Origin of the sequence: Natronorubrum halophilum (assembly GCF_003670115.1) — an archaeon.
Taxonomy (GTDB): domain Archaea; phylum Halobacteriota; class Halobacteria; order Halobacteriales; family Natrialbaceae; genus Natronorubrum; species Natronorubrum halophilum.
Map to the genome: position 1 here is coordinate 1,009,638 of NZ_QQTY01000002.1, position 55,719 is coordinate 1,065,356.

Below are 55,719 nucleotides of genomic sequence, written 5' to 3' on the forward strand. Positions count from 1 at the left end.
GTCTTCAAAACGACGCCCGAAGCCTACCACAACCGCCTCGACTACCTCGAGCGCTCGCGGGACTCGACATCGATCTGCGTCGTGCTGAACGATCCCGAGATGGCCGGCGAACACGACGACGTCGCCGATATCTATCGCCGGCGCTCCGAGGAACTGGAAATGGACGTGACCGTCGCCGAGTCGCTCACGACGGCCGACCTCGCGCGCGTCTTCGAGAGCGAGTACGAGTTCGTCCACTACATCGGCCACTGCGAAACCGGAGGACTGCGCTGTTCGGACGGCTACCTCTCGACCTCGAGTTTGAGTCGCTGTAACGCCCAGACGTTCTTCCTCAACGCCTGTGGATCCTACTACGAGGGTATGGGACTGATCGAAAAAGGAAGCGTCGCTGGTGCGGTGACGTTTACCAAGGTGTTGAACGATCACGCCATCAAAGTCGGCTCGACGTTCGCCAAACTCCTCGTCCACGGGTTCAGCATCGAGCGTGCGCTGGGACTCGCACGCAGACGGATCATGATGGGAAAAGACTACGCGGTCGTCGGTGATGGCACGCACTCGCTCATCCAGGGGGAGCATCGACTTCCGATCACCATCACGCTCGAGGAACTCGAGGATGCTGGCGACCGGTATCTGGTCTCGTTCGACTGTTATTCGACGCGGGTGACCGGGTCGTACTACTTCCCGCACACCGAGGACAACGAGTTCGCCTACCTCTGTGGATCCGAATCGAGTTTTACGCTCACGGAATCGGGGCTCGTCTCCTTGCTAAACGAAACCGATGCGTCGGTCATCTACGACGGCGACCTGTACTGGTCGAAAGCGTTAGTCGACCAGTTCACGCGCTGATCGGTCGAGTCCCGCCAACAGTCCGTATTCGAATCAAAAAGTCCCTCCGAGTCGGTTGGCGTTCGCTGTAGGGTTTCGCCTGAGCGGGAGCTCCCATCGGCGCGTGCGGTGAGCAAACGAAAGCGACCGTCGATTGATTTGTCGTAGTACTGCCAACCGGAACGAACGACTGATCGCCCTCCGGGATTCGTATTGCTAGTACAGTTCGATACATATACCTACGTTATCATCAGTTATTTAAACGCAGCATCATTTTTAAATAGTATCGTGTAGATCATCTTGATGGATGGATCCAACATTCATCATCGAGGCTAGCACCGCGCTCCAAGATGTAACCATGTTCGTTGCACAGTCCGTCGCTGACTTCAACATCCTCGATCGAGTTACCGAATACAGAGGACCCTAACCGAGTCAGCGCACCGCTGTTTTTATCGTAGCCACTAACCGCCACACTGCACACCCGACCGCATAGCGCTCGTACGAGCGGTGGCCACCGTGGTGCTCCGACGGTATCCGGTCGGTCGGCAACACGTGTCGTTTCTGGGGTTTGATACAGCTGTCGGTGACCCTACTATTGTTCTCGGAGTGTCAAATAATCTTGAAAAAGTACTAAAGAATCGAGGGAGGACTTGACAAAAAACACCGGTATCCGCGCCAGAGTTCAAGTTGTAGCGTGAAAACGGCCAACAAAATTAAGTGCTTCGCAGCCGTTTACTTCTGTACAGAGATGACCTCGAATTTACTCAACCACCAGATTGACGATATCCTCGAGTCCGTTCTCGAGGAGGCGACCGGGGACGTCTACATGGTTAATCCATCGGCAGACGCCATCGAAGAGTTCGTATCCGTTGCAACCGAATTCGATGGCGAACGGCCGTCAGTGCACATGCTCGCCGATGAGCGCACGCTGAAAGACGTCATGGACGACTTTATCGTCGCCTCGAACGCCGCCGACCTCATTAGCGAGGGCGCACTCGCACTGCGAACGCTCGATGAGGCTCCCGAGAATTCGCTGTTGATCACCGACGATCGCGTTATTGCGATCGTGCACGCTGGCGACCGCGTCGGTGGCCTCATCACCGACGACGAGAGCTTCGTCGAGGACACCTACGACACCTACGCCGCCCGCTGGGAGGGCGCATCCGCGTTCAATCTCCGGACCCCGCCGATTACGGACGTCCGCGAGACCCTCTCCGAGGAGATCAGCCCCGAGGCCGAAGCCGACTTCACGTCGATTCTCAACTCGCTCGAGACCGCCCGCGGCGACGGAGACGGTCTCGACGAAGTGACGATTTCGCTGCTCGTCGCCGCCAAGAACGAGGCCCTGCTGTACGACATCAGCAAGTGGGGCGAGGACGTCGGTATCGCCTCCAAAGCGACCTTCAGCCGGACGAAGACCAAACTCGAGGACATGGGTCTGATCGACACCGAGAAGGTCCCGATCGACGTCGGTCGCCCGCGTCTGCGCCTGAAGATCGGCGACGAGCGCCTCAGCGAGGCCGACAACGGCCAGCTCGCGACGGTCGCCCAGAGCATCCTCAACTGAACCACCGTTGACTCTGCGGGCGCGGCTCCGCCGCGCCTCGACAAAGCGTCGCTGAAAAGCACCGAAAGACGTTCCGACTCGCTCACTTCGTTTGCGGTAAGTAACACAATCGCCCCCTTCCCCGTTGAGCGAACCCTATCGGTTCGCGATGCTCGGAAGAGCGTGCTCCCGGCCGCGGATTTTCGCACAGATGCATGGCGCAAACCCCAAGTCGCAGCCGTGAGACGATCTGGATATGTACGAAGCCGTCCACGCCCACCCCGACGGAGCGAGTACGGTCGCCAGATTCGCCAAAACGGCGGCCGACTACGGCTTCGAGGGCGTGGTCGTTCGCAATCACGCGGACTCGCGCGCGGAATACGACGCGGCGGAGATTCGCGAGGCGTACGGCATCGACGTCGTGGACGGCCTCGAGATCCGCGCCGACAGCCCGCAGCAGGCCGGTGGCTCGGTGGGAAACTACCGGACCTCGCAGACGATCGTCGCGGTTCACGGCGGCTCGAACGATCTGAACCGCTTTGCGGTCGAAAACGACAAGGTCGACGTGCTGGCGCATCCGATGGCCGACCGCGGCGATATCAACCACGTCCTCGTGAAAGCCGCCGTCGAGAACGGCGTCCGACTCGAGTTTAACCTCTCGGGAGTCTGCCGGACCAGCGGCGGTCGTCGCGTGCGAGTCATCCAGTCGCTTCGAAAGCTCGCGGAAATCGTCGACTACTACGACGCGCCCTACGTCGTCAGCGCGGACCCGACCTCACACCTCGAGTTGCGCGCGCCTCGCGAACTCGAAGCGATCGGCGAGCAACTGGGATTCTCGAGCGCGTTCATCGAGGACGGACTCGCGGAGTGGGGGCGACTCGCCGAGCGGAATCGACACGTTCAGTCCGAGTCGTTCATTGAGCCGGGGGTCGAACGAGGGAGATATGAAGAAGACCCTTGAGGAGCACGCCGCCAGATTCGACACCAAAGCCGGCGAGTACGACGAGTCGAAATCCGACGAGTACCGCGCCTGTGCGAACCTCGTGATCGAACACGCCGCCCTCGAGAGCGATACCGTCGTCCTCGACCTCGGAACGGGGACGGGTGCCATCGCGCTCGCGCTCGCACCCGACGCAAAGCGGGTCGTGGGCCGCGACATCAGCGAGGGAATGATGGAAGAGGCGAAGGCGAAAGCCGACGAGAACGGGCTCGAGAACGTCGAATTCGGACGCGGCACGTTCCGCGAGCCCGACTACGACGGCGACGTCGACGTGGTCACCTCGAACTTCGCGCTTCACCACCTCTCGGACGACGAAAAGCGCGAGGCGATCGACGTCATCGCGGGTCTCGAGCCGCGGACGTTCGTGCTCGGGGACGTGATGTTCTTCGGCGAACCCGACCCCGACGAGCCGTTCTACTCGCCGGAGGTTGACGACCCGGCGACCGTCGGCACACTCGCCGACGCCTTCACCGATGCGGGCTTCTCGCTGACCGCCGTCGAGCGCGTCCACGAGCAGGTCGGCGTGCTGGTCGCGGAACGGACGCCGACTGGGGCCGAGACATCCGCCGATGACGTGTCCGAGGGAACTGAACCGGACGCATGAAACACCTCCCGAAACACCTCCAGCCGCGCTGGCGCTATCTCGCCGTCGGCCTCGAGAGTTGGCCGGACGCCGCCGTCGATCGCCGGGCGTTCCAGCGCGAGTGCTGGTACGCGGCCCAGAATTTGCTCGGCGATCCGGGGAGCGCTCGAGCCGATCTGACGGTCATCAGGTTCGACTTTGCCGGCAAAACCGGCGAGGCGATCGTTCGAGTCCGCCGCGGCGAATCGGAGCCGGCTCGAGCGGCACTCGCCTGTATCGACGAGATAGACGGCTCTCCCGTCGGTGTTCGGGTCCGCGGTATGAGTGGCACGATCCGTGCCGCTGAAGAAAACTATTTAGGACGCCGCGGGCAAGATTCGGAAGAGAGAAACGTCGTGTTCGGGAACGAGGAGCGAGTCGCCGTTGTGTGCGATGGATCTGCAGACGTGCGACTCGATGAGGCGTTCGCGGGCACGACAGACCTCGATTACGATTTAGCGTGAGACTATGCAGGGACAACAACAACAGCAGGCATACGACCGAGGTATCACGATCTTCTCGCCGGACGGCCGACTCTACCAGGTCGAGTACGCCCGCGAGGCAGTCAAACGTGGTACGGCGAGTATCGGTGTTCGAACGAGCGACGGCGTCGTACTAGCCGTCGACAAACGAGTCCCCTCCCCGCTGCTCGAGGACTCGAGCGTCGAGAAGATTCACAAGGCCGACAACCATGTCGGTATCGCAAGCGCCGGTCACGTCGCCGACGCTCGCCAGCTGATCGACTTCGCGCGCCGCCAGACGCAGGTCAACCAGCTGCGTTACGGCGAGCCGATCGGCGTCGAGACGCTGACCAAGGAAGTCACCGACCACATCCAGCAGTACACGCAGGTCGGCGGTGCCCGTCCCTTCGGCGTCGCGCTGATCGTCGGCGGCATCGACAACGGCGAGCCGCGCCTGTTCGAGACCGACCCGTCGGGGACTCCGTACGAGTGGAAGGCCCTCGCCGTCGGCTCGGACCGCGGCGAGCTTCAGGAGTACTTGGAGGAGAACTACGACGAGGAAGCGGACCTCGACGGCGGCATCGCGCTCGCCCTCGACGCGCTCGCATCGGTCAACGAGGGCTCCTTGCTCCCCAACGAGGTCGGTCTCGCGACGATCGACGTCGAGAGCGAGTCCTTCGAGCAGTTCGATTACGACACGATCGAGTCCCACCTCGAGGAGAACGACCTCCTCGACGACGGCGAGGACGCGGACGAAGACGTCGACGAGTAATCGAATCGAGAGACCGACGATCGACATCGATACGGGACGCCGCCGAAATACCCCGTGGACCGCGCCCGGCCCCGACGCGCTCGCAGGAAAAGCTCTTTTAGGTGGCCGGGGGTATGCACCGGTATGATATCACTCGACGAGGCGGTGACGGCGCGACTCGAGTCACACGGGGCGCGCTTTGAAGTCTTGGTCGATCCGGACGCGGCACTGGCGATCAAACGCGACGAGTTCGACGGCGACCTCGAGGACGTGATCGCTGCCGAGGACGTCTTCGAGGACGCCTCTCGAGGGGATCGACCGGCGGAGGAGGACCTCGAGACCGTCTTCGACACGACGGATCCGCTCGAGATCATTCCCGACGTGATCAAACAGGGAGAGATCCAGATCACGGCCGATCAGCGCCGCGAGATGCAAGAGCAAAAGCGCAAACAGCTGATCGATACCATCGCGCGCAACGCGGTCAACCCGCAGATGGATAACGCGCCCCACCCGCCCGACCGCATCGAGAACGCGCTCGAGCAGGCCGGCTTCACGGTCGATCCGATGGAGCCCGTCGAGGGGCAGGTCGACGACGCGCTCGACGACCTTCGACCGGTGATTCCGATCCGGTTCGAAGAGGTGACGATCGCGGTACAGCTCCCCGCCGAATACGCCGGCAGCGCCCAGGCGAAGGTCCGCCAGTTCGGTGATCTTGAGCGCGAGGAGTGGCAACCCGACGGCTCGTGGATCGGTGTCATCTCGTTTCCGGCGGGGATGCAAAACGAGTTCTACGACGTCGTCAACGAGCACACGAGCGGCACGGCCGAAACGGAGATCGTCAAGGACAAAGACGACCTGAACACGCGATAACGGGAGACGGAACCCGCGTTCGAAACGCGGTCGATGCCCGGCCTCGATCGCGTCATCCCCGGTGAAAGCCGATCAGAAAGCCGCTGGTGAACCCGGACCCGACGGCCAGCATCGAGAGCACCGACTCGAGCCAGTGACTGTCCTGTGTGCGTTCTTGCGTTTCGACGAGTCCAGCGGAGAGTCGGTTCCAGTCGACGATGACGATCTCCTGTGACTCGAGATACCGGAACGCCATCAACTGGACGCCGATGATAATCGCGACGAGTTTCGCGACCTGCTTGGTCGCGAATCCGAGCACCCCACCGACGACCGCGCCACCGCCGAACTCGAGACCGAGCGTCGTCAGATCGACGTCTATCATCACGGCTTCGTATTCGAGTCGTCGGCAATGACTGTTGTGATACGCCGACTATCAGCCAACCATGACTATCTGTCCCGTTGGAACGAACACCGACGGAGACATCGGGCACGGGATTCAAGACGATCCGGCGCGTACGGTCGCGCATGACCCTCGTCCGTCCAGCGGAGGTGTTTGACCGGCATCCGTAGCGTAATCGGACACTCGCTGTCTCGATCGCAGCGCCGACGCGAGCAGCGTACGCGAGTGACGACTCACCGGTCCGCCCTGACTACCGGATCGCTCGTCTCGAGTCTTCACGAGCAACCGCGTCCGAGTTACCCACGCATCCTGCCACCCGCATGAGCGCAATTATCGCAAAGCGAGTCGATTCCGGAACGCCCGACACGAGTGAAATCCGCGACCTCGCCGAGGCAGCGGGATACACCGTCATCGGCGAGGTGACGCAGTCGCGGCGGGCGGATGCCGCCCTCCAACTCGGCGAAGGGAAGGCCGAAGAACTCGCCGCGGAAGCCGCCGCGACCGAGGCGACGACCGTCATCTTCGACAATCGGCTCGGCCCCTACCAGATGTACAACCTCGGACGGCTCCTGCCCGACACCGTCGAGGTCATCGACCGGTTCACCCTGATCCTCGAGATCTTCGGCCAGCGCGCCCAGACCAGAAAGGCGCAGCTACAGGTCGAGTTGGCCGAACTCCGATACGAACTGCCGCGCGCCGAGGCGAAGACCAGTCTCGCCAAACGCGACGAACATCCCGGTTTCATGGGGTTGGGTGAGTACGACGAGAGCCGCGAGCGCGACATCAAGGCCCAGATCAGCCGGATCAACGACGAACTCGAGCAGATCGAGCGGACCGAGGAACACCGGCGGGAGCGCCGCCGCGACTCCGGGTTCGATCTGGTCGCGTTAGCCGGCTATACGAACGCCGGCAAGTCGACCCTGCTGCGCCAGCTCGCGGACGATCTCACCGTCGAGGAAAACGAGGACCTCCATCCGGATCTCGACGCGACGGCCGAATCCCAGGACAAGCTGTTCACGACGCTGGGAACGACGACTCGACGCGCCGCCCTCGAGCCCCGGGACGTGCTGGTGACCGATACCGTCGGGTTCATCAGCGACCTGCCCCACTGGCTGGTCGAATCGTTCAAGTCGACGCTCGATTCGGTCTACCGGGCGGATCTCGTCTTGCTCGTCGTCGACGTCAGCGAGGAGATCGACGAGATCCACGAGAAACTCGTCACCTGTCACGACACCCTCTACGAGCGCAACGAAGCGCCGATCGTGACCGTGTTGAACAAGATCGACAAAGTCGACGACGAGGAACTCGCGGAGAAACGGGAGGCGCTCTCGTCGCTCGCACCGAACCCGGTCACCGTAAGCGGCAGGGAGGGGACGAACGTCGACGACCTGCTCGATCGAATCGACGCGGAGCTTCCGGAGTGGGAGGACGAACGGCTGTTGTTGCCGATGACCGACGACACCATGAGCGTGGTGTCCTGGATCCACGACAACGCGAACGTCGAAGACGTCACCTACGGCGACGAGGACGTCACCGTCTCGTTCGAAGCGCGTCCCGCCGTAATCTCGCAGGCACGTTCGCGCGCGAGCGAGCTGCGAACGACCGCCGCGGAGTCCGCCTAATCCTTCGCGCTGACTCGAGCGGTGATCGACGCCTAAATCAGCGTACTGGCTCCGACGGTGCTCGTCGGGGCAACCACACCATATAAATCACTGACTCGAGTGCAGTAGGATATGGAACGTGTTGCAATCATCGGTGCATCCATGACCCAGTTCGGGAAGCGGGAGGGCTGGATTCAGGACCTCCTCGCGGAGGCCGGGATCGAGTGTCTCGAGGATGCAGGGGTCGACGCCGCGGACGTCGAGCATCTGTACGTCTCGAACATGGCGAGCGGGGAGTTCGAGGGACAGACGGGCGTACCGAACGCGCTCGCACACGATCTCGACGCGATGCCGGCGTACACCCAGCGCGTCGACCAGACGAGTTCCAGCGGCGGGGCCGGAATCTACGCCGCCTGGCAGTCGGTCGCCAGCGGGGCGAGCGACATGACGCTGCTCGTCGGCGGGGAGAAGATGACCCACCGGACGACCGGCGAAGCGACCGACGTCATCGCGTCGCTGACCCATCCCGTCGAGTACAAAACCGGCGTGACGCTGCCGTCGTTCGCGGGCCTGACCGCGCGACACTACCTGGAACGATTCGACGCGCCTCGAGAGAGCCTCGGTAAGGTCGCAGTCAAAAACCACAAAAACGGCGTCGATAACCCGAAGGCGCAGTTCCAGAAGGAAGTCGACCTCGAGACCGTCCTCGAGTCACCGATCGTCGCGGACCCGCTTCGACTGTACGATTTCTGTCCGATCACGGACGGCTCGGCGGCGCTGATGTGCTGTCCCGAGTCCGTCGCGAAGGAGTACACCGACGACTACGTCGTCGTCTCGGGTATCGACGGCGCGACGGACACCCACGTCGTCCACGAGCGCGAGGACCCGACGATCATGGGCGGCGTCGTCGAGAGCGGGAAGGGGGCCTACGAGATGAGCGGCTACGGACCCGAGGACATCGACGTCGCCGAACTCCACGACATGTTCACCATCCTCGAGTTCCTCCAGATGGAAGGGCTCGGCTTCGCCGAACAGGGAGAGGCGTGGAAACTCGTCGAGGAGGGCTACACCGAGCGAGATACGGGCGAACTGCCGATCAACACCTCCGGCGGGCTCAAATCGAAGGGCCATCCCCTCGGGGCGAGCGGCGTCGCACAGGGTGTCGAGATCTACGAACAACTCGTCGGCGAAGCCGGCCCGCGGCAGGTCGAGGCCGACGTCGGTCTCACCTGTAACGTCGGCGGCTTCGGAAACTGCGTTATCACTACGATCATGGAGGCAGCACAATGACCATGGAAGCCACGCGCTACGACGACGGCTCGATCAGCTACCCCGGACACCCGCGCGGCCCCGACGGCGCGGAACCGGTCGAAACGATCGATCTGAGCGAGTACACCGCAGAGGTAATCACGTGGACGACGAGCATGGCGACGCCACCCGGCGTCCGTCAGCCCAACACCCTCGCGATCGTCGAGTTCGACGTCAGCGAACAGAACGCCTCGGAAAGTCGGACGGAGTCCGACGACGACGGCGAGACGGTCCGGGCGATCGGACAGGTGACGACCGACGACGTCGAGACCGGAGACGAAGTCGAACTGGTCTACGTCGACGAACTCCGCGAACCGGGTGCCGGCATCCGCGAACCTGAAAGTCAGGAGTGGGACGGCTACCGGTTCGAACCGATCTAACTTCCGCTATCGGTACCACGCCCGTCTGCGGGCCCGTCGGTCCCGTGGTCGTCGTCACCGTTTTCGGAATCGTCACCGTTCTCGAGCGCATCGACGTCCGTCTCATCGCTACCGTTCGTCGGACCGTCAGCATCGGCACCATCACCGGCAGTGCCGCTTTCGTCGGCTCCATCGGTGGTGTCCCGACCCTCCGCCTCGCTCGAGTCCTCGTCTTCGTCGGCCCCGTACTGATCCTTCAGCGTCTCGAGTTCGGCGTCGACGTCGACGCGCGATGCGGGTTCGTCGCGTTCGAGGGGGCTGTTCCCGTCGCGGGATTCGTCGATGTCCCCGTCTTCGACGTCGATCCGGACGGGGTCCGTCGATTCCGCCCGGCGCGTCTCGAGGTCGTCGTCGACGTCACGGAGTCTCCGATCCACGTTGTCGCGTAGCTCGCGTGCCTCGGAGAGCAACTCGCGCGCGCTGTCGTCCGTCGGGAGCCTGTCGTCCGACGCCGCCCGCTGGAGTTCCGACAGCACGGTATCGAGCCGAGACAGCGTCGTCCGTTGGAGGTCCCTGGCCCGCTCGCTCGCAGTGTCCGTCGCGTCGGTCGTCCGATCGCGAACCTCCCGTTCGGTTCGCGCGATCGTGAGCGCCCGCTGGAACCCCTCGAGTGCGCGGACGCTGGTCTTGAGGATCGCTATCGCGGCGGGAATGGCGATCTCGTCGGTGAACGTGAGTAGTTCTCGGGGCGTCGGTGGTCGCGGTGCTGGCGGGCGAAATCGGGACCGAGACTGGGTCGACTCGAGTTCCTGTCGAAGGTCGTCGATCGTCCGCGTCAGTTCGCGGACGGCCTCGGCGAGTTCGTCGTCGGGATCGGCCATACGCGGCCTACGGCGTCCGCTATGAAAAGCCGGACGGTCGAACGAACCCCATCGCATCAGTAGTATGCATCCGTTATCTTCGTAGATAGAATTCATGCACAATATTTATTATTACACAAAAATTCAGTTGATAGAACGGATGGGAGACGACCGATGGAGCGGGACGCCGAATCGTGCCGGCTTCGCACGGACGCTCAAGGCGCTCAAACGGGACGGGAGCAACATCCTGTTCGTCGGGGCGGATACGGCCGGTACGCACGGACTTCTCTGTAACAGACTGCTGGGAAAGATGGGGCGGACGCGGCGGTATCTGTTGGTCGTCACCGACGATCGAGATCGTATCCCACTGGACGAACACGAGACCGGGGGAACGGATCGGGTACTCGACTACTCGGAACTCGAATGCAGTGACGGATCGGAGCGGACCGACGGCGGCGAGCAACCACCACTCGGGGCGCTCGGAACCGAAATTATCGACACCGTCGACGCCTTTGATGACCTCGCTGAGGGACTCGAACCCTCCGAACTTCGGGTCTGTGTCGATTCGCTCGTCCCGTTGCTTCGGGAACACCCGCCGGAGAAGGTGTTCCGACTGCTCCACGTGATGACGTCACGAGTCGGCCAGGTTCGCGGAATAGGACACTACCATCTGCCCCTCGAGCGCGGCCACGATGCCGTCGCGCTCCTCGAACCGTTGTTCGATGCGACCGTGGAAATTCGTACCCGTGGGGGATCCTACGAGCAACGGTGGCAGTTCCGTAACCGAGAAATCGCAACTGAGTGGGTCCCGTTTTAATCAATATCTGATTGACAGGAACGGTGGTAGATGGCTGATAGTAGTAACCGGATTCGTTCAGAGAAAGCGCGTTCGGAAGACGGTTTCCGGACGATCGTAACCGCGTGAAGTATCCGTCTGTAGGTAATTCATCTCGAGCAATATTGCTGTTACGGCAGAAGGTCTATATATCGAACAACCTATCGGATTACAGAGAACCATATATGGTTGAAGTTGATGCTCAGGTACTCGTTGGCGCCGCGATAACCGTTTTCCTCGCGCTCATGTTTTTCGGGGTCGTCGTTCTCTGGGATGTTGCACTCGCACTCCGCAGCGTCGGCGACAAGATCGATAAACTAGAGGACAACGTCGACGACGATCTGATGGATATCGCCTACTCGCTGGATAACATTTCGAACGCACCAGGCGGGAACGGAACGCAACTCCACTTGAATAGCGGATCGATCAGTTCCGGCCCGGCGACCGAACAGGCACCAGGAGAGCCCACCCAGCAGAGACGGGACGCACAGCCCGAAGCCGCCGATGGTGGGCCGCGGGCGTCACAACAGCGACAACAGCCCGTCCAGACCCCACAGGAGACAGCGTCCACCGGTGTCGCCGGGACGCCGGGCTCGAGCGGCGACGCTGCGGGCGGCGAGCCGGATCCGGATTCCGACGCTGTCGGAGCGGGTTCGGACGCCGGGACGACGGCTGCCGCCGAAAGAACCGAGGCTGTCGCTGCGGGCGGCGAGTCGGATCCGACACCGACCGAAGACGATCTCGACGGCGAAGCCGAACGGACCCATCCACGGGCAGCGGCCAACCGGGGTCGATTCATTACGTCGCCCGATCGAACGGCGTGGTACGCGACACCGCTCGATCGCGAGGCGATCCGGACGGCGGAGCCGCTGATCGCCGGTGAACTGACGGACGGCACGGAGTCGCGCAGCGACGAGTCCGAGGTTATCGCCGTTGGGCCGATCGATGCTACGGCGGCTGTCGAACCGACCGACCCGAACGAATCGACCGACGGTTTGTCCGGCGAGCCCGTCGAAGCCGCTGGGGCGGCGACGGAAGCGAGGGGACCTCCTTCGGCAGCCGACGAACTCGCCGGCACCGATCTCGCAAATGACGGTGAGACCGAAGAGAGCGAACCCAAAGCGGCGGAATACGAACGCGAGGGGGACTCAACAACGGTTGATGCTAACGCCGGCGGTCTCGCACTCGACGCATCCGCCGACGAACCCGGAGACGAACCGGACGAGCGGGTATCGACGACGGGAACGGATCTCGAGCCCGCCGACGAACTCAACGGTGTCGACTCCGATACCGAAGCGGGCGACCGATCCGACGCCGAAGAGCGGCCCGATGCGGAGACCGACGCGGCCGAGCGGACGGGGACGGGCGGCGACGATCCACCGGCCGAGATCGAGGCGGGCCACCGGATCACCGACGGCAGTAATCCATTCGAGTTCGACGACGAGTTCGCAGACGACGTCACCGTCGAAGAGGCCGTCGACACGATCAACGAGAACGCGCCGGCACCGGAGCTCTCGAGTCACCGCTTCGATGTTACAGCCGAAGTGCACGCGACTGACGAGGGGGAAGCGGACGGCGACAGCGCCGTGCTGATCTTCAAGTTCGACGCGGACACCGTGGATCTCAGCGGGTCGACGAAGCGGTTGCTCCAGTACCAGATGCGGAGTTTCGCCGACCGCGACCCGACGCCCGATGGCGACGTAACGATCGGACGACAACGGATCGTCATCGAGATCCCGAACTCGGACGGCAGCGCCGTACAACGCTGGGGAGAGGCCGCTGTAAGCATCATCGATCGGACGCTCTATCTCTCGGATAACAGCTCCGACGACAGCTGAGTATCGTCGAGTGCACCGCCGTTTTCGAGTAGTAACTGATCTGCTCATTCACTGTGCGAATCCAATCGCTTTTAGTTCACTCGGCACCCCCCAACTGGTGTGCGAATCGAGAACAGTTTCATTCCCGTCCGCGGCGTCGGGGAGACCACGGAACGGCGACTCTGGCAACAGGGCATCACCCACTGGGACGAGTTCGACGGGAGCGTCGTCGGCGACACGTTGGCCGACCGCATCGAGTCGTTCATCGACGAGGGGCGGACCCACCTCGAGCGCGGCGACATCTCCGTTTTTACCGAGGCGCTGCCGGCTTCCAGCCGGTGGCGGTGCTACGAGAACGTCAGCGAGGAGACCTGCTTTCTGGACATCGAGACGACCGGACTCGACGCGACACGGAACGACGTTACGACCGTCAGCATCCACCGCGGCGGCGAGACGAAGACGTTCGTGAAGGATCGAGACCTGACGGGGCGGCGTCTCGAGCGGGAACTCGAGGCGTCGTCGCTGCTGGTAACCTTTAACGGACAGCGATTCGACGTCCCCTTCCTCGAGACGTGTTACGATATCGACGTCACGACGCCGCACGTCGATCTCATGTACCCCTGCAAAAAGATCGACCTCGATGGCGGGTTAAAAGCGATCGAACGCGACCTCGGTATCGAACGGGACAGGCCGGACCTCAGCGGTCGCGACGCCGTACGGCTCTGGCACGAGTACGAGCGCGGTGACGAGAGCGCACTCGAGACGCTCGTCGAGTACAACCGTGCGGACACGCGAAACATGAAGCCGCTGATGGAGATCGTCGCGGATCGCCTCCACGAAACCGTCTTCGAGGCGGAATGTCCCACGGAGTAAAGAGGGCGCAAGACCGGTCACCGACACGTACATATACGGCGATTGAGACCGTCGACTGGCGATAATGAGCGACGGTAGCTACGAGTACGAGGTCGGAATCGACAGTCGACTCCGGGATATCGATTTTATGGGACACGTCAACAACGCGATCTACGCGACGTTCCTCGAGGAAGCCAGGCAGGGGTACTTCACCGACGTTATCGGCGTCTCGTTGGTCGACGTCGGGACGGTTCTCGCGAACCTCGAAATCGATTACGTTCGGCCGATCGAAGCCGATTCGGATATCACCGTCGCGGTTCAAGTCCCGGAACTCGGAACCTCGAGTCTCCCGATGGAGTACGAGATCCGAGCCGACGGAGAACGGGCGGCGACGGCGCGGACCGTACAGGTACTGATCGATCGAGAGACGGAACGATCCCAGCCCATTCCGAGCGAATGGCGGACGCGGATCACCGGCCGCCGGTGACTGAGGTCCAGTCGGTAGCGGAGACTGCTGGGACAGCGACCACGGCCGTTCGATAACAGCGACCGTCTGGATGATCTCGGCTAAATCGCCCTATCGGCCACCGTCTCGCTCGAGTACGTCGACCTCACCGGTACTGTTGACGACGACCTGATAACCACAGAACGGGAACTCGACGCGACCGCTCGCTCGTTTCGAACCGTCCTCCCGCGGCGCGAAGAGCGCGTCGAGGGCTTCCGGATTGATGACGTCGTACAGCGCCTCGTACTCCGGTGGTTCGATCTCCATGGGGTCGACACCTTCTCGGTCGGCAATTGCGGCAATGACGGCAAAGCTTACTGACTCGGGAGTGGCGGCGTCCGAACGATCGACTGAGAGTAGCATTAAACGGACTCTTACAGTCTTCGGATATAAATCCTCTGTCCCCAATGAACGCTTGCTGAACAGATATGTTCACTAATGCGTTTAAAAGTCATTCAGCGTATATCTTTATCGCCGAAACCGCCATAATATTATGATATTGTGGCTATATTGGACTATTCGAGCGACACTGCTCACCGTACAGGCTTTCATTGTAACCGCTACACTCGCTCACCACGAGGACATGCTGTGATATTCGGTTCGAAAAGACCGATCCTGGAACATGTTCGGGTCGAACTACTGGAACGGCGCGGGCGTCTCGTCATCCGTGTTGAATCCGCTCTCGAGGGGGCGCCGTGTTCACGGGCAACGACGGAGTGCGATCAGCTATCAGCCGCTGGACGCCTCGAGCCGGTTGACGACCGGAGTGGCGGTGATGCCGTGGACGACGATCGAGATGAGGACCACCGCGCCGACCAGCGCCCAGAGGAGGTCGGCGTCGGCGAACACCCCTTCGTTCAATCCGTGTGCGAGGTAGTAGAACGAGCCGATTCCTCGAATGCCGAAGAAAGCGATCGTCAGCCGTTCACCCCGCTCTCCGGCGAATCCGACGAACCCTGCGACGCCGGCGAGCGGTCGAACGAGGAAGACGATAGCCACGGCGGCGATCGCGGCCTCCGTCGTCAGCGGCGAGAGCAGTCCACCGGCGATCGCACCGCCGAAAAACATCATAATGATCCCCATTACCGTCTGCTCGGCCAGTTCGCTGATTTCGTGTAGCGCCTCGTTGTAGTCGTGTGATCGCTCGTAGTTCCGGATCGCCAGCGCCGCGATGAAGACGGCGATAAAGCCGTAGCCGCCGACGAGTTCGGTGAGCCCGAAAACGACGAGGGTTCCGGCGACGGCCTCGAGCCCCTGTACCGACTGGGCGATCTGCGTTTCGGGGTCCGTCCAGAAAATCACGCGCGCGATGATCCAGCCGAGAACGCCGCCGGCGAGGACGCCGACGGTTATCCTGTACACGACGTCGATCAGCAGCCACTCGCCGATCCAGTTTCCGGGCGCGATACCCAGTAACGCGATCGCGATCGCCAGGTTCGTAAACGGGAAGGCGAACCCGTCGTTCAGGCCCGCTTCGGAGGTGAGCGCGAACCGGACTTCGTCCTCCCTGTCCGACTCGTCGGGTGTCGTTTCCTCGTCGTCATCTTCGCCGGGGTCGCCGACCTGTACTTCCGACGCCAGCACGGGATCGGTCGGAGCGATACACGCGCCTAACAGGACCGCCGTGGGAACGAACAGCCCGACGTACCACCAGCCGAGCACCGCAGCACCGGCGATCGATACCGGCATCGTGATCGCCAGCAATCGCCACGTCGATGCCCACTCCCGCAGTCCGGGGACGCGATCGATTTTCAGACCGACCCCCATCAGCGCGACGATCACACCGAACTCCGCGAGTCGTTCGGTCGCGTTCCCCTGCTCGAGCGGATCCGGCGGCGGCAACCCGATCGGGAGGCTAAAGACGATCAGTCCGAACGAGACGAAAAAGAGGGGGAGCGACACCGCCCGATTGGAGACGAATCGCGGCAGTACGGCCACGCCGAACAGCACGGTCCCGATCGCGACGAGACCGATCTCGTACAACTCGAATACCATCGCTGTCTCATCCCTAACCACGACGTCCCGTTTGAGTTCGTTGCCGGCGTTTGCAAAACCAACGTTGATAGCCGGCGCGCCTAATCGGCCACGTATGAATCCGGGTCCGTCCCCAGCGAGTGGAAAAGCGGAGACCTCCACGAGACGGCGACTGCTACGGATGAGCGGTGTCGTCGGTCTGTTCCTCCTGAGTGGCTGTACCGAAGACGTCGGGGAGGAACTCCCGAAGAACACGAAGTGGCCCAGCGCAGCGTTGAAACCCGAGTTGCCGGTCACCGAGCGGACGGACGTCCTCGAGGAACGGATCGAGGCGCTCGCCGACGCGGAGATCACGGACGAGGACGAGTTCGGGGCGACCTTCGACGACTACGCGCTCGAGGTCGAAGCCGTCGAACGCGAGCAGAACGTCCTCTCGATCGAATACGTCAACGCGAAGCAGTACTCGGAGGGGAACCTCCACGATATCGCGCCCATCGCCGGCGCGTTCGCGGCGTTGCTCGACTCCGGCTACGACGTCCTCGGACTCGGGATCACCGTCCTCGACGGCGCGCCAGCGTCGTTCGGGTCGGCGTCGATCGAAGCCGAGTGGGCGGAGGCCTACAACGACGGCGGCCTCTCCGCAAAGGAGTACGGCGAACTGGTCGCAACGACGGTCGAATCGACGCGTCGGCCCCCGGAAGTCGGCGTTTCTCCGCGCGAGTAACCGTTCGCGCCCGCTCGAAACCGGGTTCGGAGTCGTCAACCGCGGATCCACTACCCTCGACCCGTGACCGAACAAGTTCGGCCACGGACGCTTGCTCGTCGCGGTCGAAGGTTCGGATATGACGGCCGAGTTGATCCACCAAACCGCGCGAGAGCAGGAGCGAACGATCGTCACCGTTCGCTGTACTGGCCACGTCCGCGACGCCGTGGGCACCCACGAACTCGAGTTCTCCTTCGCGGGAGACCGACTTCGAGCGTTCCTCGAGGCGTTTTTCGACGAGTACGACGTCGAGGAGATGCTGATCGCCGAAACCGAGGCGGAGGCGACCGCACATGGCTGGGCGCCCGCGCCGGACGAACTGCCCGGCACCTGGCGCAAGAACCCCGAAGGCGAACAGACCAGGGCCTACGCTCGCGTCTGCATCAACGGGCGGTTCAACGAGCACTACGACGGACTCGAGACGGAACTCGAGGACGGGGACCGCGTGGCTCTCATCTACCCGTTCATGTTCTGTTGCTGACGCGGCTTCCGAGCGAGCGGTGCTCTCGCAGACAGTCCGCGGCGGCGCACACCGAGGCGATTCGGGAACCTCGAGACCGAAACCTGCCTACTCGAGCACGACCAGCGTATCGCCCATGTCGACGCTCTGGTCTTCCTCGACGGCGATTTCGGCGACGGTGCCGCCCTTGGCGGCGACGATGTCGTTTTCCATCTTCATCGCCTCGAGGACGACCAGCACGTCGCCGGCGGCGACCTCGTCGCCGACCTCGACCTCGATGTCGAGGATCGTCCCCTGCATCTCGGCGTCGACGGTCTCGCCCTCGCCCTCGAGGTCGGTCTCGCCGCCGCCACCGCCCGCCGGCTCCGGCGGGCTGGCTGCCCCGCCAGTGCCGGCCTCGACGTCGCCGGCCGGAATCGCGGGCGCGCCGTGTTCCTCGAGTTCGACCTCGAAGCGCTTGCCGTTGACCTCGACGGTGAACTCGCGTTCGACGGACTCCTCGTCGTCCCCGCTGGTACCGTCGCCGATGTCGCCACCCCACTGTTCCTGGGCGTCTTCGATGCGGCTCTCGTCGATCTCCTCGTCGAGATACTTCGTGGTGTGGGTGCTCTGGACGAACTCCTCGTCGGTGAGCATCAGACGGTGGAACGGGATGATCGTCGGGATCCCCTCGATCTCGTACTCCCGCAGGGCGCGCAGCGAGCGCTCGATACACTCGTCGCGGTCCTCGCCCCAGACGACCAGCTTCGCGATCATCGAGTCGTAGTCCGTGACGAGCTCGTCGCCCTGGCGCAGGGCGTCGTCCATGCGGACGCCGATGCCGCCGGGCGGATCGTAGGTCTCGAGGGTTCCGCCGGTCGCGGGTGCGAAATCGTTGGCTGCGTTTTCGGCGTTGATCCGGAACTCCATCGCGTGGCCGTCGATGTCGACGTCGTCCTGGTCGAAATCGATCTCCTCACCGGCGGCGATCCGAATCTGGCGCTTGACGATGTCGATGCCCGTGATCTCCTCGGTGACGGTGTGTTCGACCTGGATGCGGGTGTTGACCTCGAGGAAGTAGAAGTTCGCGTCGGGACCGAGCAGTTCGCCCGGCTCGCGCTCTTCCTCTTCGACGAGGAACTCGACGGTGCCGGCGTTGGTGTAGTCGGCCGCGGAGACGCCGCGGCGGGCCGCGTCGCCGATCTGCTCGCGGAGGTCGTCCGAGAGCGCCGCCGACGGTCCCTCCTCGATAACCTTCTGGTGACGCCGCTGGAGCGAACAGTCGCGCTCGCCCAGGTGGCGCACGTTGCCGTGGTGGTCGGCGACGATCTGAACTTCGATGTGGCGCGGCTGCTCGAGGTAGCGCTCGAGGTAGACCGAGTCGTTGTCGAAGTAGGCCTCGCCCTCGCGCTGGGCGCTCTCGAGTTGATCCTCGGCCTCGCTTTCGTCCCAGACGACCTTCATTCCGCGGCCGCCGCCGCCGCCTTCGGCCTTGATGGCGATCGGGTAGCCGTGTTTCTCGCCGAACTCTTTGACCTCCTCGGTGTCGGTGACGGGGTCGGTGGTCCCGGGAACGATAGGGACGTCGGCCTCGCTCATGATCGTGCGGGCCTTGGTCTTCTCGCCCAGCGACTCCATCGCCGAACTCGAGGGGCCGATCCAGGTGATCCCTTCCGCGTCCTCGACCTTGCTCGCGAACTCGGCGTTCTCGGCGAGGAAGCCGTAGCCGGGGTGGATGGCGTCCGCGTCCGCCCGCTGTGCGGCGTCGATGACGGCCTCGTGATCGAGATACGAGTCCGCCGCTCGGGCGGGGCCGACGTTGTACGCCTCGTCGGCGTAGCGGACGTGCCCCGAATCCGCGTCGGCATCGGAGTAGATCGCGACGGTTCCGACGTTTAACTCCTTACACGCGCGCATTACTCGGACAGCGATTTCCCCGCGGTTCGCCACGAGAACCTTCCTAAACATTCCTGTGAAAACACACGCGAGGCCACTACCTTACTTTTTCGCAACGGGTCCATCACGGATGGATATCTCGACAGTGATAGCGCGGGGGGCCCTCTCGGAGCAGGGAACAGAAACCGGCGGTAGGGCACGGCGTTCGTCTCGTCCGAAAGGGCGTGGACGAGGGTGGCCGAAGACGAGATGGCGGACGTGGATTGCTCGTTCCCGGGAGACGAGCAGTCGACGGGCCGGAGCGACGCGCAGTGCCGGTCGTGACGTGAAAAGCGCCGTAAACCGGCATCTCCACTTTGCCGTCACGCAATAAAAACACAGCGGTCGGCGATCCCCGTGCAGACGCTACAGTCGTCGGTCGCGAAGCGCCGGAAACTCCTCGCGAACCCGCTCGAGCGAGCCGAGATCGATCTCGGCCAGCACCAGCGACGGCTCGTCGCCGCTCGAGGCGAGCGTGGTCCCCCACGGGTCGTAGACGGTCGATCGGCCGAGCAGCGTCGCGTCGGCGCTCTCGAAGCGACCGGAGCCGTTGATCGTCGCCACGAAACACTGATTTTCGATCGCGCGCGCTCGAGAGAGCGTTTGCCAGTGTTCGATGCGCGGATAGGGCCACGCGCTCGGAACGAGCACCAGTTCCGCGCCGGCGTCGATCAGTTCGCGGTAGAGTTCCGGAAACCGCAGATCGTAACATGTCGTCGCGCCCACGGTGACGCCGCCGACGGTCGTCGTCTCGACGCGCTCGCCGGGAACGAGCAGTTCCGCCTCCGCGGACTGATAGCCAAAGAGGTGGTGTTTCCGGTACACGAGCTGTAACTCGCCGGTCGCATCGAACAGCGCGGCCGTGTTCGCGAGCCCCGCTTCGGCGGGCGTTGCGACGCTATCGGTGGCTGCGAGGTCTTCGACGATGCTCCCCGCGAGGACGGCGATATCGTGCTCGGCAGCCGCCGCTCGAATCCGGGAGAACGTTTCCCCCTCGAAGGGCTCGGCGTGGCGCTCGTAGCTGTCGAACGCGAAGTAGCCGACGTTAAACAGTTCGGGAAGGGCGACGAGATCCGCGCCGCGCGAGGCCGCACGCGTTATCGCCTCGAGTGCGCGCTCGACGTTCGCGTCGATTTCGGTGGCTTCGACCCGGATCTGGGCGAGCGCGAGCGCCAGCGTGTCGCCGGTTGGTGGTGGATGCATGGTTACTCGGATCGGGTCGACTGCAAGTCGTCCTCGAGGGCGCGACGGAGGTTCTCGAGTTCCCCGTCTAGGTTGCGCTTGAAGAACTTTTCGACGCCGGGGAGTTTCCCGTCGACGAGAAAGTGATTCTCGAGACGCGTGCCGTCGTCGGTCTCGACGATCGCGTGTTCGCCGGTGACCGTCATCACCTTCGATTTTCCGACGAATTTGACGAACTCCGGGGGCTCGCGCGTGACGTCCTCGGTTTCGACGGCGACCGTTTTGCGTACGAGCGGAATCGGCAGTTCGACGTGCCAGGTTACCCGCCGACCGTCCGGATCGTTGACGGTGTACTCCTGGACGACGCTGATTGCTCGCGCACGGTTCTCCGGATCGGCGATAAACTCCCAGACGCGTTCGGGTGGTGCCGACAGTTCGAACGACCGGTCGACCCGTACAGTCATGGCCCTAACTGAGGGCGTCTGCGATAAAAAGACCGCGGCACGGATCCGGTCACCGAGGTCACGTTCGGCCGGATTAGCTAACCGTGACTTTCCACGTGGTCGAGCGAGCGCGGCCCCACTTCTCGATATCGACCTCGTCCGATTTCTCCGCGAGATGGGGGAGCCGAGAGCCTACCTGTTTCGACGAGAGTCCGATCGCGTTCGCGATATTTTTCGCCCGAAAGTACTGTTCACCTCGGGCGGCACTCTCACGGAGGTACGAGAGAATTCGCTGCTCTTCGTCGGAATAGTCGGTCATCGTCCGTACCTGTCCATAGGGCGTCGTCGCTCTTAACTGTTAGCGGATACTCTCAGCCCGATCATCGGGTGTATTCGAACGGCTCGAGGTCGGCATCGCGGCTTTCGTCGTCTATCAGTCCCAGTAGAGGTGGATGCTGACGACCGCCAGCGAGCTAAAGAGCATCGCTGCTGCAAAACCCCACGCAGCGGTCATATCCGGCGCGCCGGTGAACATCAACAGTGCACCGATCGCCGCGACTGCGCCGAGGGCAAGCGCTAGTCCAACACCCATATCCGTCGTCGACTCGGATTCCGTGGCCATGCTCCGGGGTTGTGTATGGGGTCTCTTAATTGCATCCATTGACGGTCAAAACAGCGGGCTCGTCGGAGTCGAACGGAAGCGATTCGCGAAAATCGGTCGGCTGCGTAGCGCCGAGGATCGGCTTAAAACCGGTCCGTTCGCCCAGAAGCCGACCACGGATCGGTCGGACTCTCGCGTGGAACGCGAACGGTTCGGTGTTGTTGCGCCCGAACGCGGCCGGCGAACGACCAGCGCTTTCCGTCCCACGTCTCCTCGCCGCTTGCGGCCGCCGCGGCGACCGCGAGCGCGTGGTCGTGGAGGTGAGCGCCGATAGCCGTCACGATTGCGGCCGCCTCCTCGGCGTCGGCGTCGTCGGGAAGGGTGAGTTCGACATCCGAGAGGGCGTCGGCCTCGAGTACGATCGGGTCGTCGCGGTCCGACTGTGACTCTCGGTTCGACTCGCCGTCGTCACGACCGCCGCCGATATCGGCGTTCGACTGTTGCTGAGAGGTCATCTGGGTCACTTACAGCGGGATGTTCCCGTGTTTCTTGTCCGGGTTCTGTTTGCGCTTCGTCTCGAGCATCTCGAGGTCGTCGATCAGCCGCGGACGCGTCTCAGTCGGGACGATGACGTCGTCCAGGAACCCTTTGTCCGTTGCGGTGTAGGGGTTGGCGAACTCCTCGCGGTACTCCTCGATGAGTTCGTCCCGCAGTTCGTCGGGGTTGTCGGATTCGGCGAGTTCATTGCGATAGAGGATGTTGACCGCGCCCTGTGGCCCCATGACGGCGATTTCCGCGGTCGGCCACGCGTAGTTGACGTCCGCGCCGAGGTTCTTCGAGGCCATGACGCAGTAGGCACCGCCGTAGGCTTTCCGAGTGATGACCGTCAGCAGCGGAACGGTCGCTTCCGCGTACGCGTAGAGTAACTTCGCGCCGTGTCGAATAATGCCTCGGTGTTCCTGATCCGTCCCGGGCATGTAGCCGGGCACGTCGACGAACGTGACGATCGGGATGTTGAAGGAATCACAGAAGCGGACGAATCGCGACCCCTTCATCGAAGCGTCGACGGTGAGCGTACCGGCGTTCACTCGAGGCTGGTTCGCGACGAGTCCGACCGAGCGGCCGTCCAGTCGGCCGAAGCCGACGACGACGTTTTTCGCGAAGTTGTCCGCGACCTCGAAAAAGGAGCCCTCGTCGACGACGCTGTCGATGACGTCGGTCATGTCGTAGGGTTTCTGCGGGCTCGGAGGAACGATGCTCTTGAGTTCCTCGTCCCGACGATCCGGATCGTCCCACGGCTCGACGCGCGGCGGGTCCTCGACGTTGTTCTGTGGAAGATACGAGAGCAGTCGCTTGATGTCGTCGAGGGCCTGTTCTTCGCTTTCACAGGCGAACTGGGCGACGCCGGTCTTGCCGGCGTGGGTCATTGCGCCGCCGAGTTCCTCGTGGGTGACCTCCTCACCGGTGACGGTCTTGGTGACGCCGGGGCCGGTGATGTACATGTGGCTGGTGTCTTTGACCATGAAGATGAAGTCCGTGATCGACGGCGAGTAGACCGCGCCACCCGCACACGGACCCATGATCGAGGAAATCTGCGGAACCACGCCGCTGGCTTCCTGATTTCGTCGAAAGATTTCGGTGAAACCGGCGAGGCTCTTGACGCCCTCCTGAATGCGGGCCCCGGCGGAGTCGTTGAGTCCGACGACGGGAGCGCCGACTTCCATCGCCATATCCATGACCTTACAGATCTTCTCGGCGAAGACCTCGCCGAGCGAACCGCCGAAAACGGTGAAATCGTGTGCGAAAACGAAGACGGTACGGCCGTTGACCTCACCGTATCCCGTGACGACGCCGTCGCCCGGGACCTTCTTTTCTTCCATGCCGAACTGACTCGTCTGGTGGGTTCGAAGCTGATCGAACTCCGTGAAGGTTCCCTCGTCGAGGAAGTAGTCGATTCGCTCGCGGGCGGTCATCTTCCCCTTGTCGTGTTGCTTCTCGATTCGGTCCTCGCCGCCGCCGAGGCGGGCCTCCTCGCGCAACTCCTCGAGTTCGTTGATCCGATCTTCCATGGTCATTGATGAACCCTCCCGTTCATTGCCCGAGGAAACGGTCACGTCCCTCAAAAACGTTCGGTAACTCGTAGTATTCTCCCGACCCTGGGTATGCGTAACTATGCCACTATCACGCTGACTACGCAATTATGTGACCGGTTTTCGATGGTAATTTTCGTCCATAACCCACTGTTCGAGCAAACATATATATAGGAGTTCTAGCCACTGTCATTCATGGTACGGCAACTCAACCGGCGGCGGGTGCTTGCTGGTATCGGTACGACTGGTGCAATCGGTGTGGCGGGCTGTCTCGATAGTCTCGATCCGGGTGACGACGAAGAGTCGACCGACGAAGACATCGAACCGGCCGGCGTCGACGACGGCTACGAAGTCAAACTCGGGATCCTCGGTGCCGTGACGGGCGACCTCGGTTCGCTCGGTCCACCGATTCGAGACGCTGCTCAACTCCCCGTAACACAACTCGAGAGCGAAGGTGCACCGATCGAGTTAGACGTCCAGGCCGAGGACACGCAGACGGATCCGACGGCGGGGATCAGTGCCGCCGGAAGTCTCGTCAACGCCGGCTATCCGATGGTCAACGGTGCGCTCGCGTCGAACGTTACGAACCAGGTGATGACCAACGAGTTCATTCAGAACGAGGTCGTCGCCTGTTCACCCGCGAGTACCGACGTCGGTCTCACCGATCTCGACGATAACGGCTACTTCTTCCGGACGGCACCGAGCGACCTGCTTCAGGGGGAAGTGCTCGCAGAGGTGGCGACCAGCGACCTCGGTGCCGAATCGACGTCGACGCTGTTCCTCAACGACGACTACGGGCAGGGGCTTGCAGAAGTCTACGTGGACGCGTTCGAGGATGCGGACGGAACCGTAGAAGCGGAGGTCTCGTTCGAACCCGCTCAGGCGTCGTACTCCTCGGTACTCGAGGAGGCGCTCTCCAACGACCCCGACACGCTGATGATCGTCGGCTTCCCCGAGAGCGGGATTCAGCTGTTCAACGATTACTACTCCGGCTGGGACGACAGCGACGTCGACATCCTCGTCACCGACGGACTGGCCGAGGGAAGCCTCCCCGGCGAAGTCGGCAACGACATGGAAAACGTCACCGCGACCGCGCCGAGCGCGGCCGGGCCGGCGGTGGACGCGTTTACCGACCTCTACGAATCCGAGTACGACGCGAGTCCGAGCGTGTTCAACTCGCACGCGTACGACGCGAGCGCAGTCCTGATCCTCGCGAACGTCTCCGCGGGCGAAAACACCGGCTCGGCGATCCGCGACCACATGCGGTCGGTGACCAGCGGCGACGGCGATACGTTCGGCCCCGCCGAACTGACCGAGGCCGTCGAGACGCTCGCCGACGGGGACCCGGTCGTCTACGAAGGCGCATCGAGTTCGGTCGTGTTCGACGACAACGGCGACGTGGAATCCGCAGCCTTCGATATCCTCGAGTTCAACGGCGGCGAGCTCGAGACGAGCGAGACGCGGGAGTTCGGTAACTGACCGCGGCGTCGACGCGACAACTACGCGTTTTTCGAGGCGGATAACCGTGAGCGACGGGTCATCCGAATGATCTCGCGCGTAACGGCCGGTTCCAACCACCGACTACCGACCGGTGTCGCGTCCGCGAGTCGATTCGATACGCCCCGCGCTCGATCGTCGAGAAAATCGAACGAAAGAACAGCCGCGAGCCGACGCAGCGAGCGACGCTACCCGCCGAGGAAGTCCCGACGGACCTGTTCGTCCGCAAGCAACACGTCGCCACTGTCGACGTACCGGTTTTGTCCCTGGACGAGGACGTAGCCCCGATCACAGCGACGCAACGCCTCCTTCGCGTTCTGTTCGACCATCAAGACCGCCGTCCCGCCGCCGTTGATCTCGTCGATCCGATCGAACATGTCGTCGACCAGGTCCGGAGCGAGCCCCGCGCTCGGTTCGTCGAGCAACAACAGATCGGGCTCGAGCATCAGCGCCCGTCCCATCGCGAGCATCTGCTGTTGGCCACCCGAGAGCGTGCCGGCCTTCTGTTGCTGGCGCTCCTCGAGGATCGGGAACCGATCGAAGACGGACTGGAGTCGCCGGTCGGGGACCTCGTCGAGGATGTACGCGCCCATCTCGAGGTTCTCCCGAACCGAGAGCGTCGAGAAGACGTTGTCATTCTGTGGCACGTAGCCCAGCCCGTGGTGGATGATCTCCTCGGGGCGCATGCCGGCGATCTCCCTCTCGGCGAACGCGACGTGGCCGCCCATGTACGTCGTCAGCCCGAACACCGACTTCATCACGGTCGACTTCCCGGCCCCGTTCGGGCCGACGATCGTCACGTACTCGCCGTCCGCAACCTCGAGATCGACGTTCTCGAGGATCTGGAGGTCTCCGTAGCCGGCATCGAGTGAACTCACCTCGAGGAGCGCCATCAGATCTCACCTCCGAGGTACGCTTCGATGACGCGTTCGTCCGACGTGACCTCCTCGGGCGTCCCCTGGGCCAGATTTTGGCCCTGATGCATGACGATGACGTGTTCGCAGTGTTCCATAATGATGTCCATGTCGTGTTCGACCAGCAGGAAGGTGTAGCCCTCCTCCCGGAGGTCGTGAATGCGCTCCATGAGTTTGACCTCGAGGGAGGGGTTGACGCCGGCCAGCGGCTCGTCGAGCAACACCATGTCGGGATCTGTCATCAACGCCCGCGCCATCTCGAGTAACTTCCGCTGGCCGCCCGAGAGATTGCCTGCGTACTCGTGAGCGAGGTGGTCGATCTCGAAGAGATCGAGGGTCTCCCAGACGCGTTCGCGGAGTTCGTGTTCCTCCTCGATGATTTCGCGCCGAGCGATCGGTGCGACCGACCGCCAGAGCGTCTCCCCGCGTTGATCGAGCGGGGCGAGCATCAGGTTCTCGAGGACGGTCATCTCCTTGAGTTCGCGGGCGATCTGGAACGTTCGAACGAGGCCCCGGTGGGCGATCTGGTGCGGTTTGCGTCCGGTGATGTCCTCGCCGTTGAACTCGACGGAGCCGCCGTTTGGCCGGTGAACGCCGGCGATGCAGTTGAACGTCGTCGACTTCCCGGCACCGTTGGGACCGATCAGGCCGGTCAGCGATCCCGGCTCGACGGTGAACGAAACGCCGTCGACGGCGGTGATCCCGCCGAAGCGTTTCTCGAGATTCTCGACCCGGAGCGGCGGTGACGACTCGGACTCGGTATCCGTTCGTGCAGCCGTATTCGTAGCGGGGTTCGCTTTCGCCGATCCGTTACTCATCGCGATCACCTCCGTCCGTCCGCGCCGGTCTGGCGAGATCGACGCTGGAAGCGGTTTCGACCCGGTGACCGAGGAGTCCGTCGGGGCGTCGCTGAATCACCAGAATGAGGACGACGCCCAGCAACACGAACCGAAGCGCATCGATGTTGCCGTCGACGTAGGCGAGCAGCGGGAGCGGATCGAGCGCGACCAGCGAGCCGAGTGCACCGGCGATCGTTCCCGGAGCGCTCGGCATCGAGTAGCCGACGTATCCCAGCCCCTGATCGATGATCCGTGGCACGTACGTCGGCCCCTCGTAGAGCAACATCGCGAAGACGATGCCTCCCATCACGCTGCCCGTGTTCGAACCCGATCCGCCGATGATCAACGCGACGAAGACGTAGAACGTGACCAGCGGCATGTAATCGTCGGGACTCGTGTACCCGCGAGAGCCGTACCAGAGCATGCCCGCGAGGCCCATCAGCGCACAGCCGAGCATGAACACCTTGATCTTGAACAGCCGCGTGTTCTTTCCGAGCGAGTCGGCGACCAGTTCGTCCTCCCGAATCGCCTTGAGAACCCGCCCGAAGGGCGAGTTGCCGACGCGGTAGAGCAACCAGTAAAACAGGGCGACGAACGCGACCAGCAAGAGCGTGTACGTCCAGTCGATAAACACCGTTCGCGGGATGTCGAACGTGTTCGCGACGTGGAACACGACGATCCCAATCGGCGTCAACTCGCCCTCCCCCGAAAAGCCGTAGTACGGGATTTCCGCGAAATTCGAGAGGTTCTTCGGGACCCCGATACCGCTTCCGCCACCGGTCGCTACGCCGACGTTCTCCTCGAGCGCATTGCTCAGCCAACTCGACTGGACGGTGAGTCGGATGATCTCCGAGAGACCGAGCGTCACAATCGCGAGATAATCCGCCTTGAGCCTGAGTGCGGGCAGTGCGGCGAGCAAGCCGACGAGCGCTGCTGCCGCCATACCACCGATAACGCCCACCCACAGCGGGAGGCCGAAACCGGGCACGCTCGCGTCGGGCGCGGCCGTCAGGATCGCCATCGTGTACACGCCGACGGCCATGAAGCCGGCGACGCCGATGTTGAACAGCCCGGTGTACCCCCAGTGGAGGTTCAACGCCAGGACGAGCATCGCGTAGGCGGCGGCGAGCAAGGTAAGCGACTGCAGCATGTTCAGTACGCCGCCGAGGTCGTAGCCGAGGAACACTCCGATAGCGATAAACAGGACGTAGATGGCGGCGGTCAGGCCGCCGATAAGCGCGATATCCCGTCGCCACCCGTGCGCGAACTCGAGATCGATCATGCCGTTTTCACCCCGCCGAAGAGCCCGGACGGTTTGACCACTAACACGAGAATCATCAGCACGAAGGCTGCTGCGGTGGTGAAATCGGAGGGAATCCAGATCCGCGACATCTCGCTCGTGAGTCCGATGACCAGCCCACCGCTGATCGCGCCGTAGATCGAGCCGATACCGCCGAGAATGACCGCGGCGAAGACGAACAGCAGGAGGCCCCAGCCGAGGTTGAAGTCGATCACGCCGCGCTCGAGCACGACGAGGAATCCCGCAGCCCCGGTGAGTCCAGCCCCGATGATCCACGTCCAGGTCACGACGCGTTCGGTCGGAATGCCGGTGACGAGTGCGAGGTCCTGGTTATCGGCCATCGCCCGCATCGCTTTTCCGAGTTTGGAGTATTGAAGGACCGCGTGAACGCCGATCATCAGGCCGACGGCGACCACCATCAGCGTAAATTCGTGTGGATTGATCGATCCGTAATCCGAGAGAAACGGCAAGACGTCCCACCGCTGGACGCTTTCGGTCACGCCGCGGTTCCGGCCACCGTAGACGAACTGAATGAGGTATCGAAGCACCAGCGCGACACCGATACTCGCGATCAGCAACGCGATGCCGTTTTCGCTCCGCATCGGTTTGTAGACGAATCGGTCGATGACGAGTGCAACGAGGATCGTAAACGCGACGGCGACGAGCAACCCGACGAAGATCGAAAACGGCGTTCCAAGCACGCTTACGCCGAGTTCCGCCGGTTGAGAACCTCCACCGGCCCTGACCAGAATCCGACTCCCGAAGTCGGCGACCCCCAGCCCTGCGATGACGTACGTTGCCGACCACCCGCCGAACGCACCGGCCGTCATCAGATCACCGTGTGAGAAGTTCGCGAAGTTCAGGATACTGTAGGTCATCGAGAGCCCCACCCCGGCGAGCCCGTAAATGAGTCCCACCAGAATCCCGCTCCAGAAGTACGAGGAAACCGTCGAAAGCGCGAGGTCACCGCGCAACAGGCTGTACCCCAGGTTTCCAAGTAGTACGATTGCCACGAACCCGAGTAATACTAAAATCCGATTACCCGAGAACATCTGTCCCCACCTTTGAACACTATTCTCGCTCATACAGATAAGCGCTGATTGCGGTTCAGTGTATAAAAATCGTGTGTATAGTCGACACTGTGAACGGGTAGTGTGACAGAATCGAAATAGGTCGGCGTACTGTACGGACTCATCGACGAGATCGAGTGCAGGAATGAATATCGTCCAACACCGCCTCTGCAGGCGATTATGGCCCGCCGATCGGCTCATCTTTCAGACGTGCATCGTGACAGTTCCAGTAAGGAAACGGTGAAATAAAAATACGAACGTATTGTCGTTATCGGATACATTTATCATATATTATGTTTTCGGGCGTGTGAAAACACCAGCCATCGATCGGGTATCGGAGTTGAACGGGCCGGTCGAGCAACGGTGAGATGTGACAGAGTTCGCAGAGTACTGGTAATATCTAGTAAGATATTTAGAAGGGGATTGGTTTGTCTGCGCTATGGTACAACGCGAAACCTGGGCGACGAGAACCGGATTTATCCTCGCCGCAGTCGGTAGCGCGGTCGGATTAGGGAACATCTGGCGGTTTCCGTTCGTAACGGGAGAAGGTGGTGGCGCAGCGTTTCTGCTCGTCTATTTGCTGTTCGTGGCGCTGGTCGGGTTCCCGGCGATTTTGGTCGAGTTCGTCGTCGGTCGCAAGACGGAACGGAACCCGGTCGGCGCGCTGATCGAGTTAGGCGGTGACGCCTGGAAGTACATCGGTGGCGTCTTCATCGTCACCGGGTTCGTCATCCTCTCGTACTACAGCGTCGTCGCCGGTTGGTTCATCCGATACTTCCTCGAGGGATTCCGGGGAAGCTACTCGAGCCACCTCGCCGACTACGGCGGGGAGGCGGGCGCGATGTTCGGCGACCTGTCGACCGGACTGGACGCGTTTTTCTTCCATACGATCTTCATGGCGCTGACGATCGGGATCGTCGCGCTCGGAATCCGGCGGGGGATCGAACTGGCGGTGAAGGTGATGGTGCCGGCGATCATCGTCTTGCTCGTCGGAATGGCCATCTGGGCGTTCACGCTCCCCGAGGCCAGCGCGGGATACGAGTACTACCTGTCCCCCGATTTCGGCATCATGGCCGACAACTGGGCGGAACTGCTTCCCGCAGCCGCTGGACAGGCCTTCTTTACACTCTCGCTCGGGATGGGTGTAATGATCACGTACGCTTCCTATCTCGGTGAGGATCGCAATCTGGCCAAAGACGGCCTCACCATCATCGGCTTCGACACCGGGATCGCGTTCCTGACCGGTCTGGTCGTCTTCCCCATCTTCTTCTCAGCGGGCGTCGAGCCGGGCGAGGGCGGTGCCGGTGCGGTCTTCATCTCGATGACCCAGGCCTTTACGACCGTCACCGGCGGTCGTGTGCTCGGCCTCCTCTTTTTCGGGACCGTCGCCATCGCGGCGCTCTCGAGTGCGATTTCGCTACTCGAGGTCGTGACGGCCTACGTCATCGACGAGAAGGGTATCGAGCGGTGGAAGGCGGCGCTCGGCATGGGCGGCGTCATCTACTTACTCGGCGTGCCGGTCACCTACGACCTGATCTTCCTCGACCTGCTGGACGGCTTCGCCGACGGAATCCTCCTCGTGTTCGGCGCGCTCATGTTGGTGATCCTCGTCGGCTGGATCGTACCACAGGCCGCCGTCAGGGAACTCGAGAAAGGCATCGGTGACCTCGGCAGCCGCGGCACGGTGTGGGTCTGGATGATTCGACTGCCGATCCTCCTCGTCCTCGTCGTCACACTGTACCTCGGCATCGTCGACTACGTCGACTTCCTCACCGGTTCGTTCACCGACTGGATCGGAGAGAACGCGTAATCGAACGCACGCGGTCGAGTTACGTTTTTGCCGTCAGGCCTCACCGTACACCGGCACCGCAGCACCGCTCGTCACCGCCGCGCCGTCGCTGCAGAGGAAGGTCATCACGTCCGCGATTTCGGCGGGGTCGACCCACGAACCGTGATCCGCGTCGGGCATCATCTCGCGATTCATCGGCGTATCGATCACGCTCGGCATCACGCAGTTCGCGCGGACGGCTCCCCGATTCTCCTCGGCGAGCGTCTCGGTCAACAGCCGAACGCCGGCCTTCGTGATTCGGTAGGGGCCGTCGCCCTCGCCGCCCTCGAGCGACGAGCGCGCGCTCACGCTGACGATCGAGCCGCCGGACTCCCGAAGGTGGGGGAGCGCGTGTTTCGACGCCAAAAACGCCGTCTTCAGATTGATATCGACGAGCATCTCGAACTCCGCGAGGTCGGTCTCCTCGATGGGATCACCGCCGCGCCACGTGCCGGCGATATTACACAGGTGATCGATCCGTCCGTGATCGTCGACGATCGCCGAAACGAGACGCACGACATCGTCCTCATCGGTCAGATCGGCCTCGTAGAAGTGCGTGTCCGCGTCGGGCTCGAGCGAACTGTCCTCGTCGTCGGGGGCGACGACGTCGACGGCACAGACGGTCGCGCCGGCCGCCCGGAACCGGTCGACAGTCGCGCTTCCGAGCGCGCCGCTCGCGCCCGTGACTACGGCGACGGTTCCATCGAAATCGACGGTGAAATCGGTCGTCGGTGGCATACCGGTCACTCCGACGGCCTTCCAGATTAATTGCGGGGTGGCAGTGTACTACCGAACTGCACCGGTCGAACGAGGACGTCGATACCGTTTACGAGGGCATCGGCGGCAGTGCAGCGCGCTGGAACCAGAAATCCGCGACGGTTTCGACCATCGCGGCGTACTCGTCGGGGTCGGTCGGTTTGGTAAGATAGGCGTTCGCCGCGAGTTCGTAGCTCTCGAGGACGTCCTCGATGGCGTTCGAACTGGTCAACACGAGAATGGGAACTCGCGAGAGGTCCGGGTCGTCCTGAACCGTCTCGAGGAATTCGAGGCCGCCCATTCGCGGGAGATTCAGATCGAGGAGGACGAGGTCCGGAACGGGCTCGGAGTCGCTGTCGTAGCGACTCGAGAGGAAGTCGAACGCCTCGTCGCCGTCGATAGCGACGTGGATGGTCGTCTCGGTCGAAAGCTGCTTGAAGGCTTCCTGCGTGAGCCTGACGTCACCAGGATTGTCTTCGACGAGCAGTATTTCGATCGGGTCCTCGATCCGGTTGCTCATGAAAGGGTCACCACGCAAAGCCGCGAGATCGTCCTTGTGTCGAGTACATGAGAGAGAGTAATCACTCCCCTCTATATGCGGTACCGATTTAACGGTACTTACTAAAGGCTTTGGAACTCGCTCTCTGTTGTATCCAAAAACCCGAAGAGGGCGACGGGGTCGTACGCTCCCGATCGAATTCGATATCGCTTCCAGAACCGCAGCCGATCACCGGACTCGCGGCTGATCGCAGCGGGGCACTAAAGCCCCCCGCCGTCCATGTTCCACCGAATGCGCCTGATCGCCCACCGCGGATTTGCCGCGACGGCTCCCGAAAACACGATCGCAGCGATCCAGTCCGCAGCCGAGTACGCAGACGTAGTCGAGTTCGACGTTCGGCGCTGTGGCTCGGGCGAACTCGTCGTTATCCACGACGAGACGATCGACCGCGTCACCGGCGGTATCGGGACGGTCGCCGATAGCACGCTCGAGGAACTCAAGACGCACACGATCCTGGAATCCGGAGAACGAGTACCCACGCTCGAGGAGATGCTCGAGGCCCTGCCGTCGACGGTCGAAGTCAACCTCGAGATGAAAGACCTCGGCATCGCTTCGGACGTCCTCGATGCGATCGAGGGCGTCGAGAACCGTATCGTGACGACCTCCTTTCTGCTGCCCGAACTGCGGACAATCCGTGAGATCGACCCCAGCCAGCCGACGGGGCTACTGGTCAGCCGTCACCTCGAGACGCCGATCACGACCGCCGTCGAACTCGACTGCGACGTCATCGGCGCGAACTACTGGCGCTGTCTGACGACGAGACTCGTTTCGCGCGCGAAGTCGGTCGATCTCGAGATTCACGTCTGGTCGCTCGAGCGACGGCTCACGGCGAAATTGCTCGAGTGCCGGGGGGTCGACTGCATCTCGGCGGATCGACCCATTCGGCTCTGATCTCGCGGAACCGGCCGTTTCGGACTCCCGACGCTCGTCACGACGAGAGCTGTCCCAGTGCCCAGCCGGCGCGATCGCGGACCCTCGGCTCCGGGTCTGCTCGCGCCAGCGTCGTCAGTCGGTCCGCGGCCGCCTCGACGCGTCCGTGTCCGAGCGCGACGCAGGCGTTCGCTCGAACGCGCTCGTGGTCGTCCTCGAGGAGTTCGAGCAGCGGCTCACGTGCGGGGTCGACAGCCGCCGTCGCCTCCGTCGCGACTCGAGCGATGGCGACCGCAGCGTTCGCACGCGTCTCCGGGTCGTCGTGCTCGAGTGCGGCGGTAAGGTCGGCCGAAGCCGGTTCGACTGCGAGCGGACTGTGGCGGGCCACGTCGGCGAGACAGCCGATGGCGTTGTTCCGCAGCGACGCCTCGTCGTGGTCGACGAGCGCCATCGCGTCCTCGACGAACTCGAGCGTCGGTAGCGATGCCTCCGAGCGCGCGACCCGGCCCAGCGCCGAGAGGGTCGGAACGCCGTTTGACTCCGGATCCGCTGCTAACGCGTCGGTAAGCACCGGTACGGCCGGTTCGATCGCGGCGGGCCGTTCCATCGACAACGCGCGGAACAGGCACAGCCCATGGTGGTCGTACCCCGAACGGCGATCGATCACGTCGGCGATCGTCGCGGCGTGATCGGCGACGGCAGCCGATCGTTCCGCCGTGACGGTCGACAGGCAGCGAAGGAGTTCGTGCGTCGCCGGCCGTGACGCGTGCTCGTCGATAACCGAGACGAGCACGGCGACCGACGGCGCGACATCCGCGGGCGACTCGTCCGCGAGTTCGGCCAGACAGTAGGCGACCGACTCGTGGCACTCGAGTTCGGGCGTCTCGAGCAGGGCGCGGAGTTTCGGGACGGTCGGAATACACGCTCTGGGGTGCTCCGTCAGGGCGTCGCGGATCGTCTCCACGGCCGCCCGCTGTTCGGTCGGTTCGCGTCTGTCGAGTTGTGCGAGGACTGCCGGCAGATCGAACGAGTCGCTGTCGACCCGTTGCCGTTCGATCGCTTCGCCCCCTTCCCGATCCATAACGTCTCGAGCATGTGCGATCGGCGCCAAAAGCCTTCCGAGTGTGTGATACGATCCGTCTCGAACAAAAGAACTATCAGGCGAGCCACTCGTCGGGTTTCGTGTCGTAATCGACGTCGTCGGCCGAGAGGTGGTCGACCTCCTCCCACGGAACGTCTTCGATCGTCACGTCGGTCCCGTCGTATCGGAGCAGTTTGCCCCGTTCTTCGGGTTCGGGTTCGCGGTTGCGACGCCTGGCCACTTCGATGTCGTGTTCGTCGACGTCCTTGACGATGGTCAGCAGGTTCACCGGCCGACCCCATAGTTCGAAGATCCGCTTGAGCGTCTCGCGGGCCTGCCCCAGGTCGAGCATCACGCCGTTGTACTGGTGGCCGAGCAGGAGTTCGTTGGCGTTGTTGTAGTTGCCGTCGTAGACCGCGATCGTCGGTTTCCCGAAGTTGGTAAACTGCAAGAGCAGCTTCTTCTTGACGTCCGCAGCCGCGTCGCTCGCGACGTGGAACTGCCCCGTCGCCTGCGAGTGTTCGTAGGTGAAGTAGTTGTTCTCCGTGATGAACTCCGTCGTGAGGAACTCGTCGAGGAAGGTCACGTCGTTGTGACTCTCCCGAATGTCGAACATGCGGTCCCAGCCCGCTGCGAAGTCCACGTCCGCGAGCGCCTCCTCGACGCTCGCGTAGCGCGCGTCGTCGAAGAGATAGCGACCGATCTGCTCGAGGTCGTTCTGGCTCACCCGGGTCAGAAAGCCGCGGTGTTGACGCTTGACCAGCGAGTAGTGGCGTCGAGCCAGCCCCTCGGTCGTCAGGACCTTCCAGGGATACTTCTCGACGTCGACGTCACCCGCTCGAGCCGCCTCGAGGGCCTCGCGGTCGACCCACTCGTCGGGAACTTCCTCGAGCGCGTCGAGCGTGTCCGGCGTGATGTTTCCGATCGCCTCCGGCGGCTTGAGCGTCGCGAGCACGTCGTCGAAGTCGACGACGTCCATCAGGTTGCGCCAGGAGACGTCGTCGACGCGCAGTAGCTGCTCTATCACCTCCTGACGGTTCGTCCGGTTCTCGACGTACTCCCAGAGCTCCATGCCGAGGCTGTAGGGGTTGAGTCCGCCGGAGGCGAGCACTTTCGCCATGTGGTCGGCGTAGTTCATGAACTCGTCGTCGCCGGCGAAGACCTCGTCGGTCATCATCGTCGACTCCCAGTAGGCGGCCCAGCCCTCGTTCATCACCTTCGTCATCTTCTGGGCGGCGAAGTAGTACGCCTCCGCGCGCATCATGTCGAGGATGTCGCGTTGCCACTCTTCCATCTCCACCGCTCGACCGGCCTCGTCGTCGTACCGTTTGCCGTGTTCGCGGACGAATGCGAGAATGTCCTTCTGTGGCTCCTCGGGGAAGGTGACCGCCTCGTCGCCTTCCTCGAGTTTCTCGAGCCACTCCTCGTCGAACACCTCGCCTTTGATCTCGTCCGAGAGTCCGAGTTTGTCCAGCTTCTCGGCGAGGTCGTCGTCGAGTTCCTCGAGGTCACCGGCCGGGCCGTCGACGTCCAGTCGACGCTTGAACACCTGGTGTTGGTCGATGTTGTCCTCGAGGGAGAGACAGTGGTCGATCCACTTCTCGACCTCGGCGCGGTCGATATCGGGATCGGACATGTATTCGTCGATCGCCCGCGCGTGGCGCTCCAACATGGCCGCCGCGTTGACCTGGTCGTCGTCGGCGCGCCCGCTGGTGAACAGGCCGAACCACTCGTTTTTCGCGAAGAAGTCGGAGTGGGCCTCGACGTGGGTGATCACGGCTTTCTGGTCGGCGATCGTGTTCGACTCCTGGAGGAAGGCGTGGGCCGGATTGTCGTTGTTGACGATCTCGAAGGCCTTCCCGCCGCCGTACTGGCCCTGTTTCTGTTGCTTGTCGTACTGCATCCCCCAGCGCCAGTGGGGATAGCGGCTCTGGAAGCCGCCGTAGGCGATGAGTTCGTTCATCTCGTCGTAGTCGATGATCCAGTACTTCACCGGGTACGGCTCGAGGCCGAGCTTTTCGGCGAGGTTTCTGGCCTCCGTGACCGGTTCCTCGAGATCGCTGGCGATCGCCTGTTTGCGGAATCGATCCGCGTTGGAGTTCGTGTTACTCATGTTCTTCACCCTCCGTCGAGAGGATCTCGTAGATCGCGTCGGTCACGTCGTTTTTGTTGTTGACGTACGCCACCGCGACGTCCTCGGCGTCGGTTCCGAAGTGACGCTCGAGTTCCTCGGCGTGGGTCGCGTTGATGGCGTTGCCGCTTGGCTGGGTCTCCACGTAGGCGTGAAGGTTCGCGGGGATCTCCTCCATCTTGGGAATGACGCGCTCTCCCGTGTCGTTCGAGGAGTTCTCGGAGTCGCCCGCGGCGAAGACGTACCGGTTCCAGTCGCTCCAGGGGTACTCCTCCAGCAGCTCGGCGGCGAGTTCGTACGCGCTCGAGATCTTGGTTCCGCCGCCGCTACGGATGCCGAAGAAGTCGTCGCGTTCGACCTCCCAGGCGTCGGCGTCGTGGGCGATGTAGACGAACTCGGCGTTGTCGTACTTGCCCTGGAGGTACCAATCCAGCGGCGTGAACGTCCGCTCGACGAGTTCGCGTTTCTTCTCGCGCATCGACCCCGAGACGTCGCGGATGTTGACGACCACGACGTTCTTCTCTTTCTCCTCGATGATCTCGGGGTGGCGGTATCGTTCGTCCTCGCGGCGGAACGGCACGTGTTTGATCCCCTCGCGGCGGATCTTCTGCTGGACGCTCTCGCGCTCGACGTTTTCCTCGACCTCCTCGATCGAGGCCCACGCGCCCCGTTCCTCGTCGGGGATCTCGTTGTAGGCCTCCTCGACCCACGCCATCGACACCGGGAGGCTCTCGCCGCGGGCCCACTCGAAGACCTCTCGCGGACTGATCCCCTCGACCTTGCACAGCTCCTTTAGGAACTCCTCGTCGAAGTCCATCGCGAGCTTTCGCTTGAGCCCCTCTTTGAACATCCGCTCGAAGTCGAGCGTGCTGTTGGGACCGCTTCGAGTGAGATCCGTGAACGGACCCTCCTTCTCCTCGATGACTTTCTTCCCCTTCGGATCGAGGTCGAGTCCCAGTTCCTCGTCGAGTTCTTCGGCGAACTCCTCTGGGTCCATCTCGTAGTACTCGTGTTCGCCGCCGTCCTCGCCGGGTTCGCCGTCCTCGCCGTCGTCGTCACCCGGCTGGGGCTGGGGTTGACCGACCGGCTGGCCGACGTCGGGCGTGCCACCGTCGCCCTGTCCGACGCCGCCCTTGTCGCGCTGGTCGTACTCGAACTCGGGCAATGAGACGATCTTGACCGGGATCTGTATCGATCCGCGACCGCCGCTCAAATCGCCGTACTGAATGAAGTCGGCGAGGTCCTCGCGGCGCTGTTCGCCCACTTCGCGGAATCGTTCGAGGTCGTCTCTCAGTCCCATCTGTAACTCACCTGTCCCATGACGTGTCGACTGGTTAGCTCGGCCGACGCCGCCGAGTAATCGAAGCGGTCGACCATCGTTTCGATCGTCCGTTCTTTGACCGTCGCCGTCTCCGTTCCGCTCGGCGGGTCGTCCCACTGGCGCGGATCGAAGTCCTCGAAGGTCCGCTCGACATCGTCCCAGTCGTGGCTCTCGAGGACCGACTTGATCACGGGAATCGCGGTGAGGTCGACGTCCTCGACGGCGAAATCCTCGTCGCGGTGTTCCCACGCGTGGCGATTCAGCGACGTGATCACCTTCTCCCGACGGAAGTTCCGGACGCTCTCCCGCGGGAGGTTCCCCTCGTACTCGGCCTCCGAAAAGCGGCCGAGGTGCTCGATCTCGAAGAGCTTCATCTTCAGCGGATCCGGCTCGACGCGTTCGCCGCGGTCGTTGTACAGCGGTTCGTCGGTTTCCCACGCGTAGACCTGTTCGACGTAGTCGGCGACGGTCTCCTCGTCGACGCGTTTGTCGTGCATGATCGCCTCGATGACGTCGCTCTCCTGTCGATCGAAGATGTAGTTTTTCACGGGCACGATCCGGTTTTCGAACTCCGAGCGCTCGCCCGTCGAGAAGACCGGTGCGTCGGCGAGCCCTTCGGCCATCGTGTTCAACACGTCTCGAGGCATCACGATGTCCTCGACCGGGAGGTCGGAGTGGTGGCGATCCCGGTCGGCCTGAAGCAGTTCCGCGAGGGTATCCCGCGTGTAGGTAACCGGAATCCCGTGTTCGCCGTCGTGGGCTTCGCCGTCGAAGTCGAACTCGTCTTTCTCCCGGCGCGAGTCGCCCTCCTGGAGGTAGCCCTGGTCGAAGATCAGCGCCTTGTCGACCAGATCGAGGCCGTTGGGGAGGTTCTCCTCGTCGAGTCGGGTGGCGACCGCGTACAGCGCGGCCGCCTCGATCGCGTGTGGAGCGAACTCCTCCGTTCGCGTTTCGCCGTCCTGTCCTTTGACCGTCACCCGCACCGGTTCGCGGATCCGCGCCTCGAGTTCGTCGTAGCTGTCGGCCTCCCAGACCGATTTTTCGTTCGTCAGCTCGCGACGGATCAGTTCACACTCGAGGCTCAGGTTCGTCAGGTAGCCGAACTGGTGTTTGTCGAGGCGGCGCTTGAGCGCCTTCAGCGGGTCCATCCCGTTTCGGTCGGCGTGCTGGTTGAGCTGGGCCTCGAGGTCGGGGTTCGAGATGATCAGCATCTGGGTATCGACGTCCATCCCGATCCCCTTGTCCAGTTTGACGGACTGTTCGTCGGGGACGTTCAGCAGCTTCTGGAGGAGGTCGGCGTGCTGGGCCGCGTCCTCGACGATCGTGAGAACGCCGTTACCCTGCGAGAGCACGCCGTCGTAGGAAAACGCCTGCGGGTTCTTGCGCCCGCGGGAATCTAGCTCCTGGAGCATGCCGTGCATCCACGAGCCGACGAGCCGTTCCTTGGGCGGCCCGTCGTCCTCCGAGTGGAGGACGCCGACGCCCTGGCCGATGTCGACGACGTAGTTTTTCACCCGGAGGTGGTCGTCGTCGGTGATCGCCGAGAACAGCGCTTCTTTGCCCTCCCGCCGGTATCGCTCCTCGAGGAAGTCGTACGCCTCCCGCGAGAACGGATCGAGTTTCGCGTCGACCCGGACCGGGACGTGGTCCGCGAGGTCGTCGTTGAGGTCCGCGAGCACCCGTTTCCGAACGGCGTCCGGAAAGACGGACAGCGGGTGCGCCTGGACGGGGCTCTCGTACCAGTGTTGGTCGTCCATCGCGGCGGGGTCGTCGCCGCCGTAGCTCAGTCCTCGCTCGCCGGACTCGGCGGTCGTCACGTTCCACTCGACGGTGTAGCGTCGGCCCTCGGGCGTCTTCGAGTACTCGCGCAGCCCGTTGACCAGACAGCGCTTGAGCTCCGACTTGCCCGTCGCGGTCGGCCCCTCGAACCAGATGATCTTCTCGTCTTTCGCCCGGCCCGCGGCGATCGATCGAAGGTCGTCGACGAACCCGTTCAACACTTCGGTGTTGCCGAGGATCGCGTGTTCGCCGTCGTTGTGCGGGTCGTCGAAGAAGCGGTAGCGCTCCTTCTCCTCGCCCTCCTCGACCACGGTGCGCGTGCCGGCGGCCTCGATCGCCTCGAGCAGGTACTTCGAGGCGTGGGACGCGATCGTCGGGTTTTCGAAGACCCGATCGACGTACGCCGCGAGGCTCATCGGCTCCTCGTAGGTCTCCTCTAGCGTGCGGTCAGCCTCAGTGACGTAGTCGTTGTCGGTCATGTTAGTCTTCCATCTCTGTTTTGGCGACCTCCGCGCCGGCGAACTCGAGTACTTCCTTGGCTCCACCCTCGGAGTAGCCCTGTTCCATCAGCGCGTCGATCCACGAGGAGCGCTCGTCGTCGTCGAACTCGTTGGCGCTCACCAGCGCGGAGAAGTTGATGTTGTGCTTCTTGTCCTCCCAGAGCTTTCGCTCGAGTGCGCGACGCAGTCGCTCGTTGTCCTGCGGGTTGAACGCCTCGCCCTCGCGAGCGCGCCGGGAGACCCAGTTCGACACCTCCTGGCGGAAGTCTTCCTTTCGATCCTCGGGGATGTCGAGTTTCTCCTCGACCGACCGCAGGAAGGTCTCGTCGGGCTCTTGCTCGCGGCCCGTGAGTTCGTCCTCGATGGTGTCGTCGTCGATGTAGGCCATCACGTGGTCCATGTACTTCTCGCCCTGGCGCTGGATCTCGTCGATGTCGTAGGCCAGCGCGTGGCGGACGTCCTCGATGGCTCGCTCCTTGTACTCCTCGCGCACGGTCTCGAGGTAGCGGTAGTACTTCTCGAAGTTGTCTTCGGGAATGGAGCCGTGGTGCTCTAGGTTCTCCTCGAAGAAGTTGAACACCGTAAGCGGCGAGAGGAAGCCGCGCTGACGGTGTTTGGAGTCCATGATCGCCTCGGCGATCTCGTCGCCGATGAAGCGGGGCGAGATGCCGACCATCCCTTCGCCGATCTCGGCTTTCCCTTCGGCCTCCTCGCGGAGCTTCTTGATATCGATATCGTCGCCCTCGTCGATCTCGCCGTTGTACGCCTTCGCCTTCGAGAGCAGATCGACGGTTTCGGTGTCGGGTTCTTCGATCCGCGTGAGGACGCCGAAGAGGCCCGCCATCTCGAGCGTGTGCGGCTCGACGTTGATGTCGGGGACGTCGGCGTTGGTGAGCATCTTGTTGTAGATGCTGGCCTCGTCCTCGTAGGAGAGGACGTACGGGAAGTCGATCCGCTTGGTGCGGTCGTTGAAGGCCTCCATCTTCTCGTCGCCCTTCTTGTCCTTGTACTCGGGCATGTTCGTCCGTCCGACGATCACCTGGTCGATGTCGATCCGGGGGTTGTTCTTGGGCTTGATCGTCTGCTCCTGGGTCGCGTGCAGGAAGTCATAGAGGAACTCGCGCTGGAGCTTCAGGAGCTCTTCCCCGCTGAAAATCCCCCTGTTCGCGTTACAGAACGCGCCGGAGTAGTCGAAGGCGCGCGGGTCGGACTCGCCGTAGATGGCGATCTTCGAGTAGTTGACGTCGCCCGTCAGCTCCGTCTCGTCCTGATTCTTCTTGTCCTTTGGCTCGAACGTCTCGAGGCCCTGGCGCTTGTTCTCGTCGGCGACGAGCCGGATGATCTCGACGTGGTTCTCGAGAACCTGCTGGAGGTCGTCGTCGTAGTGGGCGAGCAGCCGGTCCATGTAGAACTCGCTTTCGGGGTCGAGAGCCTGCTCGTTCTGGATCGTGTAGGGTGCATCGAGGCGCTCGTTCAGGTCGTCGATCACGCGCTGGCGCTGCTCCAGGGGCAGGAGGACGAGCGGGTCCTGGTTCATCGGGGACCGAACGGTGTCGTCGGCGGGATCCTGGTCCTTGACGACGTCACAGAGGTTGTTCCAGCGGAAGGTGTACATCCGTCCGTCCTCGCGGAGCGTGTAGTCCTCGAAGTATTTCCGGACCTGCTTGTCGAAGTGGGACTTCCCGGAGCCGACCGGCCCGAGCAGGAGCTTGATCCGCCGTTCCGGACCGAGCCGGCGGGCACCCGACTTGACCTTGTTGACGAACTCGTGAATCGACTGGTGGATCACCTTTCCGTAGAAGGTGTTCTCACCGTCGTTCAGCGGGTCCTCCGAGGCGATCTGGTACTCGACGACCCCTTCGGTCTCGTCGTAGTTCGTCCCGTAGTAGTCGAACATATCCGCGACCCGTTGGTGGGCGTTGCGGGTGATCTTCGGGTCCTCGTAGACTGCCTCTAGGTACCAGTCGAAGGACTTGGTTTCCCGCAGGTCCGCGGGCATCGATTCCTTGTAATCCGTACTAAGCTTCTCGAGTGTCTCGATATCACCGGTCATGGTATCATTGCCAGTTGTGGTCTCCCCCGTCTGCATCGTCCGTGCTCACACGGACCGTGTTCGGAGCGGACGTCGTTCGACCAACCGTGGCATCGTGGCCGAACCGTCGGAATCCGTCGAACCGCGTCACCCGACAGACACACATCACTGGTTCGGAGGACGCTGCGGGCGAGAGGCTCGCGAAACGTGCCGAACTGCAGCGGGCGGCGGTCTGTCGTGCCATATGTGATCGATCACCACGTACCGTTGTGCGACAACCGTATCACGGGTGTCGTGACACAACGCGCGCCGGGGACGGGCGCGAAGTGGGTCGGTCCGGCGAACGGATACCGATAGTATTTAATGAGTGAGTAATCCAGCTACTTAGCCTTGGCCCCAAAAGGTATTTATCAGAAGCTATTTACAGGAAAATGCTGCCAGAATCATAGACCGATATTCGATAACATGGCCCATTTTCGGAGGAAATTGGCATAAATTACCGGCCAGCAGTGGCCGGCATCGCTCGCGCGCGATCGACGCGCGGTTCGCACGAGGGCCGCGTTCGGTCGCCAGCCCGACGAGGATTTAGGGACACCGACCCTACCGGTTACCATGACGAACTCGGACGCCGATCCCGACCCGCCGCTCTCGTCCCTCCAGAACGGGTGGGACGTCTGGAGTCACGGCGAGGACGGGAGACTCGTGCTCGCGTACCGGCCGGACGTCTTCAACGGCGATGACTTCCCAGCCCCCTGCTTGCCGACGCTCTATGTGACCCGCGGCAAGCGGACCCGCCGTCCCGGAACCAACCCGACCAGTCGGGGTGACGATGACGACTGGTACGTGACGTTCTATCTCGAGCCCGACGTTTCGGCCGAGAACGAACGGTTTTCGACGCGGAGTGACGCACTCGAGCGCGCGCTCGAACTCGCTCGAGCGTTCGCCGACGGTGAGATCGACTACCGGGGGCTCTACCAGGTTCCCCGCGAGATGTACTTCGAGCGACTGGACGAACTGACCGACTCCGGCGACGAAGACGAGGAATCGAGCGCCGAACCGGCGTGATCCCACCGGTCCCGCCTCGAGTGCCGTCGGCCGCCGGACGTGAGCCTTAACCGCGACCGGCAACTACCCGCTACCATGTCGACCGTTACGCTCGTCGGGTCCCGTCTCGCCGATCCGGGGACCGAATTCGTCTACCAGGGAGAGGCCGACGGCTGTGCCGGCTGTCCCTACCGGAGCCAGTGTCTCAATCTGGAGACGGACACCAAGTACCGCATCACCTCGGTTCGGGAGAACGCCCAGACCCTCGAGTGCGCCATGCACGACAACGGAGTCCGCGCCGTCGAGGTCGAACCCGTCTCCGTGCGCGCGAACATCACTTCCAAGGGTGCGTTCGCCGGCAGCAAGACGAGCCTCCCCGGCACCTGCCCCTACGTCGAGTGTCCGAGCCACGAGTACTGCGAACCCGATGCCGTCGCGTTCGACAAGGAGTATCGCATTCGCGACATCCTCGGCGACCCGCCACACGAGGTCTGTCACCTCGATCGCGCGCTCGAGTTGGTCGAACTCGACATCGACGAGTAGCTCCGCGGGTGCCGTTCGAACACCGGATTCTTTTATTCTCGTTCCGAGACGGTGAGTATGGTCGGTTTAGAGCGCGGGACCGTCCGACTCGCCGAACACTCCCCCGAGCGGGAGCGACTGTTCGAGGACGAAGCCGAGCGATTACGGTCAGCGCTGGACGATCAAGTGGTCGCGATCGAACACGTCGGAAGCACCGCGGTCGAAGGACTGATCGCGAAGCCGATCGTCGACATCCTGGTTGTGGTCGACGAGATCGGTAGCGCGGAAACCTGGTCCTCGCTGCTCGAGGGCCAAAGCTACACGTACCGATCCCCGACTCGGTTCCGGACAGACACTTCTTTGCCAAGGGTCCGCCGGCAACTCGAACCTGCTATCTCTCGATAACCGAGCGCGGAAGCGATACCCATCGCGAGCAACTCCTGTTCCGCGATCACCTTCGCGCGAATCCAGACGCCGCGGCGGCCTACGAGCGGTTGAAGCGGACGCTGGCGGCGCAGTTCCCGGATGACCGGCAGTCCTACACCGAACGGAAGTCGCGGTTCGTACACCGGATTCTCGAGGACGCGAGGTGCGAATGAGCGTCCCCTCGGCCGCTCTCCCGCGGCGAACGCTCGGTCGAGAATCCGGTTCGCACATTCGAGCGATCGTGTGCGTTTCGTGAATGACGCGTATCGAGGCGTTTTTGATCGGTCCACACGAAGGGGGGATAGACCCGTGTTGTCGGTTGAACTCCACGCCCACTCGTCGCTGTCGTACGATGGCCGCGACCCGGTCGAACTGATCTTAGAACAGGCCGAAGCCGTCGGTCTGGACGCGATCGCGGTGACCGACCACGACGAAATCGATGCCAGCCTCGCCGCCGCCGAACTGGCCCCCAAGTACGGTCTGATCGGCATTCCGGCCATGGAAATCTCGAGCAAGGCCGGCCACATCCTCGGATTCGGACTGGAGGAGGCGGTCCCGCCCGGCCTCTCCTACGAATCGACCCTCGAGGCGATCCACGAGCAGGGAGGATTGGCGGTGATTCCCCACCCGTTTCAGGAGTCCCGTCACGGCGTGATGGCCCGGATCACGCGCGAGGAACTCGCCGACGGTGACGCGATCGAGATCTACAACTCGCGGCTCCTTACCGGTCGGGCGAACCGACAGGCCGAACGCTTCGCGCAGTCTCGAGACCTTCCGATGACCGCGGGCAGCGACGCCCACATCAGCGAGATGGTCGGCCAGGCCGTCACCCGCGTTGACGCCGAGCAGCGTAGCGCCGACGCGATTCTCGAGGCCATTCGCGAGGGTCGGACCTCCGTCGAGGGCAAGCGAACGCCGTGGCGAATCAGCTTCCGGCAGGCCGCCGGCGGCGTCTCCCGGCGCGTCAGGAACTCCGTCCTGGGGCTGTTTCAATGACGCTGCGCGGCGTCGACCCCGAGACCGTTCGAACGGCGCTCGAGCGCGCCGATCCGCTGCCGGGAACGGCCGGTTTCGCTGGCGAACTCGACGAAACCCTCGTTCGTGACGTCCTCGGTCGAGTCCCGCTCTACGTCGAGACCGACCGCGATTCGACGACCGAGCCGGGCTCACGATGGGCGTTCGAACCCGCCGTCCTCGACGATCCGGTGGCGCTTCCGCCGGGCGCAACGCTCGAATTGGTGGAGCCCGACGCCGAACCCGAGCGCCGCTGGACGCTCCCCGCGCCGGAGCCCGAACCGGATCGAGACGCCGCCCTCGAGCGGCTCTCGAGCGCGATCCGGACCGCGACGAGCGAGGCTCGAGCCGCCGACCGCGATATCGCCGTCGCCTTTTCGGGCGGCGTCGACTCGGCGCTGGTCGCCGAACTCCTCGACGCACCGCTGTACGTCGTCGGCTTCCCCGACAGCCACGACGTCGACGCCGCCAAGACGGCCGCCGACGCGATGGGACGCGAACTGACCGTCGTCGACCTCGAGCCGGCCGACCTCGAGCGCGCCGTTCCGCAGGTCGCCCGCGCGACGGGGCGCACGAACGCGATGGACGTCCAGATCGCGCTGCCGCTGTACCTCGTCGGCGAACGCGTCGCTGCCGACGGCTTCGACGCGCTGGCGGTCGGCCAGGGCGCGGACGAACTGTTCGGCGGCTACGAGAAGGTCGTCCGCCTCGATCACCGCGTCGACGCCGAAACGACCCGCGGCGCGGTGCGCGAGCAGATCGAGAGCTTGTCCGAACAGCTTCCACGAGACGTCCACGCGATCGAAGCGACGGGGCTCGCGCCGGTTGCGCCCCTGTTACACGACGCCGTCGTCGACGCGGCGCTTCGGCTGCCGGACGAACTGCTGGCCGACGAAACGGAGCGCAAGCGCGCGCTTCGTCTCGTCGCGGCCGACTCGCTCCCAGCGGAGATCGCCTATCGAGAGAAAAAAGCCGTCCAGTACGGCAGTCTCGTCGCCCGCGAACTCGATCGCCTCGCCAGACAGGCCGGCTACAAGCGCCGGATCGACGACCACGTCACGAAGTACGTCCAGTCGCTGCTCGAGGAAGATACGGACCCGCCAGCGGCGTGACGCAGGCTCGTGACCGGCTCTCGAGGGCGAGCCCGTCGCTGCTTTCCGCGGATTCGATGCGATCGACCGTCGCCGCCAGTCGTTCGTGACCGTTGATATTCCGGCCGAAAACCCGTCGCGACCACGGACCTGCCTGCCGATTCGTAGCCAACCTATTTATGTTCACTCGGTGGTCCATTCGGTATGGGAGAAACGACCGCCACCGAAGATGAGGTCTCACGAGAGGAAGCGGCGGATCTGATCCAGGAACTCGCTCGCGAACTCCGCAGCAAGGGACCCGCGGAGGTTCGTATCGGGAACAAGACGCTGACGTTATCCCCGTCACGAGAGATCGAGTACGGGATCGAAGTCGAGGAGCGCTCGCCGATGCTCGGCGGGCCGCGCGAGGAGATCACGGTGACGCTCGAGTGGGAAGTCGACGACGAAGCACCTTGACGTCGCCGGTTCCGGTCGCTCTCGAGGTCGTTCCAGCGTCGAAATAACGGCACCACAGAACCGCGAGCGTCGATTCTCGCCGCGGTGATCGCGGGCAGCGATACGATCGTCACAACTGAAGTCAGCGGCTGCTCTAGTCTTCGGTCTCGGTCGGCAGCGCGTTTTCGGGCTCCTCGTCGCCGACGTTGTCGGCGACCGTGCGGCGGTTGACTTCACCGATTCGGTCGGAGACCTCCGCGACGAACTCCTCGACGATCTCCTGGACCGGGCTCGAGTTGTCCTTGACCAGCGCGCCCTCGCTCCCCTCGGCACCGAAGTCGGGGTGGAGCGGGATCTGGCCGAGCAGCGGGATGTCGTACTTGTCGACGATCGTCTGTGCCCCTTCGGTGCCGAACAGACCGTGCTCGTCGTCGCAGGTCGGGCAGACGAACGAACTCATGTTCTCGACGACGCCGAGCACCGGCGTGTCGTGTTTGTTGAACATCTGGATCCCCTTTCGGGTGTCGTCGAGCGCCATCTCCTGTGGCGTCGTGACGACGACGGAGCCCGTCACCGGCATCGACTGCAACAGGTTCAGCGTCGCGTCACCCGTTCCCGGCGGCAGGTCAACGATGAGGTAGTCGAGGCGACCCCACTCGACGCCCTCCAGGAACTTCAGCATGAACTTGTTGACCATCGGCCCGCGGAGGATCGCGGGGTCGTCTTCCTCTTCCATCATGAAGCCCATGCTGATAACTCGGACGCCGTCCGATCGGGGCGGAACGATGTCCTCGCTCGGCGTGACGCCGGGCTCGCTCTCGACCGGCAGGATACGCGGCACGTTCGGTCCGTGGATATCGGCGTCGAGCAGGCCGACCATGGCACCGCGTTGCTCGAGACCCGCGGCGAGGTTCGCGGCGATCGTCGTTTTCCCGACGCCACCCTTCCCCGAGGAGACGGCGATGACGTTGCGAACCCGCGGGAGCACCTCGTCGTCGAACCCGTGTTCCGCGCCGGTGTGTGCCCGCAAGTCGGCCTCGAGGCCGGCCTCGCCGACGACCTCGCGGATCCGATTCCCGAGTTCCATCTCGGAGGGCGCATACGGCGCGTTCAACGCGAGCGAGATCTTGGCCGTCTCGTCCTCGATCGTGACGTCGTTGACCAGGCCGAGCGAGACGATATCTTCGCCGATATCCGGGTCCTCGATTCCCTCGAGTTCGATCTTGAGTTCGTGTTCTGTGATACTCATGGTGCGTAGTGTGCGTTAGTGAGCATAAGGTATCGGAACGGGATACGTGTGATGGTTCGGTGCTCGAGGCCGTCGACGAGCGGGAGAACCGCGAGTGACGAAGCGAGAACGCAACCGACGATTTCGCGCGTCAACCGCCCTACTATAACGTCAGAAGCTTGGCACTCCGCCGTAGAAGATGATGCCGATCAACACCGTCATGACGAACATCGAGATCCACATGGTCGTGGCGATTCCGACGAGATAGGTGACGCCGAGCAGGCCCGTTCTCGTGTCTCGAGGCAATCCGGTGAACCACGCGATGATCATGATGTAGATCGGAACCAGGATCACGCCGAAAATGATGTAGGTCCCCTCGTTGGGAAAGCCAGTCCACCCCTCCGTACCCTCGAATCCGTGATAGAGGACCGTCGCCAGAACGTCGACGAGCGCCATACACGTGGTTTTACACCCGGCAGGGTCGTGGTTTCCCCTGACCATGCAGGGACGTAATCACGCGCGACCACGGAGAGCGGTAACGCGCGTCGATCGGAAGCGAGTCACACACGGGTCGTACCGACGTGGGCGCAGGTACGCAATGACGCTCAGCGGCGACGAGAGGTCTATTCTGGGTAGATACTGCTCTCACAGCGGTGAATCGAGCGAAAAAACAGGGTCCGAAAATCACTGCAGGCGGACGTGACCGCTTGCAGCGAGCGGGTTACAGGAAGCCGAAGATCGGCGATTCCATGGACGGCCCGGTCGAACCGATCGGTTCCGGCAGCCCGCCGAAGAAGACGACGGCGATGATCATGGTCAGGATGAACATCCCGATCCACATCTGGGCCGTGATGCCGACGAGATAGGAGACGCCGAGTAGCTCCGTTCTCGTGTCGCGTGGCTTGCCGGCGAACCACGAGATGACCATGATGTAGACCGGCACCAGGATGAGCGCGAAGATGAGGTAGGTCCCGATGTTCGGGAACCCGGTCAGACCTTCGGTACCGTCGAACCCGTGGTACAGGACCGTCGAAAGCGGGAGACTCATGCTTTCACCTCCTGTTCGGTCGGCTCAGCATCCGGTTCTCCGTGATCGTGAGCATGGTCGCCACGAAGGTGTTCGACCGCGTGGAGTTCGACCACCGGCACGATTTTCGAGACGACGAGGAACATCAACACGACCAGTCCGGTCGTTCCGACCAGCGACAGCCACTCGATCGCACTCGGGAAGTACTCGCCGGGGGTTGCCGTGTAGATATCGAACGTCGGGTGCAGGAAGCCCTCGACGACGAACAGTATCTTCTCGGCCAGCGTCGCGGAAAGTACGGCGAACGAAGCCAAGAGGGCCCGCGCCTTGGTGAACAGCGACGGGCGGATCGTCTGCGCGAAGATGTACGCCAGCGTCGCGAGGACCAGTCCCATCGAGACCTGATAAACCGGGTGGTTGACGGTCGCTTCTCGAGCAACGCCGACGTTGACCGGCGCCTTGAACAGGCCAACGACGTTCTGCTGGAGCTGCAACCAAAGGAAGAGGAGGCAGAAAAAGCCGAGCCACAGGAGTAGTCCGCGGAAGACGTCATCGGTCATGATGTGATCCCAGTCGTACGTTCGACGGAACGCGTAGGCGACGATGATCACGCCGCTGATCGCGGAGGTGAGCGCGATGGTGAGGAACTGTGGCCCCTGGACGGCGCTGAACCAGGCTGGCATGCCGGGAAGCACCGAGAACAGCCACGGAATGACACCGCCGTGGAGGAGGAGCGGTGCCATGATGATGATCGCGAGCGCGAGCCACCAGACCATTCGCTCGACGACTTCGTCTTCGTCCTCGGTGTAGCCGAGGGTCATGACATTGTAGATCGGCGAGAAGTGGTCGGGAAGCTGATCGCGCAGTCGCGTAATATCGTATCGAAGCGTGAGTGCGAGGTAGGTCGCCGTCAGCACGAAGTAGGCCGTGATGACGGTAACGTCCCACACCAGCGGCGAGTTGTTAACGGTGATGTGGTAGTGACCGAGCACGCTCGTGACCATCCGGTCCGGACGACCCATGTGGACCAGAATGTAGAAGCCGGCCGCCGAGAGGCCGGCGATCGTCAACAGTTCGGCGAGGCGCGCAACGGGCATGTACCGGTCCATACCGAGCAGGCGGACGGCCGCCGAGAGGATGATCCCCCCGTGGGCGATTCCGACCCACCAGATGAACGCGCCGATGTACAGTCCCCAGGTCACGCCGCCGCCGGAACCCCAGTCGGAGAGACCGGTGACGGCCATCCCCATGTACAACTGATACATCCAGGCGACGAGGAACGCCGCGAGAGCCAGCGCAGCGAGACCGAACGCGACCAGATACCGCTTCGAGACGTTGTTGACCGGCCGGAGGATGTCGGCTTCGGTCGGCGTCTTGGTGCTCATAACGACCACCCCGTGTCACCGACTGTCTGCTCGTCGAGGACTTCCTTGCGGTTGTCCGTAAGCCCGACGTCCTCGTACGCGACCGGTCCGTCGACCTGTTCGGCGCTCGGACCGGGCTCGTTGCCGATATACGTGACGTTCGGGTTCGTCCCGACGTCCTCGAGCAGCTTGAACGTCGACGAATCGCCGCCAACGTAGGCCTCGAGGGCCTGCTCTGCGGTTTCCTCGTCGGTGATACCGGCTTCGGTCACCCACGGCTCCTCTTCTTCCTCGTTGAGGATCAGCAGCGCTTCCTCGACTTCGGCCGGCGTGATCTCGCGGGACTCGTAGCGATCGACGATATCCTGGACGCTCTGCTCGGAGTCGGCGATGACGGCGTCGAGTGCGCCGATCGCACGGTCGAAGCGCTCCGAATCGACGTCGTCCTCGGAGGTCTCACCGAGGACGGCATCGACGAGCGTCTGGAGTTCGTCGTCCGAAAGGTCGTCGTCCTCGAACTCGTCATCGAGTACGTCTTCGACGACGGATCGAAGCTCCTCGTCGGCGGCGGACGCCGCCTCCTCGGCGCTGTCGTAGTCCTCGGCGTCGATCAGGTACTGCAGATCGGTCGCCTCGACCTCCTCGTTGAAGTACATGACGCCCTCGATGACGTCTTTCTCCCAGGGGCCGTCGATGTACGAGACGTCGAGCAGTTCGATATCGCCGTTGACGAAGTCGTACGCCGACGCGACCTCCTCTCGGTTGGGGCTTTCGCCGTCGACGTCGTTCGCTGCACGTGTCTGGACGACGTTCGAGAGATACTGCTGCGGTCGGCTCTCGGGATCGTTCATGTCGCCGAAGTTGATCGCGTTCGGCGGACAGGCGTCCTCGCAGGCCGTCGTTCCGACCTTCTCGTCGCCCATGTGGCCGTCCTGTCGGGTCGGGCACATGGTACATTTGCTCATCGTGCCACGCGGCGCGCGGCTGTCGACCCAGCGACCACGGGAGTCTGTCATGTGATCGCCGTTCATATCGTTTTCTTCGGCGTGATCTTCAATCTCGCCCGTCGTAACGTCCGGTTCGTCCCACTGGAAGTAGTTGACGCCGTACGGACAGGCGACCTGACAGTACCGACAGCCGATACAGACGTCGTAGTCGGTCAGGACGAGGCCGTCCTTGTCCCGGGTGTGACGGGCCGTCGTCGGACAGACCTTCTCGCAGGGGGCGTCGGTACAGTGTTGACACGGTCGGATGAGTCGGTTCCGGCTCTGGCTGGGTTCCTCGCCAGGCTCCTCGTACTCGAGGATGTACATCCAGTTGACGCCCTGGTCGAGTTGGTTCTCTTCCTGACAGGCAGTCACGCAGGAGAGACAGCCGTCGCACTGCTCGAGGTCGAGAACCATCCCGAGCTGTTTGCCCTCGTTTTCGACGTCGCCGTAGCCCTGTTCGTCGGCCGCACCGAGATTCATTTCGGGGCCGTCGTCCGTCGCGCCCCACGCGCCGATCCCGACGGCCGTCGCACCGACGCCCATCTTCTTCATGACGTCGCGGCGACTCTCTTCGCCGTCGCCGTCGAAGGCCTCGAGCATTCGAGTCGCGGTGCCCTTTTTCTCTTCCTGGGCCTTCTCGTATGCTGCTTCGGTGGGACGGTCGTCGACGTCGAACTCCGACATCACGTCGTCGTGATACTTCTCGTGAAATTCGGCCTCGGAGAGCTCGCCCTTCGTGACCCGCATCGCGTCCTTGGCCATCTGCATACCGAGATCGCTGTCATACTCGGTCTCATCGAGCATTCCCTCGAGTTCGGTCTCCCACTCTTTTCCGAGCGGGTGGAATGATTCGTCGTCCGTGCTCATTCTGGTCGAACACCTCTGGACGAGAATCCGTTCGATACGAAATAGTTACACGCCGACACACAAGTGAATACGGTCATATGTGGATCCTCTACACGGGACTCATAACTAGATGACGTTGAAGTATAGACCCGATTTCCATGGCGTGAGAATCGATGCGAACATGTTCGTAGGTATAAATAGGCCTATAGTAGATGCGGCCTGTACTGGACGGTATTCGTGAGCAGTTAGCAATCAACTCGAACGACACGTTTGGCCGGGGACCCGTCCGACAACTGTGTTGGTGTTTGTGAATAACTCGGTCAGTTTAAGTCACGTCACAGACACGTTTGCGACGGTATCCAGTCGCCGATGGAAACGCAACACCACGGTATCCTCGAGAGGAGCCCCACACGCACGGCTGTTCGACGGTGATCTCAGGACGATTCGGCTCACGCTCGCCGACGGCGGTATCAGGTTCGACGGCGCACGGGATATCGAGCGTGCGGTACAGGCGGAGACGACGGCGCTGCTCGTTCTGGCGGGCGAGGCGACTGCTCAACCCGTCGCGAGTTGATCCTCGAGCGAGTCGTTGGCACCGATCCCCGGGAGATCGCCGACGAACCGTTTGATGATCGCCTCCTCGGCCCGGTGGAGCGTCTCGCTGCAGGTCGATTTCGCGATGCCCAACTCTCCCGCGAGCTCCGTCAGCGAACAGCGTCGCGGCGTGTCGTAGTAGCCCTCCTCGACGGCGGCGACGACGACCTCGAGCTGTCGCTCCGAGAGGAGCTGACTCTCGTGGAGTCGCTCGCGAACGTGTTCGATCCGATACTGAAGACCGAACTGCTCGAGTTGCTCGGCGAGCCTGGCGAGACGGTCTCGAGAGCCGGTGACCTCGACCGTCGCCTCGCCGTCGATGATCTCGACGGGAAGCTCGATCGGCATTCCCGACTCTCGGGAGGAGAACAACAACAGCGGTTCGGTCGTCTCGAAGTGAACCGTCGCCTCGTCGTCGCTCCACTGGGCCAGCGTGAGTTCGGTGATCTGTGGATGGTCCTCCATATCCTCGACGGCGTTGCCGGCGTCCGGGCCGGCGATCCGGACGAGGGCGAATCCGGTCTCGGATCCGGGGACCGCCGCCAGTACCCGAAAGGTCGCCGTCGGATACGCCGTCGAGAGCTGTTGAATCCAGACCTGTTCGGGCATCGTGATTGTGAGTGTTGCCTGAGCCATGCGAACGTGTTCCGTTCGATACTAGACGCCGTCCCGTAGAATATATTCACGCCGGTTCCCAACCGGTGGGAATGTCGCCCCATCGAACCCGCCATCGAACGGGTTCGATCGAACGCCCGCCCCACCGCGGCCCGAACGTCAACGGTGGCGATCGGTCCGCCGAAACCGTTCTCGCCCACCGCGGCCGACACTGTCTGGAAATCACTTCGAGAAACAGCCACAGCCGACGGTCTCAGCGATCGCTCTCGAACGCCTCGAGAAGCAGTTCCGTCAGTCGTTCCGGCCGTTCGTGTTGGACCCAGTGGCTCGTCTCCGGCAGTAACTCGAGGCGGCTGTTCTCACAGTACTGGTCGGCGTCGATCGCCAGTTCGGTCGTCAGCGCGAAGTCGTCCGTTCCCCAGACGATCAGCGTCGGGGCGTCGATCCGCTCTCGAGGCAGCGAGGGCGGATACCGTCCCGCCGCCCGGTACCAGTTGAGCATCGCCGTGAGCGCGCCGTCTCGACGCCAGGCGCGGCGATACCGGTCGAACGCCGCGTCGGTGAACGTTCCCGGTGCGGCGGTCTCCCGGAGCGCTCGCTCGAGCAGGGCGAAGTTTCCGGCCCGGCAGGCGAGTTCGGGGAGCCACGGTAGCTGGTAGCAAAAGGCGTACCAGCTTCGCCGAAGTTGTTCGGGATTCGAGAGCAGGTGGTGGCGATAGACCACCGGATGCGGGGCGTTGACGATCGCGAGTCGGTCGACCGCTTCGGGGCGTCGAAGCGCGAGGTCCCAGGCGACTGCACCGCCCCAGTCGTGGCCGACGACGCGGGCGCTGTCGCGCCCTTCGCTCGCGATCAACTCGACGATATCCTGCGAGCACTCGGAGGTTCGGTACGGCCGCACTCCCGACGGTTTCTCGCTCAGGTTGTACCCGCGCTGGTCGGGAACGAGCACCCGATAGCCGGCGTCGACGAGCGGTTCGATCTGGCGTCGCCAGCCGTACCAGAACTCAGGAAAGCCGTGGAGCAAGACGACCAGCGGATCGGATCGCTCGCCGGCCGCGACGACGTGCAACTCGACCCCGTTGACGGTTCGAACGGTCGACTCCGCCTCGACCGACGAGAGGAGGGTTGCACCCGTCTCGTAGCGCTCCGTCGAAATAGCGGCCATACGTACGCTGACAACGCGATCAGTGAAATCCGTTCGGGAGCGGACGTGAAACGATAGGGCTGGTGGCCCTCAAAGCGATCCCAACCCCCCAAACGCGGGCAGCTTACGATGTCGTTTCGAGTCCGAACGGCCGTCCATTTACTCCGGGCGGACTCCGTTGAAACCTCGAGGAGTTACAAGCGTAGCCGATAGTATAACTGGACGCTGACTCCGCCGAAGTCCCAGTCGCTCCGATTCGTCGCCGGGTCATTTCAGCTAGCGCGCCGTGCCGCGGCTCGCTACTCCTCGACGAACTCATCGAGGTATCCCGTGTTTGGAGCACTATCAACCTCACTGAACTTCCCGCGCCGTCGACGCATCAGGCTTCGTCCGGGTTATTCGAGCGGCTCGATGGCGTCTCCGAGGCGAATTATCCCCTCTTCAAGAATGTCCGCTCGGAGCCCACCTCGGTGAGTGAGTGCCTGCAATACGCCGTCTTGAGTGATGCGCTGAAGGTGGTTACACGGTTCACACAGTCGGTCTCCTCGACAGATGGCGTCACCGACTCGAAATCGTTGTCCGACGAGATGATTGAGTGCGACATCACGGGTTTCAATATTCCGTCGGTGTTCTCCCGGTGCAAGTTCGATTCCCGCTTCACGTTCGATTGCTGTCACAGCCTCCTGCTCGATCAACGTGAGGTCGTATCCATCACGGCGTTCCTCGTCTGACTCCCACTCGACGAAAGTCCCCGTCTCGATCCCGCTAAAGTAGCGATCACCTCGGAGCCCCTTCCCGGCGACCGCTTCGACGTCGGTTTGTTCTTCCATCTCCGCTTCGGCTTCAGGTGCGATAACAATTCGTTCGACGGTGCCACTACCA

The 55,719-nt window shown here is 62.9% G+C and carries 55 protein-coding genes and 2 pseudogenes (2 of these 57 running past the window's edge); 27 read left to right on the forward strand and 30 right to left on the reverse strand.

All coding sequences use genetic code 11. The features are described 5' to 3' along the window. From DWB23_RS11100 to DWB23_RS11130, 7 genes are all read left to right on the forward strand, one after another. Positions 1-846: the end of a hypothetical protein gene (locus DWB23_RS11100; RefSeq protein ID WP_121742857.1), read on the forward strand. The gene continues 1,260 nt to the left of window position 1, outside the view; the window shows 846 of its 2,106 coding nt (coding positions 1,261-2,106); its start codon lies off the left edge, out of view; its stop codon occupies positions 844-846. A gap of 727 nt (positions 847-1,573) precedes the next feature. Continuing rightward, positions 1,574-2,392: a transcriptional regulator TbsP gene (gene tbsP / locus DWB23_RS11105; protein WP_121742858.1), complete on the forward strand. Its 819-nt coding sequence runs from the start codon at positions 1,574-1,576 to the stop codon at positions 2,390-2,392. A gap of 235 nt (positions 2,393-2,627) precedes the next feature. Beyond that, positions 2,628-3,332 (forward strand): RNase P subunit p30 family protein, encoded by a 705-nt coding sequence (locus DWB23_RS11110; protein ID WP_121742859.1) that lies wholly within the window; start codon positions 2,628-2,630, stop codon positions 3,330-3,332. Beyond that, the gene (locus DWB23_RS11115) at positions 3,316-3,975 is read left to right on the forward strand and encodes a class I SAM-dependent methyltransferase (protein ID WP_121742860.1); all 660 of its coding nucleotides are present in this window, start codon (positions 3,316-3,318) and stop codon (positions 3,973-3,975) included. The genes DWB23_RS11110 and DWB23_RS11115 overlap by 17 nt, the downstream gene beginning before the upstream one ends. Further along, a complete protein-coding gene (locus DWB23_RS11120; protein WP_121742861.1) occupies positions 3,972-4,457 on the forward strand; it encodes an Rpp14/Pop5 family protein in 486 nt (161 codons plus the stop codon). The genes DWB23_RS11115 and DWB23_RS11120 overlap by 4 nt, the downstream gene beginning before the upstream one ends. 4 nt (positions 4,458-4,461) lie before the next feature. After that, on the forward strand, positions 4,462-5,226 hold the full coding sequence (gene psmA / locus DWB23_RS11125) for an archaeal proteasome endopeptidase complex subunit alpha (RefSeq protein ID WP_121742862.1): 765 nt from the start codon (positions 4,462-4,464) through the stop codon (positions 5,224-5,226). 123 nt (positions 5,227-5,349) lie between these two features. Then, positions 5,350-6,075, forward strand: a complete 726-nt coding sequence (locus tag DWB23_RS11130) for a ribosome assembly factor SBDS (RefSeq protein ID WP_121742863.1) — start codon at positions 5,350-5,352, stop codon at positions 6,073-6,075. Positions 6,076-6,127: 52 nt separating this feature from the next. On the opposite strand, the gene DWB23_RS11135 is transcribed toward DWB23_RS11130, so the two are convergent. Then, entirely contained in the window at positions 6,128-6,436 is a 309-nt protein-coding gene (locus DWB23_RS11135) for an FUN14 domain-containing protein (protein WP_121742864.1), read from the reverse strand. Between the two features lie 338 nt (positions 6,437-6,774). Between DWB23_RS11135 and hflX the strand changes: the two genes are divergently transcribed. The 3 genes from hflX (at position 6,775) to DWB23_RS11150 (ending at position 9,743) form a co-directional block, all read left to right on the forward strand. Then, the gene (gene hflX, locus DWB23_RS11140) at positions 6,775-8,076 is read left to right on the forward strand and encodes a GTPase HflX (protein ID WP_121742865.1); all 1,302 of its coding nucleotides are present in this window, start codon (positions 6,775-6,777) and stop codon (positions 8,074-8,076) included. A gap of 111 nt (positions 8,077-8,187) precedes the next feature. Further along, positions 8,188-9,345 (forward strand): thiolase family protein, encoded by a 1,158-nt coding sequence (locus DWB23_RS11145; protein WP_121742866.1) that lies wholly within the window; start codon positions 8,188-8,190, stop codon positions 9,343-9,345. Then, positions 9,342-9,743, forward strand: coding sequence for a PhlB family protein (locus DWB23_RS11150; RefSeq protein ID WP_121742867.1), 402 nt, complete (start codon positions 9,342-9,344; stop codon positions 9,741-9,743). Before DWB23_RS11145 ends, DWB23_RS11150 begins: the two co-directional genes overlap by 4 nt. Here DWB23_RS11150 and DWB23_RS11155 read toward each other — a convergent pair. Next, positions 9,740-10,603: a DUF7547 family protein gene (locus DWB23_RS11155; protein WP_121742868.1), complete on the reverse strand. Its 864-nt coding sequence runs from the start codon at positions 10,601-10,603 to the stop codon at positions 9,740-9,742. The genes DWB23_RS11150 and DWB23_RS11155 overlap by 4 nt on opposite strands. A 139-nt stretch (positions 10,604-10,742) precedes the next feature. Here DWB23_RS11155 and DWB23_RS11160 point away from each other — a divergent pair, with 139 nt between their 5' ends. The 4 genes from DWB23_RS11160 (at position 10,743) to DWB23_RS11175 (ending at position 14,573) form a co-directional block, all read left to right on the forward strand. Then, entirely contained in the window at positions 10,743-11,399 is a 657-nt protein-coding gene (locus DWB23_RS11160) for a DUF7504 family protein (protein ID WP_121742869.1), read from the forward strand. A gap of 203 nt (positions 11,400-11,602) precedes the next feature. Beyond that, a complete protein-coding gene (locus DWB23_RS11165) occupies positions 11,603-13,255 on the forward strand; it encodes an AAA family ATPase (RefSeq protein ID WP_121742870.1) in 1,653 nt (550 codons plus the stop codon). A 99-nt stretch (positions 13,256-13,354) separates the two neighbouring features. Beyond that, the gene (locus DWB23_RS11170; RefSeq protein ID WP_121742871.1) at positions 13,355-14,107 is read left to right on the forward strand and encodes a ribonuclease H-like domain-containing protein; all 753 of its coding nucleotides are present in this window, start codon (positions 13,355-13,357) and stop codon (positions 14,105-14,107) included. 64 nt (positions 14,108-14,171) lie between these two features. After that, positions 14,172-14,573: an acyl-CoA thioesterase gene (locus DWB23_RS11175; RefSeq protein ID WP_121742872.1), complete on the forward strand. Its 402-nt coding sequence runs from the start codon at positions 14,172-14,174 to the stop codon at positions 14,571-14,573. A gap of 90 nt (positions 14,574-14,663) precedes the next feature. Here the strand turns inward: DWB23_RS11175 and DWB23_RS11180 are convergent, their stop codons facing one another. Both DWB23_RS11180 and DWB23_RS11185 read right to left on the reverse strand, forming a co-directional pair. Next, positions 14,664-14,954, reverse strand: a complete 291-nt coding sequence (locus DWB23_RS11180; protein WP_121742873.1) for a HalOD1 output domain-containing protein — start codon at positions 14,952-14,954, stop codon at positions 14,664-14,666. Between the two features lie 366 nt (positions 14,955-15,320). Continuing rightward, on the reverse strand, positions 15,321-16,586 hold the full coding sequence (locus tag DWB23_RS11185; protein WP_121742874.1) for a cation:proton antiporter: 1,266 nt from the start codon (positions 16,584-16,586) through the stop codon (positions 15,321-15,323). Between the two features lie 94 nt (positions 16,587-16,680). On the opposite strand from DWB23_RS11185, the gene DWB23_RS11190 reads away from it, so the two are divergent. After that, positions 16,681-17,289 carry a hypothetical protein gene (locus DWB23_RS11190; protein WP_121742875.1) on the forward strand — a complete coding sequence of 203 codons (609 nt, stop codon included), beginning with the start codon at positions 16,681-16,683 and terminating at the stop codon, positions 17,287-17,289. Positions 17,290-17,407: 118 nt separating this feature from the next. Then, positions 17,408-17,809: a ubiquitin family protein gene (locus DWB23_RS11195; protein WP_121743086.1), complete on the forward strand. Its 402-nt coding sequence runs from the start codon at positions 17,408-17,410 to the stop codon at positions 17,807-17,809. Positions 17,810-17,896: 87 nt separating this feature from the next. On the opposite strand, the gene DWB23_RS11200 is transcribed toward DWB23_RS11195, so the two are convergent. The 7 genes from DWB23_RS11200 to DWB23_RS11230 all read right to left on the reverse strand — a co-directional run bounded on the left by DWB23_RS11200 (position 17,897) and on the right by DWB23_RS11230 (position 23,997). Beyond that, positions 17,897-19,735: an acetyl-CoA carboxylase biotin carboxylase subunit gene (locus DWB23_RS11200; protein WP_121742876.1), complete on the reverse strand. Its 1,839-nt coding sequence runs from the start codon at positions 19,733-19,735 to the stop codon at positions 17,897-17,899. Between the two features lie 333 nt (positions 19,736-20,068). Next, positions 20,069-20,905: a nitrilase-related carbon-nitrogen hydrolase gene (locus tag DWB23_RS11205; protein WP_121742877.1), complete on the reverse strand. Its 837-nt coding sequence runs from the start codon at positions 20,903-20,905 to the stop codon at positions 20,069-20,071. 2 nt (positions 20,906-20,907) lie between these two features. Then, complete coding sequence (locus tag DWB23_RS11210; RefSeq protein ID WP_121742878.1) at positions 20,908-21,348, reverse strand: SRPBCC family protein; 441 nt, start codon at positions 21,346-21,348, stop codon at positions 20,908-20,910. A gap of 73 nt (positions 21,349-21,421) precedes the next feature. Next, complete coding sequence (locus tag DWB23_RS11215; protein WP_121742879.1) at positions 21,422-21,646, reverse strand: DUF7123 family protein; 225 nt, start codon at positions 21,644-21,646, stop codon at positions 21,422-21,424. 114 nt (positions 21,647-21,760) lie between these two features. Beyond that, positions 21,761-21,949, reverse strand: a complete 189-nt coding sequence (locus DWB23_RS11220) for a DUF7525 family protein (RefSeq protein ID WP_121743087.1) — start codon at positions 21,947-21,949, stop codon at positions 21,761-21,763. A gap of 122 nt (positions 21,950-22,071) precedes the next feature. Continuing rightward, the gene (locus tag DWB23_RS11225) at positions 22,072-22,443 is read right to left on the reverse strand and encodes a hypothetical protein (RefSeq protein ID WP_121743088.1); all 372 of its coding nucleotides are present in this window, start codon (positions 22,441-22,443) and stop codon (positions 22,072-22,074) included. A 9-nt stretch (positions 22,444-22,452) separates the two neighbouring features. Further along, a complete protein-coding gene (locus tag DWB23_RS11230) occupies positions 22,453-23,997 on the reverse strand; it encodes an acyl-CoA carboxylase subunit beta (protein ID WP_121743089.1) in 1,545 nt (514 codons plus the stop codon). 216 nt (positions 23,998-24,213) lie between these two features. On the opposite strand from DWB23_RS11230, the gene DWB23_RS11235 reads away from it, so the two are divergent. Continuing rightward, positions 24,214-25,497: an ABC transporter substrate-binding protein gene (locus tag DWB23_RS11235; protein ID WP_121742880.1), complete on the forward strand. Its 1,284-nt coding sequence runs from the start codon at positions 24,214-24,216 to the stop codon at positions 25,495-25,497. Positions 25,498-25,703: 206 nt separating this feature from the next. On the opposite strand, the gene DWB23_RS11240 is transcribed toward DWB23_RS11235, so the two are convergent. The 4 genes from DWB23_RS11240 to DWB23_RS11255 are packed head-to-tail and all read right to left on the reverse strand — an operon-like array spanning position 25,704 to position 29,653. Further along, the gene (locus DWB23_RS11240; RefSeq protein ID WP_121742881.1) at positions 25,704-26,408 is read right to left on the reverse strand and encodes an ABC transporter ATP-binding protein; all 705 of its coding nucleotides are present in this window, start codon (positions 26,406-26,408) and stop codon (positions 25,704-25,706) included. Beyond that, positions 26,408-27,247 (reverse strand): ABC transporter ATP-binding protein, encoded by an 840-nt coding sequence (locus tag DWB23_RS11245; RefSeq protein ID WP_121743090.1) that lies wholly within the window; start codon positions 27,245-27,247, stop codon positions 26,408-26,410. Before DWB23_RS11245 ends, DWB23_RS11240 begins: the two co-directional genes overlap by 1 nt. After that, positions 27,240-28,550, reverse strand: a complete 1,311-nt coding sequence (locus tag DWB23_RS11250; RefSeq protein ID WP_121742882.1) for a branched-chain amino acid ABC transporter permease — start codon at positions 28,548-28,550, stop codon at positions 27,240-27,242. Before DWB23_RS11250 ends, DWB23_RS11245 begins: the two co-directional genes overlap by 8 nt. Then, the gene (locus DWB23_RS11255; protein WP_121742883.1) at positions 28,547-29,653 is read right to left on the reverse strand and encodes a branched-chain amino acid ABC transporter permease; all 1,107 of its coding nucleotides are present in this window, start codon (positions 29,651-29,653) and stop codon (positions 28,547-28,549) included. Before DWB23_RS11255 ends, DWB23_RS11250 begins: the two co-directional genes overlap by 4 nt. A 424-nt stretch (positions 29,654-30,077) precedes the next feature. Here DWB23_RS11255 and DWB23_RS11260 point away from each other — a divergent pair, with 424 nt between their 5' ends. Beyond that, positions 30,078-31,448: a sodium-dependent transporter gene (locus tag DWB23_RS11260; protein ID WP_121742884.1), complete on the forward strand. Its 1,371-nt coding sequence runs from the start codon at positions 30,078-30,080 to the stop codon at positions 31,446-31,448. Positions 31,449-31,481: 33 nt separating this feature from the next. Here DWB23_RS11260 and DWB23_RS11265 read toward each other — a convergent pair whose 3' ends face one another. Both DWB23_RS11265 and DWB23_RS11270 read right to left on the reverse strand, forming a co-directional pair. Continuing rightward, positions 31,482-32,204, reverse strand: coding sequence for an SDR family oxidoreductase (locus tag DWB23_RS11265; protein ID WP_121742885.1), 723 nt, complete (start codon positions 32,202-32,204; stop codon positions 31,482-31,484). Positions 32,205-32,292: 88 nt separating this feature from the next. Next, positions 32,293-32,742, reverse strand: coding sequence for a response regulator (locus DWB23_RS11270; protein WP_121742886.1), 450 nt, complete (start codon positions 32,740-32,742; stop codon positions 32,293-32,295). A gap of 270 nt (positions 32,743-33,012) precedes the next feature. Between DWB23_RS11270 and DWB23_RS11275 the strand changes: the two genes are divergently transcribed. After that, entirely contained in the window at positions 33,013-33,672 is a 660-nt protein-coding gene (locus DWB23_RS11275; RefSeq protein WP_121743091.1) for a glycerophosphodiester phosphodiesterase, read from the forward strand. A 37-nt stretch (positions 33,673-33,709) separates the two neighbouring features. Here the strand turns inward: DWB23_RS11275 and DWB23_RS11280 are convergent, their stop codons facing one another. The 5 genes from DWB23_RS11280 to DWB23_RS11300 all read right to left on the reverse strand — a co-directional run bounded on the left by DWB23_RS11280 (position 33,710) and on the right by DWB23_RS11300 (position 42,516). Further along, positions 33,710-34,732, reverse strand: a complete 1,023-nt coding sequence (locus DWB23_RS11280; protein ID WP_121742887.1) for a HEAT repeat domain-containing protein — start codon at positions 34,730-34,732, stop codon at positions 33,710-33,712. 76 nt (positions 34,733-34,808) lie between these two features. After that, entirely contained in the window at positions 34,809-36,845 is a 2,037-nt protein-coding gene (locus DWB23_RS11285) for a SpoVR family protein (protein WP_121742888.1), read from the reverse strand. Further along, positions 36,838-38,163: a YeaH/YhbH family protein gene (locus DWB23_RS11290; RefSeq protein ID WP_121742889.1), complete on the reverse strand. Its 1,326-nt coding sequence runs from the start codon at positions 38,161-38,163 to the stop codon at positions 36,838-36,840. Before DWB23_RS11290 ends, DWB23_RS11285 begins: the two co-directional genes overlap by 8 nt. Continuing rightward, complete coding sequence (locus DWB23_RS11295; RefSeq protein WP_121742890.1) at positions 38,154-40,442, reverse strand: PrkA family serine protein kinase; 2,289 nt, start codon at positions 40,440-40,442, stop codon at positions 38,154-38,156. Before DWB23_RS11295 ends, DWB23_RS11290 begins: the two co-directional genes overlap by 10 nt. Position 40,443: 1 nt before the next feature. Beyond that, positions 40,444-42,516 (reverse strand): PrkA family serine protein kinase, encoded by a 2,073-nt coding sequence (locus DWB23_RS11300; protein ID WP_121742891.1) that lies wholly within the window; start codon positions 42,514-42,516, stop codon positions 40,444-40,446. A 591-nt stretch (positions 42,517-43,107) separates the two neighbouring features. On the opposite strand from DWB23_RS11300, the gene DWB23_RS11310 reads away from it, so the two are divergent. The 6 genes and pseudogenes from DWB23_RS11310 (at position 43,108) to DWB23_RS11335 (ending at position 47,048) form a co-directional block, all read left to right on the forward strand. Continuing rightward, the gene (locus tag DWB23_RS11310) at positions 43,108-43,560 is read left to right on the forward strand and encodes a DUF5820 family protein (RefSeq protein ID WP_121742892.1); all 453 of its coding nucleotides are present in this window, start codon (positions 43,108-43,110) and stop codon (positions 43,558-43,560) included. A 75-nt stretch (positions 43,561-43,635) separates the two neighbouring features. After that, positions 43,636-44,082, forward strand: a complete 447-nt coding sequence (locus DWB23_RS11315; RefSeq protein ID WP_121742893.1) for a UPF0179 family protein — start codon at positions 43,636-43,638, stop codon at positions 44,080-44,082. A gap of 57 nt (positions 44,083-44,139) precedes the next feature. Next, positions 44,140-44,660: pseudogene (locus tag DWB23_RS23870) on the forward strand (GrpB family protein). 136 nt (positions 44,661-44,796) lie between these two features. Then, on the forward strand, positions 44,797-45,483 hold the full coding sequence (locus DWB23_RS11325; RefSeq protein WP_121742894.1) for a PHP domain-containing protein: 687 nt from the start codon (positions 44,797-44,799) through the stop codon (positions 45,481-45,483). After that, entirely contained in the window at positions 45,480-46,613 is a 1,134-nt protein-coding gene (locus tag DWB23_RS11330; protein ID WP_121742895.1) for an asparagine synthetase B family protein, read from the forward strand. The genes DWB23_RS11325 and DWB23_RS11330 overlap by 4 nt, the downstream gene beginning before the upstream one ends. Before the next feature lie 183 nt (positions 46,614-46,796). Then, positions 46,797-47,048 (forward strand): amphi-Trp domain-containing protein, encoded by a 252-nt coding sequence (locus tag DWB23_RS11335; RefSeq protein ID WP_121742896.1) that lies wholly within the window; start codon positions 46,797-46,799, stop codon positions 47,046-47,048. 133 nt (positions 47,049-47,181) lie between these two features. Here the strand turns inward: DWB23_RS11335 and DWB23_RS11340 are convergent, their stop codons facing one another. The 5 genes from DWB23_RS11340 to DWB23_RS11360 all read right to left on the reverse strand — a co-directional run bounded on the left by DWB23_RS11340 (position 47,182) and on the right by DWB23_RS11360 (position 52,502). Then, the gene (locus DWB23_RS11340; RefSeq protein WP_121742897.1) at positions 47,182-48,276 is read right to left on the reverse strand and encodes an Mrp/NBP35 family ATP-binding protein; all 1,095 of its coding nucleotides are present in this window, start codon (positions 48,274-48,276) and stop codon (positions 47,182-47,184) included. A 150-nt stretch (positions 48,277-48,426) separates the two neighbouring features. Then, positions 48,427-48,711, reverse strand: a complete 285-nt coding sequence (locus tag DWB23_RS11345) for a hypothetical protein (RefSeq protein WP_121742898.1) — start codon at positions 48,709-48,711, stop codon at positions 48,427-48,429. A gap of 265 nt (positions 48,712-48,976) precedes the next feature. Further along, positions 48,977-49,303 carry a hypothetical protein gene (locus DWB23_RS11350; RefSeq protein WP_121742899.1) on the reverse strand — a complete coding sequence of 109 codons (327 nt, stop codon included), beginning with the start codon at positions 49,301-49,303 and terminating at the stop codon, positions 48,977-48,979. Beyond that, positions 49,300-50,667 (reverse strand): NrfD/PsrC family molybdoenzyme membrane anchor subunit, encoded by a 1,368-nt coding sequence (nrfD, locus tag DWB23_RS11355; protein ID WP_121742900.1) that lies wholly within the window; start codon positions 50,665-50,667, stop codon positions 49,300-49,302. The genes DWB23_RS11350 and nrfD overlap by 4 nt, the downstream gene beginning before the upstream one ends. Next, a complete protein-coding gene (locus tag DWB23_RS11360; RefSeq protein ID WP_121742901.1) occupies positions 50,664-52,502 on the reverse strand; it encodes a 4Fe-4S ferredoxin N-terminal domain-containing protein in 1,839 nt (612 codons plus the stop codon). The genes nrfD and DWB23_RS11360 overlap by 4 nt, the downstream gene beginning before the upstream one ends. A 286-nt stretch (positions 52,503-52,788) precedes the next feature. Between DWB23_RS11360 and DWB23_RS11365 the strand changes: the two genes are divergently transcribed. Continuing rightward, on the forward strand, positions 52,789-53,055 hold the full coding sequence (locus tag DWB23_RS11365) for a hypothetical protein (RefSeq protein ID WP_121742902.1): 267 nt from the start codon (positions 52,789-52,791) through the stop codon (positions 53,053-53,055). Here the strand turns inward: DWB23_RS11365 and DWB23_RS11370 are convergent. Continuing rightward, the gene (locus DWB23_RS11370) at positions 53,037-53,711 is read right to left on the reverse strand and encodes a helix-turn-helix domain-containing protein (RefSeq protein ID WP_121742903.1); all 675 of its coding nucleotides are present in this window, start codon (positions 53,709-53,711) and stop codon (positions 53,037-53,039) included. The two genes, DWB23_RS11365 and DWB23_RS11370, sit on opposite strands and share 19 nt — an antisense overlap. A 232-nt stretch (positions 53,712-53,943) precedes the next feature. Further along, the gene (locus DWB23_RS11375; RefSeq protein WP_121742904.1) at positions 53,944-54,858 is read right to left on the reverse strand and encodes an alpha/beta fold hydrolase; all 915 of its coding nucleotides are present in this window, start codon (positions 54,856-54,858) and stop codon (positions 53,944-53,946) included. Positions 54,859-55,062: 204 nt separating this feature from the next. On the opposite strand from DWB23_RS11375, the pseudogene DWB23_RS11380 reads away from it, so the two are divergent. Next, positions 55,063-55,250: pseudogene (locus DWB23_RS11380) on the forward strand (IS5/IS1182 family transposase); the annotation flags it as partial. On the opposite strand, the gene DWB23_RS11385 reads toward DWB23_RS11380, so the two are convergent. After that, positions 55,233-55,719 carry the 3' portion of an MOSC domain-containing protein gene (locus tag DWB23_RS11385; RefSeq protein WP_121742905.1) on the reverse strand. It continues 5 nt past the right edge of the window, so the window shows 487 of its 492 coding nt (coding positions 6-492); the start codon falls outside the window, past its right edge; the stop codon is at positions 55,233-55,235. The pseudogene DWB23_RS11380 and the gene DWB23_RS11385 sit on opposite strands and share 18 nt — an antisense overlap.

What these genes read in the sequence shown, in the direction of transcription:
- DWB23_RS11200 (WP_121742876.1), bottom strand. Translation starts at nt 19,735, where the DNA reads ATGTTTAGGAAGGTTCTCGTGGCGAACCGCGGGGAAATCGCTGTCCGA.
- DWB23_RS11135 (WP_121742864.1), bottom strand. Translation starts at nt 6,436, where the DNA reads ATGATAGACGTCGATCTGACGACGCTCGGTCTCGAGTTCGGCGGTGGC.
- DWB23_RS11350 (WP_121742899.1), bottom strand. Translation starts at nt 49,303, where the DNA reads ATGAGTCTCCCGCTTTCGACGGTCCTGTACCACGGGTTCGACGGTACC.
- DWB23_RS11335 (WP_121742896.1), top strand. Translation starts at nt 46,797, where the DNA reads ATGGGAGAAACGACCGCCACCGAAGATGAGGTCTCACGAGAGGAAGCG.
- DWB23_RS11155 (WP_121742868.1), bottom strand. Translation starts at nt 10,603, where the DNA reads ATGGCCGATCCCGACGACGAACTCGCCGAGGCCGTCCGCGAACTGACG.
- DWB23_RS11230 (WP_121743089.1), bottom strand. Translation starts at nt 23,997, where the DNA reads ATGGAAGATCGGATCAACGAACTCGAGGAGTTGCGCGAGGAGGCCCGC.
- DWB23_RS11370 (WP_121742903.1), bottom strand. Translation starts at nt 53,711, where the DNA reads ATGGCTCAGGCAACACTCACAATCACGATGCCCGAACAGGTCTGGATT.
- DWB23_RS11145 (WP_121742866.1), top strand. Translation starts at nt 8,188, where the DNA reads ATGGAACGTGTTGCAATCATCGGTGCATCCATGACCCAGTTCGGGAAG.
- DWB23_RS11250 (WP_121742882.1), bottom strand. Translation starts at nt 28,550, where the DNA reads ATGATCGATCTCGAGTTCGCGCACGGGTGGCGACGGGATATCGCGCTT.
- DWB23_RS11195 (WP_121743086.1), top strand. Translation starts at nt 17,408, where the DNA reads ATGACGGCCGAGTTGATCCACCAAACCGCGCGAGAGCAGGAGCGAACG.
- DWB23_RS11255 (WP_121742883.1), bottom strand. Translation starts at nt 29,653, where the DNA reads ATGAGCGAGAATAGTGTTCAAAGGTGGGGACAGATGTTCTCGGGTAAT.
- DWB23_RS11205 (WP_121742877.1), bottom strand. Translation starts at nt 20,905, where the DNA reads ATGCATCCACCACCAACCGGCGACACGCTGGCGCTCGCGCTCGCCCAG.
- hflX (WP_121742865.1), top strand. Translation starts at nt 6,775, where the DNA reads ATGAGCGCAATTATCGCAAAGCGAGTCGATTCCGGAACGCCCGACACG.
- DWB23_RS11130 (WP_121742863.1), top strand. Translation starts at nt 5,350, where the DNA reads ATGATATCACTCGACGAGGCGGTGACGGCGCGACTCGAGTCACACGGG.
- DWB23_RS11330 (WP_121742895.1), top strand. Translation starts at nt 45,480, where the DNA reads ATGACGCTGCGCGGCGTCGACCCCGAGACCGTTCGAACGGCGCTCGAG.
- DWB23_RS11175 (WP_121742872.1), top strand. Translation starts at nt 14,172, where the DNA reads ATGAGCGACGGTAGCTACGAGTACGAGGTCGGAATCGACAGTCGACTC.
- DWB23_RS11185 (WP_121742874.1), bottom strand. Translation starts at nt 16,586, where the DNA reads ATGGTATTCGAGTTGTACGAGATCGGTCTCGTCGCGATCGGGACCGTG.
- DWB23_RS11220 (WP_121743087.1), bottom strand. Translation starts at nt 21,949, where the DNA reads ATGGCCACGGAATCCGAGTCGACGACGGATATGGGTGTTGGACTAGCG.
- DWB23_RS11295 (WP_121742890.1), bottom strand. Translation starts at nt 40,442, where the DNA reads ATGACCGACAACGACTACGTCACTGAGGCTGACCGCACGCTAGAGGAG.
- DWB23_RS11260 (WP_121742884.1), top strand. Translation starts at nt 30,078, where the DNA reads ATGGTACAACGCGAAACCTGGGCGACGAGAACCGGATTTATCCTCGCC.
- DWB23_RS11215 (WP_121742879.1), bottom strand. Translation starts at nt 21,646, where the DNA reads ATGACCGACTATTCCGACGAAGAGCAGCGAATTCTCTCGTACCTCCGT.
- DWB23_RS11290 (WP_121742889.1), bottom strand. Translation starts at nt 38,163, where the DNA reads ATGGGACTGAGAGACGACCTCGAACGATTCCGCGAAGTGGGCGAACAG.
- psmA (WP_121742862.1), top strand. Translation starts at nt 4,462, where the DNA reads ATGCAGGGACAACAACAACAGCAGGCATACGACCGAGGTATCACGATC.
- DWB23_RS11245 (WP_121743090.1), bottom strand. Translation starts at nt 27,247, where the DNA reads ATGAGTAACGGATCGGCGAAAGCGAACCCCGCTACGAATACGGCTGCA.
- DWB23_RS11180 (WP_121742873.1), bottom strand. Translation starts at nt 14,954, where the DNA reads ATGCTACTCTCAGTCGATCGTTCGGACGCCGCCACTCCCGAGTCAGTA.
- DWB23_RS11190 (WP_121742875.1), top strand. Translation starts at nt 16,681, where the DNA reads ATGAATCCGGGTCCGTCCCCAGCGAGTGGAAAAGCGGAGACCTCCACG.
- DWB23_RS11265 (WP_121742885.1), bottom strand. Translation starts at nt 32,204, where the DNA reads ATGCCACCGACGACCGATTTCACCGTCGATTTCGATGGAACCGTCGCC.
- DWB23_RS11280 (WP_121742887.1), bottom strand. Translation starts at nt 34,732, where the DNA reads ATGGATCGGGAAGGGGGCGAAGCGATCGAACGGCAACGGGTCGACAGC.
- DWB23_RS11240 (WP_121742881.1), bottom strand. Translation starts at nt 26,408, where the DNA reads ATGGCGCTCCTCGAGGTGAGTTCACTCGATGCCGGCTACGGAGACCTC.
- DWB23_RS11275 (WP_121743091.1), top strand. Translation starts at nt 33,013, where the DNA reads ATGCGCCTGATCGCCCACCGCGGATTTGCCGCGACGGCTCCCGAAAAC.
- nrfD (WP_121742900.1), bottom strand. Translation starts at nt 50,667, where the DNA reads ATGAGCACCAAGACGCCGACCGAAGCCGACATCCTCCGGCCGGTCAAC.
- DWB23_RS11210 (WP_121742878.1), bottom strand. Translation starts at nt 21,348, where the DNA reads ATGACTGTACGGGTCGACCGGTCGTTCGAACTGTCGGCACCACCCGAA.
- DWB23_RS11315 (WP_121742893.1), top strand. Translation starts at nt 43,636, where the DNA reads ATGTCGACCGTTACGCTCGTCGGGTCCCGTCTCGCCGATCCGGGGACC.
- DWB23_RS11110 (WP_121742859.1), top strand. Translation starts at nt 2,628, where the DNA reads ATGTACGAAGCCGTCCACGCCCACCCCGACGGAGCGAGTACGGTCGCC.
- DWB23_RS11270 (WP_121742886.1), bottom strand. Translation starts at nt 32,742, where the DNA reads ATGAGCAACCGGATCGAGGACCCGATCGAAATACTGCTCGTCGAAGAC.
- DWB23_RS11360 (WP_121742901.1), bottom strand. Translation starts at nt 52,502, where the DNA reads ATGAGCACGGACGACGAATCATTCCACCCGCTCGGAAAAGAGTGGGAG.
- DWB23_RS11375 (WP_121742904.1), bottom strand. Translation starts at nt 54,858, where the DNA reads ATGGCCGCTATTTCGACGGAGCGCTACGAGACGGGTGCAACCCTCCTC.
- DWB23_RS11340 (WP_121742897.1), bottom strand. Translation starts at nt 48,276, where the DNA reads ATGAGTATCACAGAACACGAACTCAAGATCGAACTCGAGGGAATCGAG.
- DWB23_RS11160 (WP_121742869.1), top strand. Translation starts at nt 10,743, where the DNA reads ATGGGAGACGACCGATGGAGCGGGACGCCGAATCGTGCCGGCTTCGCA.
- DWB23_RS11115 (WP_121742860.1), top strand. Translation starts at nt 3,316, where the DNA reads ATGAAGAAGACCCTTGAGGAGCACGCCGCCAGATTCGACACCAAAGCC.
- DWB23_RS11235 (WP_121742880.1), top strand. Translation starts at nt 24,214, where the DNA reads ATGGTACGGCAACTCAACCGGCGGCGGGTGCTTGCTGGTATCGGTACG.
- DWB23_RS11120 (WP_121742861.1), top strand. Translation starts at nt 3,972, where the DNA reads ATGAAACACCTCCCGAAACACCTCCAGCCGCGCTGGCGCTATCTCGCC.
- DWB23_RS11225 (WP_121743088.1), bottom strand. Translation starts at nt 22,443, where the DNA reads ATGACCTCTCAGCAACAGTCGAACGCCGATATCGGCGGCGGTCGTGAC.
- DWB23_RS11310 (WP_121742892.1), top strand. Translation starts at nt 43,108, where the DNA reads ATGACGAACTCGGACGCCGATCCCGACCCGCCGCTCTCGTCCCTCCAG.
- DWB23_RS11345 (WP_121742898.1), bottom strand. Translation starts at nt 48,711, where the DNA reads ATGGCGCTCGTCGACGTTCTGGCGACGGTCCTCTATCACGGATTCGAG.
- DWB23_RS11300 (WP_121742891.1), bottom strand. Translation starts at nt 42,516, where the DNA reads ATGACCGGTGATATCGAGACACTCGAGAAGCTTAGTACGGATTACAAG.
- DWB23_RS11165 (WP_121742870.1), top strand. Translation starts at nt 11,603, where the DNA reads ATGGTTGAAGTTGATGCTCAGGTACTCGTTGGCGCCGCGATAACCGTT.
- tbsP (WP_121742858.1), top strand. Translation starts at nt 1,574, where the DNA reads ATGACCTCGAATTTACTCAACCACCAGATTGACGATATCCTCGAGTCC.
- DWB23_RS11285 (WP_121742888.1), bottom strand. Translation starts at nt 36,845, where the DNA reads ATGAGTAACACGAACTCCAACGCGGATCGATTCCGCAAACAGGCGATC.
- DWB23_RS11150 (WP_121742867.1), top strand. Translation starts at nt 9,342, where the DNA reads ATGACCATGGAAGCCACGCGCTACGACGACGGCTCGATCAGCTACCCC.